Origin of the sequence: Iningainema tapete BLCC-T55, assembly GCF_014698965.1 — a bacterium.
GTDB lineage: Bacteria > Cyanobacteriota > Cyanobacteriia > Cyanobacteriales > Nostocaceae > Iningainema > Iningainema tapete.
This window is the reverse complement of record NZ_JACXAE010000083.1, coordinates 1-57,671: the sequence shown is the minus strand read 5'-3', so window position 1 is coordinate 57,671 and position 57,671 is coordinate 1. Positions and strand designations below refer to the sequence as shown.

The 57,671-nt window shown below is 41.7% G+C and carries 53 protein-coding genes, 2 pseudogenes and 1 CRISPR repeat array (1 of these 56 running past the window's edge); of the genes and pseudogenes, 29 read left to right on the top strand and 26 right to left on the bottom strand.

Annotation, left to right across the window (positions count from 1 at the left end; all coding sequences use genetic code 11):
- From ICL16_RS27020 to ICL16_RS27000, 5 genes are all read left to right on the top strand, one after another.
- On the top strand, window positions 1–176 hold the 3' portion of the coding sequence (locus tag ICL16_RS27020; RefSeq protein WP_190834244.1) for a branched-chain amino acid ABC transporter substrate-binding protein. The gene continues 1,072 nt to the left of window position 1, outside the view; 176 of the gene's 1,248 nt are visible here — the last part of the coding sequence; its start codon lies beyond the left edge, outside the window; it ends in the stop codon at window positions 174–176.
- Between the two features lie 77 nt (window positions 177–253).
- Window positions 254–1,330, top strand: a complete 1,077-nt coding sequence (locus ICL16_RS27015; protein WP_190834242.1) for a branched-chain amino acid ABC transporter permease — start codon at window positions 254–256, stop codon at window positions 1,328–1,330.
- Window positions 1,331–1,333: 3 nt separating this feature from the next.
- Window positions 1,334–2,794, top strand: coding sequence for a branched-chain amino acid ABC transporter permease (locus ICL16_RS27010; protein WP_337907130.1), 1,461 nt, complete (start codon window positions 1,334–1,336; stop codon window positions 2,792–2,794).
- Window positions 2,791–3,537 (top strand): ABC transporter ATP-binding protein, encoded by a 747-nt coding sequence (locus ICL16_RS27005; RefSeq protein WP_202895745.1) that lies wholly within the window; start codon window positions 2,791–2,793, stop codon window positions 3,535–3,537. Before ICL16_RS27010 ends, ICL16_RS27005 begins: the two co-directional genes overlap by 4 nt.
- Window positions 3,538–3,631: 94 nt before the next feature.
- Window positions 3,632–4,447, top strand: a complete 816-nt coding sequence (locus tag ICL16_RS27000; RefSeq protein ID WP_238360975.1) for an N-acetylmuramoyl-L-alanine amidase — start codon at window positions 3,632–3,634, stop codon at window positions 4,445–4,447.
- A gap of 63 nt (window positions 4,448–4,510) precedes the next feature.
- Here ICL16_RS27000 and ICL16_RS26995 read toward each other — a convergent pair whose 3' ends face one another.
- Both ICL16_RS26995 and ICL16_RS26990 read right to left on the bottom strand, forming a co-directional pair.
- Window positions 4,511–5,584 carry a hybrid sensor histidine kinase/response regulator gene (locus tag ICL16_RS26995; RefSeq protein WP_190834238.1) on the bottom strand — a complete coding sequence of 358 codons (1,074 nt, stop codon included), beginning with the start codon at window positions 5,582–5,584 and terminating at the stop codon, window positions 4,511–4,513.
- Between the two features lie 12 nt (window positions 5,585–5,596).
- Entirely contained in the window at window positions 5,597–10,738 is a 5,142-nt protein-coding gene (locus tag ICL16_RS26990; RefSeq protein ID WP_190834236.1) for a PAS domain S-box protein, read from the bottom strand.
- Window positions 10,739–11,402: 664 nt separating this feature from the next.
- Between ICL16_RS26990 and ICL16_RS26985 the strand changes: the two genes are divergently transcribed.
- The 4 genes from ICL16_RS26985 (at window position 11,403) to ICL16_RS26970 (ending at window position 17,205) form a co-directional block, all read left to right on the top strand.
- The gene (locus ICL16_RS26985) at window positions 11,403–11,699 is read left to right on the top strand and encodes a hypothetical protein (protein WP_202895744.1); all 297 of its coding nucleotides are present in this window, start codon (window positions 11,403–11,405) and stop codon (window positions 11,697–11,699) included.
- Window positions 11,700–11,875: 176 nt separating this feature from the next.
- Window positions 11,876–15,199, top strand: a complete 3,324-nt coding sequence (locus ICL16_RS26980) for a PAS domain S-box protein (RefSeq protein WP_190834233.1) — start codon at window positions 11,876–11,878, stop codon at window positions 15,197–15,199.
- A gap of 168 nt (window positions 15,200–15,367) precedes the next feature.
- Window positions 15,368–16,099 carry a response regulator transcription factor gene (locus ICL16_RS26975; protein ID WP_190834231.1) on the top strand — a complete coding sequence of 244 codons (732 nt, stop codon included), beginning with the start codon at window positions 15,368–15,370 and terminating at the stop codon, window positions 16,097–16,099.
- A 14-nt stretch (window positions 16,100–16,113) separates the two neighbouring features.
- A complete protein-coding gene (locus tag ICL16_RS26970; RefSeq protein WP_190834228.1) occupies window positions 16,114–17,205 on the top strand; it encodes a hybrid sensor histidine kinase/response regulator in 1,092 nt (363 codons plus the stop codon).
- 86 nt (window positions 17,206–17,291) lie between these two features.
- Here ICL16_RS26970 and ICL16_RS26965 read toward each other — a convergent pair whose 3' ends face one another.
- From ICL16_RS26965 to ICL16_RS26950, 4 genes are all read right to left on the bottom strand, one after another.
- Entirely contained in the window at window positions 17,292–19,778 is a 2,487-nt protein-coding gene (locus tag ICL16_RS26965; protein ID WP_337907129.1) for a fimbria/pilus outer membrane usher protein, read from the bottom strand.
- A gap of 83 nt (window positions 19,779–19,861) precedes the next feature.
- Entirely contained in the window at window positions 19,862–20,623 is a 762-nt protein-coding gene (locus tag ICL16_RS26960; protein WP_190834222.1) for a fimbrial biogenesis chaperone, read from the bottom strand.
- 299 nt (window positions 20,624–20,922) lie between these two features.
- Window positions 20,923–21,381, bottom strand: a complete 459-nt coding sequence (locus tag ICL16_RS26955) for a hypothetical protein (protein ID WP_190834220.1) — start codon at window positions 21,379–21,381, stop codon at window positions 20,923–20,925.
- A gap of 173 nt (window positions 21,382–21,554) precedes the next feature.
- Complete coding sequence (locus tag ICL16_RS26950; protein ID WP_190834218.1) at window positions 21,555–22,058, bottom strand: hypothetical protein; 504 nt, start codon at window positions 22,056–22,058, stop codon at window positions 21,555–21,557.
- 653 nt (window positions 22,059–22,711) lie between these two features.
- Between ICL16_RS26950 and ICL16_RS26945 the strand changes: the two genes are divergently transcribed.
- The 3 genes from ICL16_RS26945 to ICL16_RS46935 all read left to right on the top strand — a co-directional run bounded on the left by ICL16_RS26945 (window position 22,712) and on the right by ICL16_RS46935 (window position 23,604).
- A complete protein-coding gene (locus ICL16_RS26945) occupies window positions 22,712–23,038 on the top strand; it encodes a hypothetical protein (RefSeq protein WP_475579820.1) in 327 nt (108 codons plus the stop codon).
- Between the two features lie 253 nt (window positions 23,039–23,291).
- Entirely contained in the window at window positions 23,292–23,441 is a 150-nt protein-coding gene (locus ICL16_RS26940) for a hypothetical protein (RefSeq protein ID WP_238360973.1), read from the top strand.
- Window positions 23,442–23,478: 37 nt separating this feature from the next.
- Entirely contained in the window at window positions 23,479–23,604 is a 126-nt protein-coding gene (locus ICL16_RS46935) for a hypothetical protein (protein ID WP_273039542.1), read from the top strand.
- A gap of 8 nt (window positions 23,605–23,612) precedes the next feature.
- Here ICL16_RS46935 and ICL16_RS26935 read toward each other — a convergent pair whose 3' ends face one another.
- Window positions 23,613–24,434 (bottom strand): Rpn family recombination-promoting nuclease/putative transposase, encoded by an 822-nt coding sequence (locus tag ICL16_RS26935; protein ID WP_190834215.1) that lies wholly within the window; start codon window positions 24,432–24,434, stop codon window positions 23,613–23,615.
- 380 nt (window positions 24,435–24,814) lie between these two features.
- Here ICL16_RS26935 and tsaB point away from each other — a divergent pair, with 380 nt between their 5' ends.
- The 5 genes from tsaB (at window position 24,815) to ICL16_RS26910 (ending at window position 30,709) form a co-directional block, all read left to right on the top strand.
- Entirely contained in the window at window positions 24,815–25,504 is a 690-nt protein-coding gene (gene tsaB, locus ICL16_RS26930; protein WP_238360972.1) for a tRNA (adenosine(37)-N6)-threonylcarbamoyltransferase complex dimerization subunit type 1 TsaB, read from the top strand.
- 106 nt (window positions 25,505–25,610) lie between these two features.
- On the top strand, window positions 25,611–27,017 hold the full coding sequence (locus tag ICL16_RS26925) for a glyoxal oxidase (protein ID WP_190834213.1): 1,407 nt from the start codon (window positions 25,611–25,613) through the stop codon (window positions 27,015–27,017).
- A gap of 84 nt (window positions 27,018–27,101) precedes the next feature.
- Entirely contained in the window at window positions 27,102–28,007 is a 906-nt protein-coding gene (locus ICL16_RS26920; RefSeq protein ID WP_190834202.1) for a hypothetical protein, read from the top strand.
- Between the two features lie 349 nt (window positions 28,008–28,356).
- A complete protein-coding gene (locus tag ICL16_RS26915) occupies window positions 28,357–29,763 on the top strand; it encodes a galactose oxidase-like domain-containing protein (protein ID WP_190834199.1) in 1,407 nt (468 codons plus the stop codon).
- Window positions 29,764–29,800: 37 nt separating this feature from the next.
- Window positions 29,801–30,709, top strand: a complete 909-nt coding sequence (locus tag ICL16_RS26910) for a hypothetical protein (RefSeq protein WP_190834197.1) — start codon at window positions 29,801–29,803, stop codon at window positions 30,707–30,709.
- Window positions 30,710–30,776: 67 nt separating this feature from the next.
- Here ICL16_RS26910 and ICL16_RS26905 read toward each other — a convergent pair whose 3' ends face one another.
- Window positions 30,777–32,060 (bottom strand): acetylornithine/succinylornithine family transaminase, encoded by a 1,284-nt coding sequence (locus tag ICL16_RS26905; RefSeq protein ID WP_190834195.1) that lies wholly within the window; start codon window positions 32,058–32,060, stop codon window positions 30,777–30,779.
- Window positions 32,061–32,266: 206 nt separating this feature from the next.
- On the opposite strand from ICL16_RS26905, the gene ICL16_RS26900 reads away from it, so the two are divergent.
- A complete protein-coding gene (locus ICL16_RS26900; RefSeq protein ID WP_190834192.1) occupies window positions 32,267–33,331 on the top strand; it encodes an NAD-binding protein in 1,065 nt (354 codons plus the stop codon).
- Window positions 33,332–33,417: 86 nt separating this feature from the next.
- Window positions 33,418–36,252, top strand: coding sequence for an ATP-binding protein (locus ICL16_RS26895; RefSeq protein WP_190834191.1), 2,835 nt, complete (start codon window positions 33,418–33,420; stop codon window positions 36,250–36,252).
- Here the strand turns inward: ICL16_RS26895 and ICL16_RS26890 are convergent.
- The 14 genes and pseudogenes from ICL16_RS26890 to ICL16_RS26825 form a co-directional block, all read right to left on the bottom strand.
- Complete coding sequence (locus ICL16_RS26890; protein ID WP_190834189.1) at window positions 36,249–36,755, bottom strand: pyridoxamine 5'-phosphate oxidase family protein; 507 nt, start codon at window positions 36,753–36,755, stop codon at window positions 36,249–36,251. The genes ICL16_RS26895 and ICL16_RS26890 overlap by 4 nt on opposite strands.
- A 149-nt stretch (window positions 36,756–36,904) precedes the next feature.
- Complete coding sequence (locus tag ICL16_RS26885) at window positions 36,905–37,465, bottom strand: methylmalonic aciduria and homocystinuria type D protein (RefSeq protein ID WP_190834187.1); 561 nt, start codon at window positions 37,463–37,465, stop codon at window positions 36,905–36,907.
- Window positions 37,466–37,938: 473 nt separating this feature from the next.
- Window positions 37,939–38,145 carry a glycogen debranching protein gene (locus ICL16_RS26880; protein WP_190834185.1) on the bottom strand — a complete coding sequence of 69 codons (207 nt, stop codon included), beginning with the start codon at window positions 38,143–38,145 and terminating at the stop codon, window positions 37,939–37,941.
- Between the two features lie 149 nt (window positions 38,146–38,294).
- Window positions 38,295–38,918, bottom strand: a complete 624-nt coding sequence (locus ICL16_RS26875) for a GNAT family N-acetyltransferase (protein WP_202895743.1) — start codon at window positions 38,916–38,918, stop codon at window positions 38,295–38,297.
- A 68-nt stretch (window positions 38,919–38,986) separates the two neighbouring features.
- Entirely contained in the window at window positions 38,987–39,181 is a 195-nt protein-coding gene (locus ICL16_RS26870; protein ID WP_190834183.1) for a hypothetical protein, read from the bottom strand.
- A gap of 13 nt (window positions 39,182–39,194) precedes the next feature.
- Window positions 39,195–39,308 (bottom strand): DUF2834 domain-containing protein, encoded by a 114-nt coding sequence (locus ICL16_RS46035; RefSeq protein WP_238360977.1) that lies wholly within the window; start codon window positions 39,306–39,308, stop codon window positions 39,195–39,197.
- Window positions 39,309–39,356: 48 nt separating this feature from the next.
- Window positions 39,357–39,843 (bottom strand): annotated as a pseudogene (locus ICL16_RS46030) (HlyD family secretion protein); the annotation flags it as partial.
- A gap of 19 nt (window positions 39,844–39,862) precedes the next feature.
- Window positions 39,863–41,010 (bottom strand): annotated as a pseudogene (locus ICL16_RS26855) (IS630 family transposase).
- 86 nt (window positions 41,011–41,096) lie between these two features.
- A complete protein-coding gene (locus ICL16_RS26850) occupies window positions 41,097–41,645 on the bottom strand; it encodes a biotin/lipoyl-binding protein (RefSeq protein WP_190834177.1) in 549 nt (182 codons plus the stop codon).
- Window positions 41,646–42,221 carry a TetR/AcrR family transcriptional regulator gene (locus tag ICL16_RS26845; RefSeq protein ID WP_190834175.1) on the bottom strand — a complete coding sequence of 192 codons (576 nt, stop codon included), beginning with the start codon at window positions 42,219–42,221 and terminating at the stop codon, window positions 41,646–41,648.
- A gap of 96 nt (window positions 42,222–42,317) precedes the next feature.
- Window positions 42,318–43,019, bottom strand: a complete 702-nt coding sequence (locus ICL16_RS26840) for a cytochrome b/b6 domain-containing protein (RefSeq protein WP_190834173.1) — start codon at window positions 43,017–43,019, stop codon at window positions 42,318–42,320.
- Between the two features lie 17 nt (window positions 43,020–43,036).
- Entirely contained in the window at window positions 43,037–43,441 is a 405-nt protein-coding gene (locus ICL16_RS26835; protein WP_190834171.1) for a type II toxin-antitoxin system VapC family toxin, read from the bottom strand.
- Window positions 43,426–43,653: a type II toxin-antitoxin system Phd/YefM family antitoxin gene (locus ICL16_RS26830; RefSeq protein ID WP_190834168.1), complete on the bottom strand. Its 228-nt coding sequence runs from the start codon at window positions 43,651–43,653 to the stop codon at window positions 43,426–43,428. Before ICL16_RS26830 ends, ICL16_RS26835 begins: the two co-directional genes overlap by 16 nt.
- Before the next feature lie 102 nt (window positions 43,654–43,755).
- Window positions 43,756–44,625 (bottom strand): hypothetical protein, encoded by an 870-nt coding sequence (locus tag ICL16_RS26825; protein ID WP_190834166.1) that lies wholly within the window; start codon window positions 44,623–44,625, stop codon window positions 43,756–43,758.
- A gap of 98 nt (window positions 44,626–44,723) precedes the next feature.
- Here ICL16_RS26825 and ICL16_RS26820 point away from each other — a divergent pair, with 98 nt between their 5' ends.
- The 4 genes from ICL16_RS26820 to ICL16_RS26805 all read left to right on the top strand — a co-directional run bounded on the left by ICL16_RS26820 (window position 44,724) and on the right by ICL16_RS26805 (window position 49,146).
- Window positions 44,724–46,922: a protein-disulfide reductase DsbD family protein gene (locus ICL16_RS26820; RefSeq protein ID WP_190834164.1), complete on the top strand. Its 2,199-nt coding sequence runs from the start codon at window positions 44,724–44,726 to the stop codon at window positions 46,920–46,922.
- A 17-nt stretch (window positions 46,923–46,939) separates the two neighbouring features.
- Window positions 46,940–47,617: a thioredoxin family protein gene (locus tag ICL16_RS26815; RefSeq protein WP_190834157.1), complete on the top strand. Its 678-nt coding sequence runs from the start codon at window positions 46,940–46,942 to the stop codon at window positions 47,615–47,617.
- Between the two features lie 565 nt (window positions 47,618–48,182).
- Window positions 48,183–48,635: a DUF6932 family protein gene (locus ICL16_RS26810; RefSeq protein WP_190834154.1), complete on the top strand. Its 453-nt coding sequence runs from the start codon at window positions 48,183–48,185 to the stop codon at window positions 48,633–48,635.
- On the top strand, window positions 48,628–49,146 hold the full coding sequence (locus ICL16_RS26805) for a hypothetical protein (protein ID WP_190834150.1): 519 nt from the start codon (window positions 48,628–48,630) through the stop codon (window positions 49,144–49,146). The genes ICL16_RS26810 and ICL16_RS26805 overlap by 8 nt, the downstream gene beginning before the upstream one ends.
- Before the next feature lie 7 nt (window positions 49,147–49,153).
- On the opposite strand, the gene ICL16_RS26800 is transcribed toward ICL16_RS26805, so the two are convergent.
- On the bottom strand, window positions 49,154–49,816 hold the full coding sequence (locus tag ICL16_RS26800; protein WP_190834146.1) for a DJ-1/PfpI family protein: 663 nt from the start codon (window positions 49,814–49,816) through the stop codon (window positions 49,154–49,156).
- Between ICL16_RS26800 and ICL16_RS46930 the strand changes: the two genes are divergently transcribed.
- The 5 genes from ICL16_RS46930 (at window position 49,815) to ICL16_RS26780 (ending at window position 55,493) form a co-directional block, all read left to right on the top strand.
- Complete coding sequence (locus ICL16_RS46930) at window positions 49,815–49,943, top strand: hypothetical protein (protein ID WP_273039511.1); 129 nt, start codon at window positions 49,815–49,817, stop codon at window positions 49,941–49,943. The two genes, ICL16_RS26800 and ICL16_RS46930, sit on opposite strands and share 2 nt — an antisense overlap.
- Window positions 49,944–50,071: 128 nt before the next feature.
- Window positions 50,072–51,359: direct repeats of the CRISPR family, unit length 36 nt; unit sequence GTTTCCAACAAAGCGACTTCACCCTGTCGCCGGGAG.
- Window positions 51,360–51,663: 304 nt separating this feature from the next.
- Entirely contained in the window at window positions 51,664–53,208 is a 1,545-nt protein-coding gene (locus ICL16_RS26795; protein ID WP_190834143.1) for a Cas10/Cmr2 second palm domain-containing protein, read from the top strand.
- A complete protein-coding gene (locus ICL16_RS26790) occupies window positions 53,193–54,224 on the top strand; it encodes a type III-B CRISPR module-associated Cmr3 family protein (RefSeq protein WP_190834139.1) in 1,032 nt (343 codons plus the stop codon). Before ICL16_RS26795 ends, ICL16_RS26790 begins: the two co-directional genes overlap by 16 nt.
- A 55-nt stretch (window positions 54,225–54,279) precedes the next feature.
- Window positions 54,280–55,098: an RAMP superfamily CRISPR-associated protein gene (locus tag ICL16_RS26785; protein ID WP_190834135.1), complete on the top strand. Its 819-nt coding sequence runs from the start codon at window positions 54,280–54,282 to the stop codon at window positions 55,096–55,098.
- On the top strand, window positions 55,098–55,493 hold the full coding sequence (locus ICL16_RS26780; RefSeq protein WP_190834132.1) for a hypothetical protein: 396 nt from the start codon (window positions 55,098–55,100) through the stop codon (window positions 55,491–55,493). The genes ICL16_RS26785 and ICL16_RS26780 overlap by 1 nt, the downstream gene beginning before the upstream one ends.
- Before the next feature lie 49 nt (window positions 55,494–55,542).
- On the opposite strand, the gene ICL16_RS26775 is transcribed toward ICL16_RS26780, so the two are convergent.
- The 3 genes from ICL16_RS26775 to ICL16_RS47820 form a co-directional block, all read right to left on the bottom strand.
- Window positions 55,543–56,163, bottom strand: coding sequence for a Uma2 family endonuclease (locus ICL16_RS26775; protein WP_190834129.1), 621 nt, complete (start codon window positions 56,161–56,163; stop codon window positions 55,543–55,545).
- Window positions 56,164–56,558: 395 nt separating this feature from the next.
- Window positions 56,559–56,711 (bottom strand): hypothetical protein, encoded by a 153-nt coding sequence (locus ICL16_RS47825; RefSeq protein ID WP_420485308.1) that lies wholly within the window; start codon window positions 56,709–56,711, stop codon window positions 56,559–56,561.
- Between the two features lie 174 nt (window positions 56,712–56,885).
- The gene (locus ICL16_RS47820) at window positions 56,886–57,038 is read right to left on the bottom strand and encodes a hypothetical protein (protein ID WP_420485307.1); all 153 of its coding nucleotides are present in this window, start codon (window positions 57,036–57,038) and stop codon (window positions 56,886–56,888) included.
- Between the two features lie 308 nt (window positions 57,039–57,346).
- Between ICL16_RS47820 and ICL16_RS47815 the strand changes: the two genes are divergently transcribed.
- On the top strand, window positions 57,347–57,511 hold the full coding sequence (locus ICL16_RS47815; RefSeq protein WP_420485306.1) for a hypothetical protein: 165 nt from the start codon (window positions 57,347–57,349) through the stop codon (window positions 57,509–57,511).
- Window positions 57,512–57,671: the final 160 nt, after the last annotated feature.

Sequence of the window (57,671 nt, the reverse complement as noted above, 5' to 3'; positions counted from 1 at the left end):
AAAATGACCGCGTTGCGATTAAAAATGCGGTTTTAGGGACGAAGAATTTTTCCGGGGTGCTGGGTAAATGGAGTTTTGATTCTAATGGTGATACTACTTTAACGAAAATGTCGGGTAATTTTGTTAAGAATGGCAGGTGGCAGTTTGTGAGTGTGCTGCAGGCAAATTATAAATGATTTTAATGAACCGCCCTTCGGGTTCATAAAAAAAGTAATCTTCATAACTCACTTAGGATTGCTATAGGAAAGAAGTTATGAAAAAATGGCGAAAAACTCTTGTATTTGTAATTGTTGTATATGTAACTTTGCTTTTAGGACCGATCGCAGGGTTTGATTTACCACGTATTTTAGTGGATATTGTTCGTAGTCCTGAGGTTTTGTTTCAACAGTTGTTAGTAGGTGTTGTGAATGGGGCAATAATTGCGATTATTGCTCTTGGTTATACTCTGGTTTATGGCATTCTTGGGCTGATTAATTTTGCTCATGGTGATTTGTATATGTTGGGTGCTTTTGCCGCTTTGACTGTTGTGAGTTTGTTTGGTGTGGAGAGTGATGCGCCTCTTGAAGTAAGTTTTTTACCAATGTTTGTGGCAGTTGTTGTATCGGCAATGTTTTGTGCTTTTCTCAATGTTGTTACTGAACGTTTCGCTTACCGTCCTTTGCGCAATTCTCCTCGTTTGGCACCTTTGATTTCGGCGATTGGGGTTTCGTTTATTTTTCAGAATGTTGGTTTGTTTTGGGGAGGGTTAAGAGCTTTTATTCCGGCGATGGGGGTGAATTTTGCTGCTCCAAAGAGTTTTCCTGATTTGTTGCCCCGAATTGATATTTTGAAGTCTCTGGGGATGCAGACTCCGATTGTTTTTACTACTAAGGATTTGATTGTGTTGGTAATTGCTGTGGTTTTAATGGTGGGGTTGCAGTTGTTTGTTCAGTATAGTCGTTTGGGCAAGGCGATGAGGGCAACTGCTCAAAATTTGGAGGCGGCAAAGATGGTGGGGATTAATGTAGATAGGATTGTGGCTTTGACTTTTTTGATTGGTGGAGGATTGGCGGGGGTGGCTGGACTTTTAGTAGGGCTGTACAACAATACGATTGTTTTCACTATGGGTTTCACTGCGGGGATACAAGCTTTCACGGCTGTGGTGCTTGGGGGAATTGGCAATATGACGGGAGCTATGTTTGGGGGAGTGTTGATTGGTGTGCTGTCGGCGTTGAGCGATCAGTATTTATCTAGCCGTTGGACTAATGCATGGGTTTTTGCTGTTTTGGTGATTGTCTTGGTTTTTAAACCTAGTGGATTGTTGGGAGAAAGTTTACAGGAAAAGGTGTAAATTGTGACAGGAATTATGGGGGCGATCGCTTCTCTCACTGTTTTGCTATTTGGCGGTTGGAGTGGTGTGGTGATTGGCTGGCTTTTCGGTACTGCTGCTGGTGCTATCTCTTGTCGGGGGAAGAATGTAACTATCAATGTTGGTATCCGTTTGGGGGCTTCATCTGGTTTTATTTTAGGGATGTGGCTTTTGGTTGCTAGTTGTGTTCAAGGGCTAATTGTTAGACCTATTTCCGGGCAGGTTGCGTTTGGTATTTTTGACGTACTATTATTAGGTGGTGCAGCTAGTGTTGTTGCTGTTTTAGCAAGTAGTTTGATGGGGGCATTGCAGGGGCTACCTGAAACTCGTCGGCATCATGCTGTTTGGATTACAGTTATTTTTATTCTGCTCGTTTTTCCTTTGGTTGATCAAGTTGCGCAAACGAATTGGATTGCGGCTGTTGTTCAAATCCAAATATTTATCATCTTGGCGCTAGGTTTGAATATTACGGTTGGCTATGCCGGGTTGTTGGATTTGGGGTATGCTGCTTTTTTTGCGATTGGGGCATACACTACTGGTTTGCTCTCGTCTCCTCAAGTTAATTTGGAATGGAATTTTTGGCTGGTTATTTGGATTGCTGTGGCGGTTTCGGCTGTGGCGGGGATCGTTTTAGGTTCTCCAACTTTACGGTTAAGAGGAGATTATTTGGCAATTGTCACTCTGGGATTTGGGGAGATTGTGCCAATAGTTTTTCGTAATTTGACATCCGTGAGGATTGATGAGCCGATCTCAAAAATATTATCTAGTGTTTTGGGTCGTCCGCAAATGGCGATATGTTTGTTGGGTTGTTCGCAACCAATTAATTTAACTGGAGGGGAAGCTGGTATTAATCCTATTGGTCGTCCAGTATTACCTATTATTGGTACTTTTGCACCTAGTAATTACTTGCCTTGGTACTATTTGGTTTTGGTGATGGTTGTAGGTTGTGTTTTGGTGAGCGATCACCTACGCAATTCTCGCATGGGCAGGGCGTGGGTGGCAATCAGAGAAGATGAGTTGGTGGCGAGTTGTATGGGGATCAATTTAGTTAGAACAAAGTTATTAGCCTTTGCAATGGGAGCGGCTTTCGCTGGATTTGCGGGAGCTTTTTACGCTGCTTATATTGGGGCAATTTTCCCCAGCGTTTTCGGTTTTTCTCTTTCTGTGATTGTTCTGTGTATGGTAGTGTTGGGGGGACTTGGCAATATGACTGGAGTTATTTTAGGTGGGATCGTTATTACTGCTGCCGATCAACTTTATCTACCACAGTTAGCCCAAGTATTGAAGAATATCCTCAATGTTTCTATTTTACCCTATGTCGCCAGTCCACAGTGGAAAGATTTTCTGGCAACCAGTCTCGATCCTACTCAAATGCGGCTATTTCTTTTTGGTATGACTTTGGTTTTGATTGTGCTTGTTCGTCCTCAGGGGATAGTAAATAGATGATACTGGAAGTTAAGAATATTCATGCTTACTACGGTAATATTCACGTCCTTAAAGATGTGTCTCTGTATGTAAATGAAGGTGAAATTGTTACCTTGATTGGTAGTAATGGTGCGGGTAAAACTACCACTTTGCGCACAATTGGGGGGTTGCTACGCCCTCGCCAAGGTAGTATTTTGTTTAGAGGAAAAGCCATAGAAAATTTGGGAACTGAGGCGATCGTTCGTTTGGGTATTGCTCAAAGTCCAGAGGGAAGATTGATATTTCCCCAGATGAGTGTGTTGGAAAACATTGAAATGGGCGCTTTCTCTCGGCGTGATTTGGGGATTAAAATAGATTTGGAGCGAGTTTTGTTGCTTTTTCCTCGTCTGAAAGAACGCTTGAATCAGAAAGGAGGTACTTTGAGTGGTGGAGAACAACAAATGCTGGCGATCGCTCGTGCTTTAATGTCACGTCCCCGCTTACTCTTACTAGATGAGCCTAGCATGGGACTGGCTCCAATGCTAGTCAGCCAAATTTTTGCCATCATTCAAGATATTAACGCTCAAGGAACCACGATTTTGCTAGTAGAGCAGAATGCCCGAAACGCTCTCAAAGTTGCCCATCGTGCTTATTTAATCCAAACTGGAGAAATTCTGCAAACTGTAACGGCTCAAGACTTGCACAAGAGCGAAACATTGCGTAAAGTTTATCTAGGTGACGGGCTTGACCCCTACCTAAATGTATCATATAATACTATTTTCTAGTCTTAGTTACTGAGCTAAGCTACTTATAATTAACAAAGTATACTAACACTTATTTATCCCAATGAGCATTAGGGTTAAAAAAATCTGGGTGCTAATGATTTTTCCGCTATTTTTTAGTCTTACCGTCGGGCTATTATTTGTGGGATCGCAGTTACAACAAAAAAAGGCAGTAAAACCCCATTTAGATACTAACGTTTGGAGTCAATATCCCAGCTATCAATTGGGATTGACGAAAACGAAAAAGCCACAGAGTAAAAAGCAAACTACTCCTACTTACTCACTCACAAATACTGATGCTTTTAGAAAATACAAGCCACCATACAAAATTGTTTGGGCGCATCCATCCAACTATGGAGAGCGCTTTACTAAAGACGTTTATGGTGTACCCGTGCGTAATTCGCCAATTATAGTGCTTCATGAAACAGATGCGCCTGTTTCGAGCGTACTGAATTTTTTTAAAAACGCCCACACAGATGAAAATATTCAAGCCAGTTACCACACATTAATTCAGCTAGACGGAACTGTTGTTTATTTAGTCCCACCAGAAAAACGAGCTTTTGGTGCAGCTAACTCAGTATTTCATGGTTCCAAAGGACCAGAAACAGTAAAAACTAATCCCAACCTTCCTCCATCTGTGAATAACTTTGCTTATCACGTTTCTTTAGAATCCCCACCATCTGGTTATATGAATGGTAAGCCTACTCACGAAGGCTACTCTGAAGTGCAATACCGTTCTCTTGCTTGGCTAGTTGCTCAAAGTAACGTCCCAGATAATCGTATCACCACTCACCGAGCAGTAGATCGTTCAGGTCAAAAAATTGATCCCAGAAGTTTTGATTTTAAAAAGTTTTTCAATTTACTTCATTCCTTTCGGAAATTAAGTATAAGTAGTTCAAAAACAGTGGAATAATTAACAGAATTTTTTGCCTCACGCAAAGTCGCTAAGACGCTAAGAAGAACGCGAAAAATGTTCTTATCCGACAAATACCGTAAAGATACTGCCATTTGGATGATTATCTTCGATGGTAATGGTACCGCAATGTGCCTCGATCACCATTTTGCATAAAGCTAATCCTAAACCAATTTGCAAAACTTCTGGTATCCGAGTTGCAACTTCATATTTCTCGAAAATGATTTTTCGTAAGTCTTCAGGGACTCCCTGTCCTGCATCGGCGACTTGCACTTTAGCACCTCCTGCTGCCAAATACTCTCCCCGCAGGATAACTTGAGAGTTTGACGGTGAGAACTTAATAGCATTGGAGAGCAAATTATCTAGCACTCGACGAAAGAGCACTGCATCTACTTCAACCATGCCACCAAGTTCGGGTAATTCACCTATCAGGGTGACGTTCTTCTGGGCAGCTATCGCCTCAAAATCTGCCAATACTGACATACAGAGCGTACAAAGGTCTAGTTTTGTGTAGTTGAGAACGATTTTGCCTGATTCCAGCTTTGCCATGATCAGCAAGCTATCAATCAACGATTGTAGTTGTTGTCCCGCAAGTAAAATTTGATCGACTTTTTCTTGCTGCTGTTGAGATGACAAGCCTGGAAACTGAAGAATCTTCGCCCCTAAGACAATGCTGGTAAGTGGATTTCGCAGATCGTGCACAATCATATTTACCATGTCTTCTCGTAGTTTGAGCAGTACTTGCATACTGTCGTACTGCTGTTTAATCCGCAACATGGAATGAACTCTGGCTCGTAATTCCACACCGTTGACGGGTTTACTAATGAAGTCATCTGCACCTGCCGCTAAACATTGAGCTAGATCTTCTTTAGCGGTTAATGCTGTCACCATGATGATCGGAACCGCTTGCCATTTTGGATCAGCTTTAATGCGTTGGCATACTTCCATCCCATCTAGATCGGGCATCATTACATCAAGCAAAATCAGATCGGGCTGAAAACTATTGAGGCGATTTAGAGCTTGTTGACCACTAGGAGCATAGTATAGCTGGTAGTTTTCACCATCTAGCAATGTTTCAACAACATCGAAGTTATTCGGTTCATCATCGATCACTAAAATAGAGGGTTGATTATCCATTGAGAATTTCCGCTACCTTCCTAAAAGTTGTTGAATTTTGGCTACAAGCTGTTTAAGTTTTACAGGTTTGGTGAGATATTCGTTGGCTCCGGCTGCTAAACAAGTTTCGCGATCGCCCGGCATGGCTAGCGCCGTTAATGCAATAATCGGCACATACAAAAATTGCTGCTCGTCACGGATGCGCCGCATCGCTTCCAACCCATCCATTCCCGGCATTTGAATGTCCATCACAATTAAGTCGGGACGTTTGGCTTGAGCAAGGTCAATGGCTTGTTGTCCATTGTTTGCCAAAATCAGATCATATCCTCTGCTTTCAAGATAACCGGACATGGTATCAATATTAGCTTGATTATCTTCTACCAGCAAAATCAAAGACTTATCCACCGCTTCAGGCACTACAATTTGATTCGGCGAGTCAGAACGGTTAGAATGTTGCAGTTTCTCTATAGTTGTCTGAAGTTGAGCGCGGGTAATGGGTTTAACCAAATATTCAGATGCTCCTTGAGTCAGTCCTTTGCTACACTCATCCACGACTGAAATGATGATAGCTGGAATATTTTTGGTTTGTGGGTTAGTCTTGAGTTGATGCAGCACTTCCCATCCCGACAGGTTCGGCAGTTGCAAATCCAAAATGATCAGAGCAGGCCTAACTCGCAGTACTTCTTCTATGGCTCCTTCACCCTGGGGATAGATAATGGGTTGCATTCCCATGGAGTGGAGGTAACGAGTTATTTGGTCAGCCGCCGCAACAGAATCTTCGATAATTAAAACTTGAGCATTCTCCGCTGGTAAGCGATAGCCAGCTAATGAAGTCGTTACCTCTTTTGTTGGCACATTATCGCTGACACGGTAGGGAATGCGGACAGTGAAACAACTGCCTTGTCCGATTTCACTGCTAACTGAAACTGTTCCTCCATGCAGAGTAACAATTCGCTGTACCAGGGCTAAACCTAGACCAGTGCCATTGTACTGGCGGTTAAGGCTGCTGTCAAGCTGTATGAAGGGCTGAAACAGCTTACCGATTTCTTCAGGGGCGATACCGATGCCAGTATCGGTGATATGGAAGCAGAGGTTTTCCCCTGCTTCTTCCAGCCGGACTTCTAGTGTGACAGAGCCTGCTTCTGGTGTAAACTTGACAGCGTTGCTCAGTAAGTTGATCAGCACCTGACGTAGGCGGCGATCATCTGCTTGGATGCTGCCAATACTTTCAAAAATATGAGTATTGAGGCGAATGTTCTTTTTTAACGCCATTTGTTTGATGAAGGCAAGGCTGGTTTCACAGAGGCTCCTGACAGAAACATCAGTTAGTTGTAGTTCCAGTTTGCCAGATTCAATTTTGGACAAGTCCAGGATGTCATTGATTAGTTCTAGTAAATGCCTGCCGCTGCGCTCAATGGTGGCGATCGCTTTTGCTTGTCTTTCATTGATGGAGCCGAACACGCTTTCCTGTAAGCCCTCTGACATACCCAAAATGGCATTGAGAGGTGTTCGCAGTTCATGGCTCATGTTTGCTAGAAATTCGTCTTTGAGGCGAGTGGCGCGGGCAAGTTCCATGTTGGCGTTAGCAAGTTGCTCATTTGTCTTTTGCAGTTGTACTTCGGCTTGTTTGCGTTCTGTGATATCTTCGTGAGATACTAGTATGCCAATCACCTCACCTGCGCTATTAGTCAGGGGAACTTTATTAATTCGCAGCCATTTTTCGCCATTAGGCCCTTGCAATGGCTGCTCATAGCCTAGTTTAGGTGTTCGGGTGTTCATCACCATAGCATCGTCTGCACAGTAGATGTGTGCCAACTTTGCCCAAGGTAATTCAAAATCGGTCTTGCCAATAATCTCATGGGCTGTCAGTTGACAATCGCGGATAAATGCTGGATTGCAGCCGAGAAAGCGCGATTGGCGGTCTTTCCAGAAAACACGTTGGGGAAATGTATCCAGTACCGTTTGCAGCATTTTGCGTGATTCTTCCAGTTCTTGCGCGGTTTGTTTGCGTTCGCGGATATCAAACAGAGTAGCGCGGTTGTATAGATAGTTACCATCTCCATCCTTGACGGCGGTGGCGCTGATCAGCACTGGCAAAACTGTGCCATCTTTACAAATCATGTCATACTCCAAATCTTTTACCCAGTTCTGTTCTTTGAAGCGAGGATAGTTCTGCGCGAAGGCTAAACGACTATCTTGGGTGAAAAAATTCGTCAGGGGTTGGCCAATCATTTCCTCACGGGTATAACCCAACAATTGCAGTTCAGTCTCGTTGACCTTGATTAATCGGCCTTCGCTGTCGAGGGAATGGTAGCCACAGGGAGCATTATTGTAAAGATCTTCAACCTCATGGGCATATTTCGCCAGTGCCTCTTCAGCCTGTTTACGCTCCGTGATATCACTTAGCCGTACTAGATTCATGGTATTTCCAGCTATAGTAATGGGCTTGGCTGCAATGTTGCCCCAGAAAATCTTGCCCTGAAGAGTAACATATTCAATCTCTCGACTCCATACTCCTTTCGACTGCATTTCTGCCACGATACTAGCCATCTCATCAGGAGAAAATTGATGGCGCTGGAGTTTATGTCCTTCAATGAAAATTAGTTCAGTTTTGTCAGTAGCCTCAAATAGTTCTACCGCCCGCCGATTGCAATCCAGGGTGAGCAGCGTTTGCGGATCAACCAGAAAGATAGCATCAGCAGATTCGTTAAAAATTGCTTCTCGCAAATCCTTGTTGCGGATGAGTTCCTGTTCAGCAAGTTTGTGATCGCTGATGTCATAGTTAATCCCAATTATACGTATAGGTTCACCCTGCTGGTTACGCTTGAGAATACCATAGCCTTTGAGGAAACGAATTTTTCCACTCGGCTCAACGATGCGGAATTCTAGATTATATTCTTGTTTGCCTTGCAGAACTTGCTCGATAGTTGCTAACATATAATCGCGATCCTCCGGATGCAGACAGTTTAACCAGGCATCATAAGTGCCGGAAAAATCACCAGGGCTAAACCCATATAGTTCGTGCATCCGGTCATCCCAAATTTGTCTTGCTTGGGCAAAATCATATTCCCAGATACCGAATCTTCCTGATTGAAGCGCTAGGGTCAGTCTTTCCGAGAGGCGATGAAGTTGTTCTTCTGCCTGTTTGCGATTAGTGATATCCGTTAGTGTACCGATATAGCCGATAATACCCCCATTAGCATTAGTTTCGGGTGACACATAGCAGTGAAACCAATTAATACTGCCATCAGGGCGCAGATGCCTACCCTCGTTGTAAAAAAGTCCTGTTGGCTCTAATTGCGCGTTAAACCATTCCCTGAGGATGCGATCACGGTCTTCTGAGTGTACTGCTTCTGCCCACCCCATCCCCAATGCTGCCTGTATTGGTCTACCAGTCATCTCACTCCAGCGATCGTTAACGTAAATACAGTTACCAGCATTGTCAAGCCGAAAAATAGCCACAGGAGCCGCTTTTGTCAATGTTGCATAACGGAGTTCGCTGTCTCGAAGGGCTGTCTCCATTTGTTTTTGCTGGGTAATATCTTTGGCAATACCCAAAAATCCGATATTCTCTCCTTTGAGATCGTGTAGGATTTTCACCGACAGAAATACAGGGAAGCGGGAGCCATCTTTACTAATGTAAGTCCATTCGTTTTCATAGCTGCTTCCGTCTTGAGTTACCGTCATAAAAAATTCCTTACCGGGTGCAATTTCTCTACCCAATTCCAACGATAGTTCTGCAGCCCGTTGTTTGAGTTCCTCCGGGTCATGAAATATACTTGGACTTACTTGCCGAACAACCTCATCTGCTGTGTAGCCCAAAATTTTCTGAGCAGCCGCGTTGAAGGTTTGAATGCCCTCTGAGTTATTGGAAATAATGGCATAATCGATGCTATCTAAAATTGCTTGTTGCAAACTAGTGATGGCTAATAACTGAGCTTCTACTTGTTTGCGTTGTGTAATGTCAATGTGGCAACCAATCATGCGAAGGGGATTGCCGTCTTGATCCCACGCAATGACACGACCGCAACAAATGACCCAAACGGTAGAACCATCCTTATGTCGATATCTCACCTCGTTGTAATAAGGGATTTTTCCACGACTTTGGACATGTTGCTCAAAAAGTTCTAGAACGCCCGGTAAATCCTCTGGAAAAATCAGGTGTTGCCAGCTCTGTGGTGTATTGGGCAACTCATGATCTTCATAGCCGAACATCTGCTTGAAGGTTATGCTCAAGTACTCCTGATTGCCCGGAATATCCCAGTCCCAGTAACCTGCTAGGCTTACTTCGAGAATCTGCTCCAGAAGATCTAATTCAATTCGCAGCATCTCTGCCCGCCGCCGCTCCTCCTCTGAGAGCTTGCGTTCGGTGATGTCCATTAGCACACCCAGCATCTGCAGTAGTTGTCCGGTTTCATCGTAAAGTCCCCGTCCTTTTGCTGATACCCAGTGAATGCTGCCATCTTGCCAAACAATTCGGTATTCCACAGCATAATCGGTTTGTGTGGCGATCGCCTGCCTCAGTTCCTGCTCAACCCATGAACGATCCTCTGGATGTACTTGATTAAGCCACTGCTCATAAGTTATGTTTGTACTACTCGCCTCAGAACAAAGACAGTGAATTGCATTCTCACTGGCAAATATTTGATTGGTGATTGGGTTCCACTCCCAATAGCCAATATTAGCAAAATTCAGGATGAGCTTGAGTTTCTCTTCGCTGGCTCTAAGGGCTGCTTCTGTCCGTTGGCGTTCTGCCAGTTCTGCCTGTGCTTGCTCATAGACAATCCGTTCAACGGCATGATGAATTGCGCCTTGAAGAACTTCAGCCGTGAGTTTATCTTTAACCAAATAATCCCGAATACCGCTTTTCATCGCAGCAAGAGCGATAAATTCATCGCCTTGTCCTGTCAGCATAATGAAAGCAGTTTGGGTATGGCTACGGCATTCTCGGAATTTTTGAATAAACTCCAGCCCATTCCCATCCGGCAACAAAAAATCCAGCAAAATCACATCTGGTATCTCCTGCTCACACCATGTCATTGCCTGTGCTGAGGTTTCAAACTCCAAAATGCGATAGGTATACAGGTTGTCCTGCTGCAAGAAGTGACACAATTCCACCCGATCTTCGGCGCAATCATCAATCAGCAGAATTGTGAGGGAGGAGCTATGACTCATAAGTTAAAAATACAAATGCGCGTTTCAAAATAATTTATTAAAAAAAGGTAGAGGCAGACGAAAGTTCTTACATACCTTTATACTTCACAAATCAAGGTTTTGCTATCTAATTTTTACTATTTATAGTATAAACAAATACAAGATTGACTGTCGAGTAACTGTGCTTTACTATTGCGTGCTATGCACAAATGAGATTCGCAATCATACTTAAAAGCCTCTCAAAACTTTCAGTAGATTTACTGCTAGCAGAATTCATCCACTAAAAGCGACAAGAGCAGCATCAAAAACTCTATTTTGGAGCGGTTGCCGCGATTTTTATGATCGAACAGACTCTAATAAGGTTTTGCATCATCGATTTCATTGGTTTGTTTTCGACCATTGTCCTATCTATCTCCGAGAGCCTTACGGATGCTCCAAAGCAATAACTCAGTATTTCTTCCCAAATTTCAAATAGCAATATAAGTATATCCTCTTAAAATAATCAGTTATAAAATTCCTGTTTTTCCTCGATTGTTTATTTATTTAAAAGTTGAATAATAAATATAGCGCTAACAACAATAACTCCTAAATATCTGATGAAATTCCAGGAAATATTTGTTTTTAGCAAATTCAACGTCTTTAATATCTTTAAGTTACATGACAATTATTACAGGAGTAGTAACCAATGTCATTAGCAGTTACAGAGCGTCAATTCAAGCAGCAACTATACTATAAAAAAGCTGTAAATACCAGATGGAATCCTGTAAATTTTGTGTTTTTACTAGGGGCTTTAATTATTCTAGGACCTTCTAGCTTTGTTACCATCTCTTATGTACTGTCTTCAGTTAGTACTATAGTTTCATCTTCCACTGACCATCCTACATCAATTCCCTGGATTAACAATAAGTCGGACTGTAAACACACTGGAAGAACTTGGCGTGATGATAAGTGTTGGGATTATGAACACAATTCTATGTTTTAAAGCTTAGTCACACTGATAAAATAGCAATTTACATCAAACCTTGGAAAATTATTCAATATTTAATAAAAAACTCGATTTGATTACTTCAGAGAAATCACTGAGTTTTTTTAATAGCTTCTAAGTTAAAATATTGTTGACAATTTTAAAGATAGTTTTATTCCAAGCATCTACATATAATGTTCACTAACTCTCTGCTCCCTGAAAATTTACAACTAACTATCATTCGTCACCCGCTCATTGTTAACTCTGAGATTCTGCTTCCAGATGTGGTTGCACTAATAAATCAAGCGCCTGGTAATTTTGTTGGTGTGCCAATCAAAGATACCAATTATTTGAAAAACTCAAGTAAAGACATAGATAGCAACACATCTCAAGCTGCCAGTTGTGTTTTAGTTATGGAAAACTCGCAGTTAGTGGGGATAATTACGCAGGGAGATTTAATAAAGCTGGCAGCACAAGGAAAGAATCTAGAGGATCTCAGTGTTGCTGAAGTAATGACAAGGGAATTAATAACACTGAAGTTAAGAGATTTTAAAGATATTTTTACTGCGTTAAATTTGCTGAGGCAACATCAGATTTGTCATCTGCCTATTGTAGGGGATCAAGGAGAATTAATTGGATTGGTTACTCCTACGAGTCTGCTGGCAGTTTCTATTCAACAAGCCAGACTCTACAATTATGCACGAGTTAAACTTGCAGAACGCCAGAGAATCGAGGCAGAACTACGATTGGAGCGTAATTTTGTTTCTGCAGTTTTGAATTTAGCAGACGCTCTAGTTGTTGTACTAGATTTTCAGGGGAGAATTATTCGTTTTAATCATACTTGTGAACAAGCTACGGGTTACGCATTTGATGAAGTTAAAGGAAGATTTGTCTGGGATGTAATGCTGTCACCTGAAACAACAGAATGTATCAAAGCTATTTTTAAAAATTTAGCAGAGACAGAAATTCCTCAACGTTACGAAACTTGTTTAGTTACTAAGGATAGCGATCGCCGCTTAATTTCTTGGTCAACTAAGGTTTTACTTAATCAAGATAATCAAGTTGATTATATCGTCTGTACAGGCATTGACATCACTGAGAGCCGAAAAGCACAAGAGGAACTCAAGCAGACTCGCAACTTTTTACAGTCGATGATTAATAATCTGCCTGTGGCGGTGTTTGTTAAAGATGCCAAACCAGACAATTTTGGAACATTCAAGCTCTGGAATCATACTTGCGAACATATTTTTGGGATCACAGCAGAGCAGGCTATTGGCAAAACAGATTACGAATTCTTCCCGAAAGAACAAGCAGACTTTATCCGCCAAAAAGACCAAGAAACTGTTGATAGTGGTGTACCTCAAGATATTTCTGAGGAACCTATTGATAGCCCAACTTTTGACAGAAGAATTTTGCATACGACTAAAATTCCTTTGTATGACAAAGACAAACAACCCGAATACCTATTGTATATTTCCGAGGACATTACAGAATACAAACGAGCAGAAAAAAATCTGCAACAAGCAAAAGAGCAATTACAAACAGTTTTAGATGCAGTACCTGGGTTTGTTTCTTGGGTAAATTCTGATGGATATTATTTAGGGGTTAATCGCCATTTAGCTGAAAGTTTTAACTTGACTACCGATGCTTTTGTTGGTCAAGAATTGGGCTTTATGAAAAACAGCCAGCAATTTACAGAATTTATGCGTGAATTTTTAGCTAGGCCAGATGTAGCAGATTCTAGCGTTATTGATGCCCAAATTAATGGCAAAACACGCAATTACTTGCTTGTAGCTCAAAAATATCAACAAAACACAGCTGCTGTTGCAGTAGGAATTGATATTACAAAACGCAAGCAAGCTGAAATAGCCTTACAAAGTTTGATAGAAAGTACAGCTTCTACGACTGGACGTGACTTTTTCCCAGCATTAGTTGAGCATATTTCTTCTACTTTAGATGTTCGTCACACTTTGGTAAGTGAGTTAATTGATGGGCAAGTTCACACTTTAGGATTTTGGTCTGATGGGCAGTTACAACCCAATATTTGCTATGACCCGAAATCAACGCCTTGTGAAATTTTGCTCAAGCAAGGATTTTACTACTGTGCTTCAGGAATTCAGTCACTTTTCCCTAATGCTGAAAGATGGGTTGCGATGCAAGCCGAAAGTTCTATGGGAGTTATTTTGAGTGATGATCTTGGTCAACCGATTGGCTTACTATGCATAGTAGATGAAAAGCCCATACCTGATCATGATAGATTTGAAGGAATTCTCAAAGTATTTGCAGCTAGAGCATCTGCTGAACTGCAACGGCAACGAGCGCAAGAAGCTCTACAAAAACTCAATCAAGATTTAGAAGTCAGGGTTAAGCAACGGACTTTAGACTTACAAAAAAGTGAGGCAGAACTTAGAGCTATTTTTCATCAAGCAGCTGTAGGAATTAAACTAGAAACTTTAGATGGCAATTTTATTAAAGGGAATCAAAAGTTGTGTGAAATTTTAGGCTATAGCCAAGAAGAAATACTGAATAAAAATTTTAGAAATATCACTTATCCAGAGGATATACAAGTCTATCTAAATAAGTTGCAAGAATTAATAGCAGGAGGGGTAGAAATATTCTCCATAGAGAAGCGCTATTTACATAAAAATGGTAATGTAATTTGGGTAAATCTAACGGTTTCTCTAATTCGAGATCCGGTTGGCAAACCCATTTATGTGATCGGGGTAGTTAAAGATATACGCGATCGCAAACAGGCTGAAGAAGATATTCGTAAAGCTTTAGAAAAAGAAAAAGAACTCAGTGAGTTGAAATCTCGTTTCATTTCTATGACTTCCCACGAGTTCCGAACTCCCTTGGCTGTGATTACTTCCTCTGCTGGAATCTTAAAAAGTTTTAGCCATAAACTAGATGAACAACAAAAGCAGAAACATCTCCAGTGCATTCAGACCTACGTTCAGCACACTACTCAACTGTTAGATGACATTTTGCTCATAAATAAGGCTGAAGCTGGAAAATTAGCATTTGAACCAACTTGTATTAATTTGGTTGATTTCTGTCGCTCTTTGGTAGAGGAAATTCAGCTCAGTTCTCCCAACCATTCCCTAGCCTTCTTTCCCCAGTACTTAGGTACATCAACAGACGCTCGCTTTACGCCTTGTATGGATAAGAAACTTTTGCGACAAATACTGAGCAATTTGCTTTCAAACGCTGTCAAATACTCACCAGAAGGCAGTAATGTTCAAATTGATTTATTAGTTCAAGATAAAAGTGCAGTTTTTCTAATTAAAGATGAAGGCATTGGTATTTTACCACAGGAACAGCAGAACTTATTTGAACCATTTTATCGAGGTAGTAATGTTGGTAATAAGCCGGGAACTGGATTAGGCTTGGCAATAGTCAACAAGTGTATAGACCTTCATAGAGGAAGAATTACTGTCGCTAGCCAGGTCAGAGTAGGTACGACATTTAGGGTGGAACTGCCACTAATTACAAGCAATGTCCTCAATGAAACTATCTAATGTGTTATTAGTAAATAATTTTAGGGAATAATAAACTATGGGATATTATTTGGAATCTAATGTAGTTTACCAAATCTTCAAGCTGGAGAATCTGTTCTAGCAATTGCATCTACTGCGTCTATAGACATTACAAAACTGCCTAGTTAAAATCACTATTTAAAGAAGCCAATGAAAAAAATATTAGTAATTGAAGATGAAGTCCAAATTTGTGCAAATATTCAACAAATTTTAAGTTTGTCGGGTTTTAATGCTATGACTGCAAATAATGGTTTAGAAGGATTACGACTTGCTAAAACAGAAAAACCAGACCTTATATGTTGTGACGTTATGATGCCTGAACTTGACGGTTACGATGTACTGACAGCTTTACGCCAAGACTCGGTGACTGAATCTATCCCAGTAATTTTTCTAACTGCAAAAGTAGACCGTGGTGACTTACGCCAAGGTATGGAGTTAGGAGCCGATGATTACCTCACAAAACCTTTCTCTCCGGAAGAACTTCTCAAGGCAATTAAGGTTAGATTGGCTCGGATAGAAAAACCAACTTTAATTAAACAACAATATGAAGAGGAACATCAACAAAACGCCAAGCTAAAGCAGCAGATACAGGCAAATTCACAAAAACTGCAAGAGAGCCAATACCTAGCACAAATGTGCAACGAGGTTTTACAAAAACTTTTACAAGACTTAGGCAATCCGCTTTCAAATATCAATATGTCAATCTATATGCTAAAAAAAGCTCAATCAGATGTTGAGCGCGATCGCTACTTGAGTATCCTACAACAAGAGTATGCTAGAGAAATAGTGCTTTTGAATGAAATGAAGAATTTACAAACATTACTAACTCCAGAAAATGTCAAAATTATGCAAAAATTAAATTTGCTGAATCATAATCAATAGTATATTTTGCTAAAATGAACACAATTTTAATCATAGAAGACGAACCTCAAGTTAGGGAAAATATTCAGGAAATTTTGCAACTTTCTGATTTTAATACTTTGATAGCCCCAAACGGTCAAATTGGATTAGAAATTGCCAAAACCAAATTACCTGATTTAATTATCTGCGACATCATGATGCCAGAGTTAGATGGCTTCAGCGTACTGTCTGCTTTACGTCAAAACGAAGCAACTATTAATATACCTTTAATATTTGTCACTGCTAAAGCAGAGCGTTCAGATTTTCGTCAGGGGATGGATTTTGGGGCTGATGATTATTTGACTAAACCATTTACTCCTGAAGAACTACTCAACGCGATCACTTCTCGTCTTGAGAAACACGCTTTGCTGGAGCGCCAAGCTCAAGCCAAACTAGATGAACTCAGAATGAATATTGCTCACTCATTACCTCACGAATTGAATACTCCTTTAAATGGTATTCTTGGTATGTCAAAGTTGTTAATAGAAAATTTTGAGTTCATGCCTGACTCTGAAGAAGTCGAAATTGCAGAATTAATTTACACATCTGCCAATCGCTTGAATGCATTAATTCAAAGATTTTTATTATATATTAATCTGGAATTAATAGCCAAAGATCCTGAAAAAATCAGTCAAATTCAAGAAAAAAGAGATAAATGTCTTGCTGAGAAAATTATTAGTGAAGTAGCTATCAAACAAGCTACAAAACACTGTAGACAAAAAGATTTAAAGCTAGATATCCAAGAATCAACAGTACAATTACCAGAAGAAAAATTTAGTCTTATTATAAAAGAACTACTTGATAATTCTTTTAAATTTTCTTTAGCAAACAGCGAAATTAAAGTTATGAGTAAGGTAGAAGGTAGTAAATTTAATTTATATGTAATTGATAATGGTAAAGGTATGACAACTGAAGAAATTAATAAAATTGGAGCTTTTGTACAATTTAATCGAAAGTTATGGGAACAACAAGGCTTTGGTTTAGGGCTGGCTATTGTTCAGCATATAGTAAAATTATATGGTGGTGAATTTACAATCGATAGCATTCCTGAAAAAGGAACTATTGTAAGTGTTCATTTGCCTTGTTAGACTATGCTTGCAAATATAATTAATAACTCATAATTCATAATTAGTACCCCACGCATTCATGTGGGGGCATTAATTGCTGATGCTAGCTAATTTGATGTTGTTTGGGTAGAGAATGTTAAAGTTCCGATATCGTATAGTCCAGCTTGATTGGCAGGAATCTCAAAGCGCACTGCCTGCTGTAAATCACCAAGCAAACGCATTTCATAGTATCCTGGCTTTAACCCTGGTAATGCAAACTTACCTGCTTTATTAGTAAACAGCGTTAATGTTTGCCAATTAGGGTCTGAAAGCGAAATAATCTTACCAGATTGTAGGGCAACTGCTTTACCATCAACTGATACCAACTTACCTTTCAGGAAAACTGTAGCATCTGTACCAACACGAATTAGAGTACCACTTTTATAACTTGGTAAAACTGCATAATATTCTTTGCCTAAATTGTATCCCAAAGGAAGATTCGAGCTATCAATTTTAATATTAGAAACGTTGTATGGTTGAAGATTAGGAATAATTCCTGGACCTAAGCTATCGATGCGTGCATTATAGCCGTTTATAGCTGGGTTAATTCCAATAGTTCGCCCCTCTAAGTTGTGATGAGGAACTACTAACGCAAAACTATTTTCTACAGGACGCGACCATCCAAAATAGCCGTCAGCAAAAACTATAGCTGTACCAAAAGTTAACTTAGTTTTATTACTAATACTGCCATCATCCAAGGTATATAATGCATGAGCAATATCAATGTTGCCCCTATAATTTGTATAAGATAACTGACTAGATACTTGTTGAGTATTAGAGTTTTGTGTAGCATTTACTGAACTTCTAATTCCACCAATAGGTTCTGAAGAATTATAGTTCCAACTAATTTGGTTATCTATTCCATATTTATTGTTAATTTCTGTGTTGGTGCGTAGCGATTGTTGTTGCTGCGTTCTCAACCAAGAAAGGCTGATGTAAACACGTTGCTCATCTTGTCCAGTACTATTAAGACTTTGGCTGATATTAAAATTAATCCCCAAGCCGTTTCTAAAATTTTTTGACAAGCTAAGATTAATTGTACTTCTGTCAGGTGTACTGCCATTTCCAAACTGATATTTGGCACTTAAATTAGCATTAATGTCATTGAATATTTTTTGTCCATAACTAGCAGAAATATCCCAATCATACTTATTTTTATTAGTCTCGTCTCCCCAAGACATAAAATTAGAACCACGATGCTCTATGACAACATTGAATGTACGCTCTGAAGGATTATTATTACCTAATTTTAAATAGTCATAACGCAATTTGACTGCATAATCAGTACCAATATTACTGGTATTACTAAGAGCAGCATCCCAGCCAAAATTCCCTAATGACGTTGCCATAACTCCTTCAATACCTACCATCTGTTGTTTAGCATCGCCTTGTAAATATCCGCCCATCGTCAGATTGTTAGATAAACCCCAACGATGGGATAATGAAAGTGTTGGACGTTGCCAATCATAAGTATAAATTCCATTTTCTATACGAGCAGGGAAACCAAAGCCATAGGCGAATTGTTGTAAACCTGGGGCGAGTAAATCGTTAGCCAGAGCAGTAGAAAAGTTAAGTCGAGAAACACGACCCACATTATCAGTAATTAGCAATTGAACATCGTTAGCACCAACTGCTAGAGGCAGGTCGCGGATATCTTGTTTACCAGCAGGTAATTGTAAGGTATTAACTAAGCGATTGTTAACAAATACTTCAACCTTTGATGGAGTTTCTAAAAAGAATTCAAATTGACTGATAGGTCTTGTTACCCGATATGGTTGTAGCGAAAAGTTTTTCGTCACGGTAATTCCTGCCATTGGTATGCTTCTTTGATAACCAGTAACGGGAGTAGAAACATCACCAAAAACGTAGCGTAGGGAATTAGCGGGATCATCTTTGACTAGGCGCAAATTACCTCGTGTCAAAGGAGCCTTTGCTCCTTCAGTAAAATTACTACTACCTTCTAACACCCAGCCGTTGATGTTCACAGCCCCCTCTACATCTAAGCGCAGTGGTTGGCGTCCTGAAGTTGTCACCTGGTTATCTGACCAAATAAACTCTTGCCCACCACGCAAATTGACATAGCCACTAACTGTACTAGGAGGCAGGGCATTTTCTGCTTCCGGAGGTATGCCTTGCTGTCGGGATTGGTAAATATTTGTCTTTCGCTGTGTCGGTGGTATCTGGATTTGTAACTCTAATGTTCGCTCATTAAAGGCTGCTATTAAACCATTTTTTTGCAACACTTCTAAGGAGAGATTTCCTTCAGTATCAACTACTGTTATCAGTTGTTTTTGAAGATCAGAACGGACATATTTGGCAATTTCTTCTAAGACTGGTGCTGCTTGCAAGCGAACTGCGGGTATACCACCAGGAGACAACACAATGGTAGTCTGACCATTGTGTTGTCCATCAATAAAAAAAGGAACTATTACTGATTGTAGACCAGTCGTTTTTGGTCTGCTAAAGACTTTTTTAAATAGTTCTTCTTTGTTTTCTATAGTGGTAGTTTGTTCTGGTTGAGTTTGTGCTGAAATTGGTGTAGAAAATAATACCACAATACAACACATAGATAAAAATACGTATCTACATTGCATTTTTGAAGAGTTTTGATCTAGAGATTATTAGCTAAATAAGGTTTTTACTTTCCTTGCTCAAAATTAAATGTGGCTGATACTTCACCGACAGGTAAACCAACAGGCCAAGGAATCACAAAGCGACGTTTGTTTCCAGCAAGAATCACAGCATTGTTTATTCCTACTAGTTGTTCAGGGTTAAGATGAACTGTTGTTCCTTGCCCTTGAGCAGTTAGATGTAAGCTGGATTTTTTCAAAATTGCACGAGCATTACCTTGATTGTTTAAGGTAATAGCTAACTCATTGGCACCGTTGTTACCTTTTTGCAGTTTTACGGTATCTACCACCACTTTCTGTTGAACATTTGAGGGACGGATAAAAATAGAACCCATGTAGCGCATTAATATTTTTACTTGACCTACAGGTCTTGTTTGATTGTTTTGATTCGGCTGCAATTCGATTGGCACTTGCTGTGCTATCAGACGATATGCTAGTTCTAATGTTGGTTTGGAATCACCTAACCAAGTTACACGTACAGTTTGTTTTTCACCAGCTTTCAGCAAAATTTGTGGTGGATAAATCAGAAAGTCATCATCAGCATCAGAGTAGCTTTCTCTACCTGTTACATCCATTTGTCGTTTAACCACAGACATTTCCACTGCCAGTGGTTCATTGGCATCGTTGACAATTTCATAGGACTGAGTTGCACCTAAACCACTGGGAGTAAAGACTCTAGACATCGGCAGCAATTTGAATGCTAAAGCGGGTTGTACACCCAAAAGTAATAAGCACCAAGTAAATAGAATATGTCGTAATGAAAATTTCATAGTATTAACGCCTTAATCATAATGAATAGTGCGATCGCACTCTTAAACCAATGAACATTACCATCTGTACTTATCAGGCAGTGTAGTCTTACTCACAACCAAAACTTTCAGTCTAATTGATGTGAATCACATCTGCGATGAACCTGAAAACTGGAAGCTGAAAACTGATACAGCAAATCAGTTAAAAGTTTTTAGTTTATTACTCTACACAAAACTTGCGGGTTTTTAGTGAGCAGAAAATCACTCAAAAAACACGCTTAGTACTGACTATAATCACTCAAAATTAATGAGACAGACCACTAGTTATCAACTACATCTAAATTCAGACTGCTACCGTAATTACCAGGATCTTGCAAGGCTGCTGGTTTGTATTTGATATATAAATCTAGTGAGGCTAAATTTGAGGAGACTGTGTAGTTATTTCCTGATGGAGTGGAGAAAGCAGTCACTCCTGGAGGATTTGAACCCCCAGGAACTGTGGTAACTTGAAAAGGAATCGGAGTTTTCCCGTCCGCTTTTGCTAAATTTCCTGAATTACCTAAACTAACTGTTAAGGTAAAACCATTAGCACCAAATTCAGAGAGCGCTAATGTTGCTACTTTAACGATGTATTCTAAGGTATTACCCTCACCTGCTAGATTCAGATTGCTATTATTACTGTTAGCAGATACCGTAATCGAAGGTTGGGCAACAGCAGGTTGCATATTAGTCAGAAGCAGCAATAAAGAAAGTAACTTTTGTTTAATTACCAGTCTCATAGCCGGGAAGTAAGCCCACCGGGGGTTGGGGAGTGAGATTTTTCGGAAAGTTGCACATTACACCAAGTCATAATAGGGATTACAGTCATGTCATCGTGGTGTTTTGCCAGTTCAGGGTAAGGGCAGCACGGACAACGCTACCCATACCATCATTTCACCAGACAATTATTGTGTTAGGAGTTGTCAGCTACACTTAAGTTAATTGTTCCAGTGTAATTGCCTGGGTCTTGAAGAGCGGCTGGGGTATATTTGATATATAGAGACTTACCGTTAGTACCAGCACCATTAGCTACAGAGGTTCCATCAGTTAGGTCAGTACCACTAGCAACAGTGAAATCTCCTGAGGCAGGAGCAGTTGCAGTACCGTCAACCACTTTTACTTGATAGCTGATGGGAGTTGCCGAATCAGGGTTGGCTAAATTTCCTGAGCTAACGGTTAATGTGTAACCTGTAGAGTTGTTGGTATCGATAGCAAGGTCAGCGACTTTTACGATTTTCTCGCCGCTCGTTAGGTTAAGGGTACTAGCTCCAGCGGTAGCGGTAGCTGAAATATTCAGTGTAGAAGCAACTGTACCTGAGATTGGTACAGTTGCGGTGGTGCCTGCAAAAGCAGCAGGTGTAAAGGCAGCGGTAGCACCGAGAACTAAAGCAGAAACAAAAGCTAAATGTAGTTTCATAACAATCTTTTCTGAAAAAATTAAAAGTGGACTTCTCGCCTAGTAGGTAGTTCCTTTTATGATTAGTTCCTTCTAGCGAATAAATTTATTATTCAGGTTTTAAATAAAAAAGTAATCGAGGAAACTGACGAATTTTATTGCTGATTAATTTGATAGTATTTACTGTTGTTTCTATTTTGAATGAGGGAAAAAATACTTAGCTGCTACTCTATAACCTCCGTAGGGTTGAGGAAAGGTATAGAGTGGAGATGCAAAGGTTAATTAAGTAGCTTATTCAAACACTTAACACAATTTGGCTTATTTTAGAAAGTATCAGTGCGACACGCTAAAATAAAGTTTCTGTTACTGCTTGTTTGGCTCTTAGTGGATGAATTTTCATGCCAGCAAATTTACCTAAAGCTGTGAGAGGCTTCTTATGTACAATTGCTAATCCCATTTGTATAGCTACAGATTATTTGACTGCAGCGACCTAGCGTCAAATTCTGCAACAGCAACCTTTTTGCCTCTCCTATCGAGATGCAGCCGATCGCCAGTGGAACTATACTGTACTACATGCCAAGATCACTTTCCGCGAAAAGCGACAGTATTTAGATTGCTGGTGTGAAGAATCAGAAGGAAATCAAGACTTACCAGCATTAATTCACAACTGGAGTTTGCGACTAGATAGAATTACAGAAGCATCTGTAGCTTCTATCGACAGAAAGTGGAAAAATGACTTAGACAAAATTGAAGTTGTGCTGCATCTCCAAGGTGGACTAGCTTTTAGTTACGAACGCAAACCTGATGATAGTGACGTAATTTGGTTAGACACCGAACCACCAATTAGGCAAGTTAAGCGCATGGTATCAAATACCTTTTGGCTCATGAGAGAAATCTTACCTTATAGATCGCAGTGCCAAGTCATCTCCCCCGAAGGTGTGCGCACGCGCCTGAAGCAAGAGTTAAATTCCTGGCGTGAACTTTATAATCTTGCCGATTAGCCCTCTCCTCCTCCCCTCCTCGTTCCCAGCCTCCCGCTCTCCTCGTTCCCAGCCTCCGGCTGGGAATGCATTCCCATAGGCTCTGCCTATGCCATACTTCAGGAGGCACAACAATCAATTACGCATTCCCAAGCTAATATAAGATAAAAGTTGCCAACCTACCCTAATTTTTGATTTTTTATGGAAAACTCGTTTACTGCTGTATTTGAAAAAGTAGATAATTGGTATATTGGTTACGTCCAAGAATTGCCTGGTGCAAACATCCAAGAGAAAACGCGCTTCTTCAGCGAGAGTTAGTTTGCACGAAGCGATCGAGCTAATTTTAATAGCAAATCGAGAACTTGCAGAGCAACAACTTTTTGGCAAAGAAGTCATTCGTGAAAGAATCACAGTTAAAATCTAGTGACAAGACGTGAATTGATTCGTTATCACAGAAGAAAATGGCTGTTTGTTTCTCGGGAAAGTGGAAGACACTAAATCCAATGGAATTAGCTGAGTTAGATGTTTACGAGCAATTAGAATATATGATGATTTTATTAAAAGCACGAGCTTTCAAACGCGATTAGTTAAAGTGTTAGGATTCGCCACTTTGTTCCTCGTTAGCATTAGCTTTAGCAGCTACCAATCGAACTAACTCAACATCTAACCCCAACGCCTCAGCTATTTGTTCGACAGTCGCACCTAAACTCAACATAAAAGGAACTGCTGACAATTTACCTTCTAGTTTTCCTTCTGTTTTACCTTCTTGCTTGGCTTCTTGATAAACTTTAGTTTGTTTTAACTCCCTAAATCCAAACATTTGCTCAATCTCCTCTCGACTTTTCAAAGGGAATTTATAGACAATAATCGTTTCTATCAATTCGAGAAATTCCCGTTGGGTAATTTCTGAGACTATTTGTTGTCTGGCGAGGTTGATTAACTCGCTGGCTTTTGTGAGTGCACTCTCCGAAGGCTCTATTACTAATTTAACAGTCTCAATACCAATCGACTGTTCTGCTGTGGAGCCCAATTCATCCAAATATATGCGCGTGACTCGTTCAGATGAGAGTAATTCTATATACCGTTCTGTTTCTCCTATATCAATACTGCGACTTGGATAAACTACCACTCCACGCCAATTGTTGGTAAGTTTGGTTTTATCAAGGTAAAGAAAGATTTCCGTAAACAAGCGAGAGTAGAATTTTTTATCGGGTTGAAATTGGACTTCGACGAAGTAGATGGGGGATGATGCATTACTTTTGGGGAGAAATACGCCATCAATGCGGAAAGCGAGTTGTTTGACTTCGACGGATGAAAATTGGTAGGTGTCGGCGGTTTCTGGGGGTTGGTTGATAAGTTCAAAGAAGATGCTGGGGAAGCTTTGGAATAGGCGATAGAATATAGTGTCTGTTTTCACGCTAGTTGATGCTGGGTTGGTGGCGTAACTTTTGATTTTACCGGAGTGCTTGGTGGTTGTGGAAGGGTGAGATTTGAGTAGGTGAAGAGATTGTCATTTATTCGCCAGTGAAAGAATATTCTCAGTTTTATGAGAAGTCATTTACTAATTTCCGTTTGATTGGCAAGCTGCTTGAGGATGGCATCTTGACGAGGTTCTAAATAAATATGTTTACGTATTTTTATGGTCATTTTTAGTATATGATATTACTAGAATTAATAGATATTATTGGCAAGCGATCGCACTCTCAGTCAAAATACCATTACTGCAAATATTATTTCTGCTCAAAAAACAGTGCTACAGTTGATTTTGAGAAAGGCTTGACTGCTAATTGATTTGTAATGCAACTAGATTTGAACACCCAGCTAGAACATCTCGAACCAACAAAATATGGATTGGCGCTACATACCACAACTCCAGAGTTGGGCTTAGCAATGAGTAATTTTGCTCTTGACACACGTTCTAATGTGTGGAATTTAGAGCGTGAATTATCCACCCGGATGCATCAATATATAGTTGAATTTATCAAACCGCAAACTTGGGCAGACTTAGCATTCATTGCTGTAGCAAAGGGACCAGGTGGTTTTACTGGTACTAGAATTGGTGTTGTCACTGCCCGTACATTGGGACAACAATTAAATATTCCTGTATTTGCTATTTCCACATTAGCAGCAGTGGCATGGTCAAAAGAAGGCAGAGGGCAGAAGGCAGAAGGCAGAAGTAATGAAGTTTCTTGTATTGCCGTACAAATGCCAGCACAAAGGGGGCAAGTTTATGGTGCTATCTATCAACCCACCCCAGATATTTCTGAACTTAAAGTTTTATTACCAGATACTGTGTTCACTCCAGTTGCATGGCAGGAAAAACTTGCTAGCTGGAACACCAGTTATCAACTCATTGAAGCAAAATCTGAGTTAGCAGCGACGGTAACAAGCATATTGCAACTGGCATACTTAGAGTGGCAACAAGGGAAACGTCCTAATTGGGCAGAAGCATTACCCTTTTATGGGCAACATCCCGTAGAGATGTAGAAATAAATTTTAACTTTAGCAGAGAAAAAAAAGTTATAAGTTTGAATTCATACGCTGAAGCTAATCAGCGTTAACTGTTTTAATTTTTGCAAACAACTTTTCTAAAATGCCTTGGCAATTATTGTCCTACAACTGTCCGATTAATCCTGTCCATGCTGCTTTACTACACACGGGCAAGGTCTTGTTCTTCACAGGTTCGGGTAACGATCCGAACAACTTTGGCAATTCGGCTGCGGGTGCTGCTTTGTGGAATGTGAATAATGGTACCTTCACTCGTCCGTCGATCCCACTTGATAGTGCCGGAAACGTAATTGATATTTTCTGCGCAGGTCAGTCGTTCAGACCTAATGGTAGATTGTTGGCTGCAGGTGGCACTATACAGTATGACCCATTCTATGGAGAGACAGCCACCTTCGTATTTGACCCCATCACTGAGACATGGACTGAGGTGGCATCAATGAATAGGGGTCGTTGGTATCCTACTGTATTAACTTTGGGTAGCGGGAGAATTTTTGCGATTTCGGGTTTGGATGTAAATGGCAACCTGGACAGAAACCCAGAAGTTTTTACAGGCAGCAGTTGGAGCATTTTTTCCCAACAAACCAGTCCTGTTCCAATGTATGCCCACCTTTTTCTGCTCAGTAGTGGCAAAATTTTCTATTCGGGTGCCCAATTAGGCGGGAACAATGGTGTATCGCCACGCATCTTCACCTTGCCGGGAAGGTTCAATCGAGCGATCGCTGAACAGCCTGTTTCTGGATTGCAAAATTCAGATTATGGGAACCAAGCAGCCAGTGTGTTGCTACCACCGGCTCAAGACCAAAAGGTGATGATTATCGGTGGCGGCAATGGTGGTGCAACTACAAGAGTCAATATTGTTGATCTCAAAGTGAGTAACCCCAGTTATACGGCAGCACCCTCTTTAATTAATCCCAGGATGCATCACAATGCAGTCTTGTTGCCCAATCGCACGGTGTTTGTTTGTAATGGTAGTAGAGCAGACGAGGACGTAGCACAATCAACACTGCCTGCTGAAATTTACAACCCGGCAACGAATACCTGGACAGCAGTGGAGACACCAAATATCAACGGTCGTGTTTATCATTCAGTGGCGCTGCTCCTGCCAGATGGCAGAGTTGTTGTAGCTGGCGGAAATCCCAACCGGGGTATTGTTGAATATCGGCTGGAAGTTTATAGTCCGGCATATATGTCACAAACACGACCCGTGATTCAAAGCGCTCCATCTTCCGTCGGATACGGTGGGACAATTACAATCGGGACACCCCAAGCGGGGAACATTAAATGGGTAAATCTGATCAAACCAATGGCAACAACTCATGGCATGGAGACAGAACAACGGCTAGTAGATGTGCCAATTAACTCTAGAACTAGTACTTCTATGAGCGTTACTGTAACGAGTAACCGGAACCTAGCACCTCCTGGCTATTACATGCTGTCTATTACTGACAACAATAACGTTCCCTCAGTGGCACGTTGGATTCAATTAGCATAGTTGACTCATGGCTAATAGAAGACTGGTAAAAAAACAGCACTTACTTTTTTTCCTGACAAAATGTAGTAATTTCAAGAATTAAATATGAAACTGAAGTTAACACGCAGACAGTTTGGGCAGGTTGCGGCGGCAACAACTGTCGCTGCTGCTGTAGGAACCCTCATAAACAGAACTGTTGCACAGACGCCACCAGTAGTCATATTAGGTGTTTCTGATTCTGTACCCAGCACCGATGACTCGCTCACTCCCGAAGTAGATAGTACAGAAGATATTGACGAAATCGCCAACATCACAGTTACATCGATTCTCCGACCAATTGTCGTGCAGTCATTAGTCTTAGCGACTGGAGTAAAGACGACTACACTGACTACCGCACCTATTCTAGAACCTGGTGAACAACTGAGCGGTTTTGCTGCCTTAAAAGATGGTACACTTGTAGTGTCTACTAATACTTTCGGTAAGAACGCCGTTCAACCCACTCGTCTGATCATTCTAGGTGCTTCTCCAAGAACCGTGACTGTTTCCGAAATTAAACGGCAAGAAGCGCTGCTCAGCCTGCTGACACGGAGAGATGGCTCCTTGGGTGGTATAGTCGGCAAAAAAAATGGCACGCCTCCCCTCACTATAGTGACGATTAACCTCCAGAACGGCGAGATTACAGAGGAAAATAAACTGCCTGGAAACCTGCGGGTTACTAGTGCTGCTGAATGTCCGGATGGCAATCTCTATGGAATCGTTACTGAGCGTAGAGGCGAAACTAATTTGGAGTTGATTGATAAGGGCAAGGGGCAAACAACGCCATTAAGCTTTAACAGTCAACCTTGGAATAGTGGTTTCAGTGGCTTGGTTTGCTCGTCATCGAACCAATTAATTGCTCTAGGTGCGCGTAGATATGAGTCACCTAAATACCTACACACCATTGATAAAAATTCTGGAGTGATAACTCGGCTCACAGACTTTGATGTTGCCACGATTGCAATTCAAATCTAATTTGATTTTTGAAATACTCTTAGGGTGGGTAATGCCTACCCTACAGATCAAGAATATGTTGGGGATATTTTGCGGCGATCGCCTTTACACTTCCATTACTTTGCTACAATAATCTTCTATTAGTAAAACAATTTTTGTTTTTTAATTTTTATTTTGCTGAATTGCAGTTAAGTAGTCTAATCTTACACTATTTATAAAGCAAAATTGATTTAAATTTTAAATTACTAATTTGTAGCTAAATGTATTTCATTAAGCTTGCTTAATAATTGGCATTCGTCTTATTTAAAAGGTAGCTAAGTAACAGCATAGTTATCTTAGTTTTTTTATTTTAGCACAAAAAAATAAATCAATGCCTTGGCAAGTATTGCCCTATAACTGTCCGATTAATCCTGTCCATGCTGCTTTACTACGCACGGGCAAAGTGTTGTTCTTCTCTGGTTCTGGTAACGATCCGAAGAACATAGCCAACGCTCCTCTGGGCGCAGCTTTGTGGGATGTGAGTAACGGAACCTTCTCTCGTCCAAGAATTCCTCTAGATAGTACAGGAGAGCCTATTGATGTTTTCTGTGCGGGTCAGGCTTTTCGACCAAATGGTAGGCTACTAGTTGCAGGCGGCACTGTACAGTATGACCCATTTTTTGGAGAGACAGCTACTTTCGTATTTGCTCCAACTAGCGAGACATGGATACAGGTGGCATCAATGAATAGAGGGCGTTGGTATCCAACTCTCGTGACGTTGGGCAGTGGTAGAATTTTTGCTTTGTCTGGATTGGATCAAAGTAGCAACCTCGACAGAAACCCAGAAATTTTTACTGGTGATGATTGGAGCATTTTTTCACAATCAACCAGTCCTATTGCACTTTACGCCCATCTTTTCCTACTCAACAATGGCAGACTTTTCTATTCTGGCGCCCAATTTAGCGGCAACAATGGTGTATCGCCACGCATTCTGACTATCCCAGACAGATTCAATCAAAGTATTACAGAACAGCCCATATCTGGATTGGAAAATCCAAATTTTTGCGACCAAGCAGCAAGTTTGTTACTACCACCAGCGCAAGACCAAAAAGTGATGATTATCGGTGGTGGCAATGGTAGTGCCACCACAAGAGTTAATATTGTTGATCTCAACGCTCCTAGTCCGATTTATACAGCAGCACCCTCTTTAAATAATCCCAGGATGCATCACAATGCAGTAATATTGCCAGATCGCACGGTGTTTGTTTGTAACGGCAGCAGAGCGGACGAGGACGTAGCACAGTCATTGATACCCGCAGAGATTTATAATCCACAGACGAATACCTGGACACAAGTTGAGACACCAAATGTTAGGGGTCGTGTGTATCATTCAGTAGCAGTGCTTCTACCAGATGGCAGTGTCGCTACAGCCGGAGGAAATCCAGAGCGTGGCATTGTAGAACAGCGCTTAGAAATTTACCGTCCGGCGTATATGTCGCAACCTCGACCAGTAATTCAAAGTGCTCCCGGATTTAGTGGATACGGCAGTACAATCATAATTCGCACCCCCCAAGCAGAAAATATCAAATGGGTAAATATAACTAGACCAATGGCAACAACTCATGGTTTGGACACAGAACAAAGGCTAGTAAATGTGCCAATTAGCTTTAGAACTAACAATACTCTCACCGTCACGATTCCAAATAATCGCAACCTAGCCCCACCAGGGTATTACATGTTATCCATTACTAACAATAATAACGTTCCATCAGTAGCAAGTTGGATTCAATTAGGGTAACCGAATCAGTTCACACTAATTTTGGGAATCAAATATTATGAACATGAAGCTAACACGTAGACAGTTTGGGCAGATGGCGATCGCCACTACCACAGTAGCTGCACTAGGAACTCTCTTCGGTAGAACTTTTGCACAAACGCCTGATTTAGTCATCTTAGGTATACGCAGTTCTATAGCTACTACCAATGACTCAATCACTACTGAAGTAGATAGCACCGCTAATATTAACGAAATCAATAGCACAACAGCTACATCTGTTACCCAATCAATCGTTGAGCAGTCAGTCAATCTGGAAACAGGTCGGGTTAATAGCGTACTAACGACTCCGCCTGTTCTAGTGTCCGGTGAGCAACTGAGCGGTTTCACTACCTTAAGAAATGGCACACTTATAGCAGCAGTTACTAATATCAGTAATAGAGGGGAACAACCCACTCGTTTGATCACTCTAGGTGCGTCGCCAATAACCTTAACCATCTTAGGAATTGAAAGGCAGGAGACGCTGCTGAGCCTAGTACCCCGCATAGATGGCGGACTCAGTGGTATAGTTAGTTACAGGAACGGTATGCCTCCCTTTACTCTCGTCAATATTAATCTCCAGACTGGTGAGATTACAAATAGGGTCATACTATCTGAAAACCAACGGATTAATAATTTGGTTGAATGCCCGAATGGTAATTTGTATAGAATTGATGTCGGGCAACGAGGCGAAACTAATTTGGTCTTAATTGATAATAGCGGCAATCAACAAACAACGCCATTAATCTTTAACGGTCAACCTTGGAATAGTGGCTTCAGTAGCTTGGTTTGCTCCGCATCAAACCAATTAATTGCTCTGGGTGCGCGTAGATATGAGTCACCTAAATACATACACACCATTGATAAAGACTCTGGAGTGATAACTCGGCTCACAGACTTCGACGTTGCCAAGATTGCGATTCAAATTTAGTTGTTAATTGTTAATGGTTAATAGCAATCAACAATTAACCATTAACAATTCTTCTGTTCTTTAATGCCTACGTTGCAGTTGTTGCAATTAGTTTGTCAACAATTTGCAGTGCAGTATTTACTTCTGCCTCACTAACAATTAGAGGTGGTACAAACCGGAGGACTTTTGGTCCTGCTGGAGCTATTAGTAAGCCTTCATCAATAGCGGCTTTGACGACATCAACAGCATTGAGTGGAGAATCTGCTTGTAACTCCATACCGTTGATTAAACCCCAACCACGTACATCAGCAATATGTTGGGGATATTTTACGGCGAGCGCATTCAAACCAGCTCGCAATTGTTCTCCCCTTGCTTGTACATTCTGCAAAATATTGTCCCTTTCCAAAGTTTGGCAAACAGTCAGGGCAACTGCACAAGCAAAAGGATTTCCACCAAAAGTACTGGCATGATCCCCAGGCTTAAGCACATCGCAGAAAGATTTGCACATCATTGCGCCGATAGGGATACCACCGCCCAAGCCTTTCGCACTGGTAAAGACATCAGGCTCAACCCCCAAATGTTCGTAACCCCATAAATTGCCACTACGCCCTACACCAACTTGTACTTCATCAAAAATTAACAGAATACCTGTTTCATTACAAATTTGCCGTAACTGTTGGAAGTAGCTAATATCACCAGGACGAACACCGCCTTCTCCCTGTAGTGGCTCTAGCATAATTGCAGCTACGCGGTAATCACCTTCATCCAACTCGCTAATTGCTGCTTCCACCGCGCCGATATCGTTGTAAGGTACGTAGTGGAAACCGGGCATCAAGGGATCAAAGTTTTTTTGATACTTGGGTTGCCCTGTGGCGGTAATCGTTGCTAAAGTCCTACCGTGGAAACTCGCATGTGCCGTTAAAATAATCGGTTTTTCAATTTCCAACACTGTATGTGCGTATTTTCGCGCAAGTTTAATTGCGCCTTCGTTTGCTTCGGCACCTGAGTTGCAAAAGAATACACGGTCAGCGCAGGAATGTTGCACGATCCAATTAGCTAACTCTCCCTGTTCGGGGATGTAGTAAAAATTAGAAACGTGGTGTAATTTTTTAATTTGATTTGTTACCGTTTCTACCATCGCTGGGTGGGCGTGTCCCAGGGTACAAGTAGCTATTCCTGCCACAAAGTCTAGATATTCCCGCCCCTGTGTATCCCAAACGCGGCATCCCTCACCTTTTTCTAGAGCGATCGCAAATCGCCCATAGGTTGTCATTACAGCTTGATCGAAACGATCTGTATCAAAGGCGCTAGATGAGGTAAAACCTAACTGTGGGTCTATTGTCGTTTGTCCAACTAGTGTTTGTATGCTCACTACCTAACTGCTCCACAAAACTATACGAACAAAGGCAGAAGTACTGATAAGTTGTTTGTTTAACCTCCTCAAAACTTCCAATCTTATAACCATTTGCTATGTTTATGAGACACCTGCAAAAAATCTTCTTAATTTGTCTAATTTATCATTTTACTTGAGCTATTGGTCAGATATCCTCAAACGAGTGGCACTGGTGGGAAAAAATTGTGTACTCCAACCTAGAGCAAAAATATTATCGCATCCAGAGAGAGTTAATGGCAGGGGTTGTTGCCCTTGGCGGTGTATTCCTCACTGGTACTTTATGGTATCGGTTTATGGAAAACTGGTCTTGGGAAGATGCTGCTTACATGACTGTAATTACCCTCGCTACTGTTGGTTATGGAGAAACGCGACCACTGGGAAGCAAAGGACGCTTGTTTACCATAGCTTTAATTTTAATGGGTGTAATTACGATTGGTTATATAGTTAACCGGTTTACAGAAGCGATCATTCAAGGCTACTTTCAAGAAGGAATTCGACTACGACAACAGCGACGCATCATGAACTCACTATCTGAGCATTATATTATTTGTGGATTTAGTCGAACTGGTCGTCAAATTGCTAAAGAATTTCGGGCAGAAGACGTTCCTTTTGTAGTAATTGATTCTAGTATAGAATCCGTGCAACAGGCACAAACTGAAGGTTATACTGTATACCAAGGTGATGCTACTTTGGATGAAACTCTTTTTAAGGTGGGGATTGAAAAGGCAATTTGTATTGTTGCCGCACTGCCTTCCGATGCAGAAAATTTATATACTGTTCTATCAGCAAAAACACTGAATCCGGAAATTCGGGCGATCGCCAGAGCAAGTACGGAAGAAGCATTACAAAAGTTACAGCGAGGTGGTGCAGATGCCGTAATTTCCCCTTACATAACTGGTGGTAAGCGCATGGCTGCTGCTGCTCTGCGACCTCAAGTCATGGACTTTGTCGATGGTATCATTTCCGGAACAGACAGACAATTATACATGGAAGAATTTTTACTTGACCCGGCTAGTTGTCCTTTTGTTGGTCAAACTTTAGGACAAGCAAGGTTGCGAGTACAAACCGGGGCGCTAGTTCTTGCCATCCGCCGCGCTAATGGTGAATTGATCGGTGGTCCTATGGCTGATACAGTATTTATGCGTGGAGATGTACTGATTTGTATGGGAACAGCTGAACAACTGCGGGCACTCAACCAACTTTTAGGACCAATTGGTTCTCAAAAATTGCGACGACCGAAAAAGAGTTAATTCTGAAATTAAGAGTATAGAATCATGGGCAGTATGGGAACTATAAGTAATGAGGCTGACTAAAATATAACAGCGCACTCCCATATATGTCTCATTCTGATAGTGCAATCCAGCAATATTCATCCAAACGCTTAGCCAGAAGCTTGAGTGTACCAGAAACTTGGGCTTTTGGTTTAACAAGCCACATGGGCTGGGTAGCAGTAGTTCCAGCAATTCATGCGGCACTGGGAGCGCAAGCTATTTCTGTCTGGATACCTGCTATGATTGTCGGGATGCTGCTGAATTATCAGGTAAAGCATCTCGGTACAGGTTTTGTCGATGTAGCCGGGGGAACGCCTAATTACATCACTAAGCTCTGGAAGCGCTACCCTGGTGTTGCTCGCTATGCCGCGATTGGATATCTTCTCAATTGGATTACATATATATCAATTAATTCCGTTATTCTTACCGACTTAATTAAGGTGAACCTTGAGGCATTAGGAATTAGCTGCCCAGAACTAATTCTCAAATTTGGCTTTACCATCCTACCTTTTGTGGTGGCGTTTAGTGGTACTCGTGCCCTAAGTATTCTGCATCTGTTTTTTGTCATTCCCGCTTTCGTCGTGTTACTTGCTTTTTGTTTACAGGGACTTAGCTTTTTAGCATTTTCTCCTGAAAGTCCGGGTTTATTTCCTCGTAGTTGGGCTTCTCTTAGCTTTGTAGATTGGGCAAAATGGTTCTACTTCGTTACCTATCAAACCTACGGTTGCGAAACTGCTTCATCCTTTGTTGCTGATAGTCGTCGTCCCAAAGAAACTCTACAGTTTCTCAAAATTGCTGCTTGGTTGATGCCACCTATGATTTTAGGCGGATCTTGGGTAGTTACACGTTTAGCAACAACAGAAGATGTAGACAACGCTTTTGTGATTTTTGTCTCTGCTTCTCAACCCTTCTGGGGACATTTTGCACAGTTGTTTGTTACTTTTTTGTTAGCAAGTTCCTGTTTATTGGGTTCAGCAACAGTGGTTTCCAATTGCCCTCGCATTCTGTATCAACTTGCTGTTGACAAGCAACTTTCACCAGTATTTTCTGTAGTATCGCGTCGGGGAATATTCGGTTTTGCTCTGACTCTAATCCTAATTTTGTGTTTGATCAATCTAATTTGGGGGAATGTCGCTCACATTATCGTGGCAGGAAATTTCTGTTGGTTTATGTCGTTTATGATCCTGCATTTAGGGCTTTGGCTACAACGAGGTAAAAAAGAAGTACTTTTCCCTCAACTGGCTTTGAGCTTCTTTTTGCTGGAGGTTGTGGTCTTACTGGTGGGAGGGTATGCTTGGGGTTGGCAAGATTTTTTGATTGGATTAGTGGCTCCCTTTGCCATGATCGGAATTGATGCATTAGCACGTCGTATTCCCTTTGCGCCTTTGAGTCCTCTTTGGTGGGTACAGTTGTATCAATCACGATCGCCAACCAAAATTAAAGACTCGGTGATGCTCCAGGTAAATATCCTGATATTACTGTTATGTGGAGCAGTTTCGGTGGGCTGGTGGTTTGGTGTCAAGCTGAATGCAAAAGAAGGTGAGGCTCTGGTAGTTGTACTGCTGTTAGTAGTAGGATATGTGGGAGTGGCGATCGCAAGCTTGACAAGTTTACCTCAGGTGATGGCGATTGCTGAAGCACGGGAAGCCGCCGAACATTTGTTTATGGTTGCTCAAGACGCTATAGTCGTTGTGAATGAAGCAGGCGTAATTCGACAGGCAAACCCAGCCATCCAGTCTTTGTTGAGTCTTAACCTATCAAGTATACTAGGACATCACCTAAGTGAATGGCTACCTGGGTTAGCAAATACTCCCCAAAAATGGACAAAACGCAGCGAACAAACTTTACACTACAACAACCAAGCAAAAACTTTTGAGGTTTCTGTCTCAGATATACCTCATCAAGATTTCCCTGAATACGTCGTCATCCTCCACGACATCACTAAGCGCAAACAGGCAGAGGAGGTTTTGCGACAGTCAGAAGCACAGTTGCGCTCTAAGTCACAACAGTTAGCCGCTCAACTAGTACAAAGTGAGAAAATGTCTAGTTTGGGGCAGTTGGTAGCGGGAGTGGCACATGAAATTAACAACCCAGTCAGCTTTATTTACGGCAACCTCAGCTATGCAGATGAACATACCCAAGATTTACTCACAATAGTACAACTTTACCAACAGCATTATCCCCACCCAGTACCAGAAATTCAAGCCCAGGCAAAAGCAATCGACCTTGATTTCTTAATCGAAGATCTGCCAAAGTTACTCACATCAATGAAAATTGGTGCGGAAAGAATTACACAAATTGTGCTGTCTCTACGCAACTTCTCTCGCTTAGATGAGGCAGAAATGAAGGTAGTGGATATTCATTCAGGTATTGATAGTACCTTAATGATTTTACAACATCGCCTCAAAGCCAAATCTGATCTGCCGGAAATTCAGGTGATTAAAGAATACGGCGACTTGCCATTGGTGGAATGCTACCCCGGACAACTCAATCAGGTGTTTATGAATATTTTGGCGAATGCGATTGATGCCATAGAAGAGTCATTAGTCATTTGTCATTTGTCATCAGTAAACAATTCACAACAAAGAACAAAGGACACTGGACTTAGGACAAACCCGCAGATTTGCATTAGTACTACAACACAGGACAATAATGTGATTATTAGCATCGCTGATAATGGTGCTGGAATTCCAGAAGCTGTGCAAAAGCGATTGTTTGACCCCTTTTTTACTACTAAACCTGTAGGTAAAGGTACTGGGTTGGGTTTATCTATTAGTTACCAAATTATTACAGAGAAGCACGGTGGGACGTTGCAGTGTATTTCTTCCCTCGGTGAGGGTACACAGTTTGTGATCACAATTCCCCATAGGCGCGAAAAATCATCGCGCCTTGGTGTTTAGCTCAAGTTGACTTTTTCGTTTTCACCCACATTGGCTTTCTCACCTGTGGCGATCGCCTTGACTAATGCAATGGTATGTGCAACAAAACTGGATGGGGTATCCCAGTATTCTGCCTTGTCTACGCTCACCTTGAGCAAAGCAATATCTGGTTCTTCAAGTTCTTTGGGAAACCAGGCTTTGAGTTGCGGTTTCCACAATTGCTGGATTTTGTTGCGATCGCGCACTAATTGTGCTGTACCAGACAAGGATATATATCGCTGTTTATTGGGATCGGAAAAACTAACGTTAACTTGCTGATGCATCTGTATTTCCAATACTTTATGGGAACTGCCATAAGTGAAGAACCAGAGGTCGCCATCAAATTCTACCTCAGAGTTAGTTGACATTGGACGGCTGTGCAAGCTTCCGTCTTCATTAATTGTGGTTAGCATCCCAATGTCAATATCTTTGATCAATTCGCGCAGCTTGTGAAGCTGTTCGTTATGGTTTTGAGAATCAGTCATGTTTTTTACTCTTGTCTCTATTGCTAAGCAAAAAATCCGAGCTGACTAAAAATCGTTTTACGATTTGTAAAGCTCTTGTATAGTCTTAGCGCCAATCTGACAAAAGTAACTAGAGTCCTTAGGTGGAATTTTGCGCTGCCATAATTATATTATTGACTACTGGGCTGTTTCCAACCATGTAAAGCTGCTATGCTTTTTGCCACCCATTCAATCACCATCGGCGCAGCTACTGATATTAAGATACTCGGATAAACAGCCATTCCCCAACTAGGGTGAACTAACACGCGACATTTATTTTGAATTACTGGATAGCCAAGTAAAGCTTTTACCACCGCTGTGTCATCATGGGGAACTTTTCCTGGGCGGGATAGTAAGGGATAACCAGTACGGGGATCGATTAAATCTGTTAAATAGCCGCGATCGCGCAGGTTAAATCCCACGTCACAGCCAAACCGCATAAACTTTTCCCGCAACCGTTCTTTTTCTATTTCTATTTCTGGTGTGCTTTCCACCAACTCATATTGTGATTGCTGTAAAACAATCACTACCCAAAAAGAAGGCTGATTTTTCCAGTCTGGTAATATCCGTTCGCGGTTGGCACAGATATACTGACTGGGGGAGTGAATTGAAATCTGAACTGCTTGTCCCGTTTTGCCAACCAAATTTATGGAACAACCTTGCTCAGAAGTGTCAACTATCGGGTACTTCACCTAACTTTATTTGGTTGTTACAAGTCTTTTCATTGACGTTTTGTCTAGATGATAACTCCTAATTAGTCAGAATAATCAACAAATTTCTCGTCACTGATCTAGTTTATTTAAAGCTATTATTAAAAAAAAATTAATTTTAGATTAAATTTTTATATTTTTACCTTCTTGTGATATATTTACCAAAAATAATTAGAAATGCAAATCAGAACACCATGTACTGAAGTACATGGCTAATAGCTAAAGTCCGTTAAAACGGACTAAGAATCAAAAATTTAGTTGTGCTCGTTGCTCGTTTCTTGCGAGGCTTTGCCTCTAGATGTCATACAGCTCTCCTGCAGAGCTTCATCGTATTGCATTCCCAGTCAGAGACTAGGAACGAAAATCAGCGGTAAATCTATCGCTAATGCGCATTAATAGGGATAAATTCTCCTGTACAGACGTTCTTTGCGGAACGTCTGTACGGATACTGACTCCTAGTCCAACTTTAGGGCATTGACTGGTACTTCATCCCAAGAATTGACAGTCCGCAATCGCGCCACCCAACCCCAAGATTTTTGCACCTCTGTCAAATTTTTCTGAAACGACTCATGGCAATCTTGGGCTTGGGATTCATTACAACAAGCAATACAAGCGTGTATCATCCCAGATGGATCTATTTGCTCGTTTACCCAAATAGTCATAGCGTATTCTCCCGAAATGATATTACTTAAAAGATATCAGCCGGGTCGGCAGATTGCAGCTGACGCCTTGCTATTTCTAAATAGCTAAAATCACCATTGTGTAGAGACATTGTATGCAACGTCTCTACAAAGGTTTGAAATTGGTAGTTTTAATCGCTGTATGCTTCTCTCTTCATCGTCCAAAGGCAGGGACTACCTTCTGTGAAGGTACCTGTCCATACAACTTCAAACCCGTGTCTTTGGTAAAAGCGCACAGCACTTTGCGTGGCAGTTTCCAGGTAGCAAGGCAAACCCTCATTATCTGCGCGTTTGAGGATGGGTTGTAAAAGTGAACTGCCAACTCCTTGCCCCTGACAAGCTGGTGCTACACCCAGGATGCTTAAATACCAGTGTGGGCTAGGCATATCAAGTTTGTGGCGTTCTTCAATTGCCGACAATAACGATATACCTCGTCCCAACTTACTCCAACCAAGTTGAAAAGGTAGTGCCAACGCAGTTGGTATAAGTTGCAAAATATTTGTATCAATAGAACGTTCTGGAGGCAGCCAAACGGCAACACCTTTTAAGTTCCCTGCTGTTGTATAAACATGGTTGTAATGCTGGCTATAGCGTAATGCCCTCTTAAAAAACCATCTGAGGAAATTTGCTCTTGTTTGTTCTGCTTCAGGAATTAGGTAGCGAAATATCGGTCCTTGATTAAATGCATCTTGAAGAATTTCGCTTGCCTCGTCAATTTGCGACAGCGAGAGAGAAACAATTTCCGTAGTGATCATTTGTGCAACTTCCTCCAGTTGATCGCGTTATTATACACTAAATATTAGTTATATTTTGAACCAAATAGTCACATTATCAAGTCATTCATCAGCGATATAATACCAGCAAAATCAATCTTGACTAGAGCCAAAAAGAAACGAGCTTTTTCTCTGTGCCTTTTGATTCCGCTAGAGCTAATCACTCTCCAAACTGTAATTACCATTGCCCAAGGATAAGTTCTTTTTACAACTACAAACCAAATTAGAGGAGTTTTGCCAAGCATAATTGAGTAACCTTTAGCTAAAAACTTTTTCTTCCAACTTTCGTTGCCGCATCAAAAGAAACAGAGGTAGCCCAAGCGTAACGCCCCCTAACAAATTACTAGCAATGTAAATCCACAGGTTTTTCATTTGGAGACGCGATCCCTCATAAAAAACGAAAACCCAAAGAACTAATGACGAGACAATTAAACCAATCAAATAAACGACTCCTCGCAATTTTCCAGAAATTGCTTGACCTGTAATTACTGCTTGTTGACCGGGTTTGACTTTACCAATATCAGTTTGATAAACTTCTGCTACTGCTACCATCTGGTCATTCTGGGCTAAATCTGCAATACCATCGGCATCAATTTTTTCTCCTGTGCGCGTGTACCTTAAGAATTTGCCCGTTCGTTGGTGCTTTGATATAAGCTTGTTCTAAGTCGGTTTTTGCTCGTTGGATTGCCAATGTAGCATTTCATACTTCAGCTTGTGCAGCTTGAACATCCACAGGACGAACTTCGGCAATCCTATTTAAGGTTGCCTTGGCTTCGCTCAGTTGTGCTTTCAGTGTTTCTACTGTTCTTTTTTGTGCTGATTTTGCTTGTTCAAGCTGTGCTTGTGCTGTTTCCGCAACTAATCGTTTGCTATCTAAATTAGAAGCAGAAATTGCTCCCTGTTGATAAGCTGTTGCGCAGCTAAATTTAATAAACTGCATTACCTTTATTTTTAATCTTTCGCCCCCATTTAATAATAAGACCACCTTCATTTAGCAATCGAATTAACAACTCTTCTAGCTGTGATACTGACTCGAACAATCTATGAGCGATATATTCTTTTGCTGAATGCCAAACTAATTCAATTAAATTATAATCTGGACTATATTCTGGTAAAAACTCCAGAATAATATTTGGCATTTCCGACTCAATTTTATCTAAAATATCTTTTCGTTTATGGAAACTGGCATTATCTAGAATAATAACTATTTTAGCAGAATTTTCATAAAAACTATCACATGTATTTCCTTGCTCTATCCATTCTTCTAATAGAAAACTATTCAACGCTTTTATCTGTTCATAAAATACATCTGCATTGCCTTTTTTGATAACAAAATTAATTCTTTTTTTATCATGATAACGTAAACCACCCATGATATTTACTCTTCCATTACTCCTTTGTCCTGTCACTTTTTTTCGTGTACCTTTCCGACCCCAATTTTTTCTTCTTATCACTCTTAAACTAAATCCGCTTTCATCGTAAAGCTCGCCGGGAAGATTCTCTTCCCGGCAGACTTTACCCAAAACCATACCTGTAAACGCTCTGGACTTTCTTTAGTAATTTTTAAATATTCCGATAGCTTTTCTTTAAACGCTTTACGTTTTTCCGGATTCTGTTTATCCTCTAGGCTATACTTTGCCCAAAGGTAAACGTACTTTTTTCGCTCTAATATTCTTCTGACTTGAGAGCCACTTAACTTAATTCCGGTTATTTTTTCCAGATGTGTTGCTAGCCTTGCTGCAGTCCACCGACCAAATTCATATCCATATTCTGTCGGTTCTTTTTCAATTACTTCTAATAGTAAATCTTCATATTCTTTAGTAACTTTACGGAAGTTACCTTCTCTTCTTCCATCTAAAAAACTTTCTAGATTATCTGGGTCGCCGTGAACTGCCCAATAAGCTACCGTGGGATATGCAATATCTAAAAATTCACTAATTTCTTGATAAGTTTTTCCATCATTCATCAATAATAAAATCAGAATTTTCTCTCTTACGTAAGGATTGTCATGCTCTTTTAATGTTTTCAGTAGTCGTTCTCTCTGCTCTTGAGAAAGATGGTTTTTGGCTGGCATAGGTGGTCACTCATAGGCTATTTATTTAACATTATATTATACAATCAAGCTGCGCAACAGCTTATAACTGTTGAAAGCGGTTATATTCAGCAAAGCGCGTTATTTGCTTCAGATTGCCAACGAGCAATCGCCGCATTTCTCGTTTTAATTTCACCTGTTAACTCCGCCTGCAAGCGGGTGATGGTTGATTGTTGTGCTTGAATTTCTCCTGTTTTTGCTCCTGCCTTCACCGGAGCAAGTTTGGCTTGGGCAACAATCATCTGTTTTTGTGCTTGTTGTAAAGCGTCTTGCAATCTTTTAGGAGAGTCCAAAATTGCCAAAACTTGTCCTGCTTTGACACGAGAGCCTTCTTTTACTAGTATTTGAGAGATGCGTAGACGCGGAGCGGCTTGTCGCCAGACATCGCCATCCAAAGCCAGAGGCGCAGACAAGCGAATTACCTCTGCTTCTGGCTCCAGTCTTCCTAAGGCAGTTACTTTTTTTACCGTTGGTTTAGTTGGCATTGGTACGGTTGAATGACTGGTGATCTTATGAGAAAAGCTATAAAGAATTATTCCGCTGGCGATCGCAGTTGCAGCAACAACAAGCCCAATCAACCGTATATTTCCAGGTTTAGATAAAAATTCAAAATTCATCTATTTAGTTCCTTTCTGTAAATATACGGTTAGCATATTGCCTAACAAAGCACATTGCTCGCGAAAAGAAACCATTTCATTACCCCATAATCTCTCTATAATTAAGCCATCAATCACAGTTAATATAAAAGAGGCGACCACTGGGTCTTGAATACCCAAAAAATCATAGACTGCTTGCTGATATCGCTCACAAGCACGCTTAAATACACCATGACTCTGCATTTCCTGAAAGTCTTCATGCTGACAAAAGTCAACCCAAAGACTTGTTTGTTTAATAAAGTAATCCTCCTTTTTCTCCAGCAATCTCCCCAACGCTTCCACACGCTCTTGCAGCGTTTGCTTACCTTCCAACTCCGCCGCCGCCATTAGTATATCTAGCCGAGCTATTTCCTCTACCATTTGCTCAAACAATGCTTTTTTGCTGGGAAAATAGTGATACAACGTCCCAGTGGAAACTTCTAAACCGTCTGCTATTTGCCGCATAGTCACCGAACCATAACTCTTCTGGGCAAATAAATCAAAGCATTTTCTGAGCAATTCTTTACGGTATAGGTCATGATCTACAATCTTAGGCATAACTTAGGCTAATTTATATCGAACGCTCGTTATTTAATAACGTAATATCATTTTGGTGGGTTGTCAAGATATCAGTGGCTATACATAGCTGCCTTCTTAATTAAATAGTGGAACAATCCAGGCAGCGGCAAGGCTAATTAGAATAACTAATTCCAGCACCATCAAAGTAGACATGGAGCGAAACCAGTTTGACTTGGAACCCTGTCGAAAACTCAACCACCAATTGGAGAAATGAGCAAACCAAAAAGTAGGACTATCTTTGTCACGAAATTGCCAATTGAGCATGGATAGTAGTAGCGGTGCTCCCCCAACCTTGGCATTCATCAAAAGGTGAAGGGCGATCGCCATCACCATAATCACCCATGCTATTAGGTGAGCATAGTACCAGCCATGATTTAATTCCCCCTTTGGCAACCATTGTTCATCCATCATCTTGCCACTAAATAGCGCAAACGTTAACGCCACAAGAGCAAACGTATTGGTAAAACGGTTTAATGTGTACCACCAAATGGGTTTGCCAACCTGAGCCAATTTAGCAAACGAATCAGGCTGAATCAGCCGCTTGTGCCCCCGATGGAATGAGTATAATACAAACGCAGGAAAAATCAGCAAAGTGTACAGTCCAAAGGTTCCGTGTATACCTTCAATTTCTCTTACCGAGGGCAGCGGAATTCTTCCCCATCGTCCATCGTAGGTATCGTAAGTCCACAAAGCCGTCAAAATTGCAGCAATCAGAAAAAGACCATTAAGTCCATGCAAAATGCGAAGGAGTAGTGGTTGATAGGGTTGAGTCGTCATACAACAGTAATTTTAATTTACCAAATTACAAAAGAGTAGAAGCTAGCTATTTTTTGATCTGCTGTAATAATGGCAGCTTGATTTTTTTTGGCAACTGCTACAACTACTCTATCTGCTGGATCTCGGTGTTCCCATTCTAATTTGACACTTGCGAGCCAAATTTCTTCATCAATTGGGATAATACGGATAACATTGGACTGTTTGAGAGTTGCGATATAGTCATCAAGATCTACCCCTAAATCTAATTTATGATTTTTGATCTTGATAGCTATTTCCCAGATTGCTGTTGATGGAACTAAACCATTCTTTTCCTGTTCCATCTGATAACAAGCTTCTCTCGCCCTTTGAGAAAGTTTGTCTGGATCTAGACTCCACCAGATTAGAGCGCAGGTGTCAAGGACAATTTTTATACTTCCTGCCATTCTTCAGTGGTTGGGGTAGTTAAATCTTCAAAATACTTGACTTTACCCCGCATATTCTTAAATAATTCTTCGGTTGCAAGAGTTTTTTCATACTGGGAAATTCTCACAATTGGTTTACTTCCATCAGTAACTAAAATTTCTTCACCTTCTAATACAAGTTGCAAAAGTTCTAGTAAATCAGCTTTTAATTGATTCTTGTCAACTGTTTTCATCTAAAAACTCCCTTGAGTGTGGAAACCTCTGCGCTTGCTCCCAGGAGGAGACAACTACCATATAGTAACAAACGATAGCTTGATCTGGTAGAAGCCTACATCCTACTCGCAAAGAGAAACAAAATGCTCTTGCAACCAAGAGTGTTTGAATCGGTATCCACCCTCTCGTTCCAAAAATCCCTGCTCAGTAGCATAGTCAAGGAACTTACCATAGTTCCAGGGGATATAGCCATTCCACCACAGAATCAAGCGTAGAATGAAATGCTGTAAACAAGCTAAACCCCCAACATAGATACCAAAAAACAACCCAGAACTAATTCCATCGAGTAGTAAAGAGTTAAATTCGTCATGTTTATCCACCGCTATAAGTACCATTACATAAAGTAGCAACCAAGCTACGCCCCCAATAAGCGTAAAAATTACAGCATTTTTGGCTGACTCTCTAATCCCTTGATTGCTCACAGTTGTTTGTTTAAATTCCGGAACAAATACTCCCCAAATTAACCCTTCTACCAACCCCCAAATCACCACCTGAATCATTCCCCAAATACCCTCAGAGACTCCCCAAATTAAGCCACAGATTAACGCATCAATCACACCATAAACTAGCCCCCACCACAATCCTGACAACACCGATTCAAACAACCGAACTTTGGCGTATTCAATTGAAAATTTAAGACTGACAATCGGATAGATTTTTTGAGTAAATCCTAAAATTAGCCCATAACTTACTCCCCCAATACCTGCCCCAATCCATCCCGTAGTCAACCCATAAATCAACCCAATCAGCAGCCCAGTAATTAGCCCCACACTAATTTGATATAAACACTTTTGTTGAGGAGTTTGTAACCAATAAGGCTGCATTCTTTCAATTAAAAACTCTTTGGCATTTTCTTGTTTAAGTGATGATGCCAAAAACAAGAGCCAATGGTATGTTTGTTGAGCGGAAGGCTGTTTTGCTGGTAAATACATCTGTCAAATATTTGTCTTGTCATTTTTTTGTCACATTCACAGCTTATACTTGGTTTGTGATTGGTAAATAGCGCCTTCTCAACCCAAGTAGCGGCACTATGACTTTACAAGGTGGGAAAATATTAGCAGCTAACAAAGTTTGTTTAAACAAGTTAGTGACGCGATTGGGCTTTAGCCCACTGCGCTTCGCGCAATCGCTCACATGGATCGTAGCGGTGGCGATCGCTTGGTGTACAATCAGCATGGATGTTGCCTGGGCGGCATCCACCAAAAGTAGTAATGTGCAGGGGCAGCTTGTTAGTGAGGTAAAAACGATTCAGCCTGGTACTCCATTGTGGGTAGCATTGCAAATCAAAATTCGTCCGGGCTGGCATATATACTGGAAAAATCCTGGCGATTCGGGAGCAGCACCGAAGATTCAATGGACACGAACTCAAGGAGTTAATGCGGGAGAACTAGTATTTCCATACCCTGAGCGATTACCAGTAGGTCCTTTAATGAATTTCGGTTACAAAGACGAAGTATATCTTTTAACTGAAATCAATTCCAATACCTCACTACCTACTAATCCAGTTACGCTCCGCGCCAAAGCAGATATATTAGTCTGTAAAGAGGAGTGCATTCCAGAGCAAGTAACGTCAACATTGACAATGCCAGTAAATGCAAACGCTCCGGCGAAAGATTCAAATTGGGCAGAGGCTTTCTCCCGCACTCGTCAGGCGTTGCCCCAACCAACTCCATGGCAAACTTCATTTACCCTAGATGAAAAAGATTTAACGCTGTATGTAAATGCGCCTTCTTTGCAAGCAGGGCAAATTGAACAAGTGCAGTTCTTCCCTGAAAAAGATGGTATAATCCAGAATGCCGCACCACAAAATCTGAAAATTAGCAGTGATGGCATCACTCTCAAAATAGAGAGAGGCTATCAGGAAACGGCAAACATTGTTGAAGGTGTGCTAGTGGTAAGAGAGAAGCTCGACTCTAAAACCGCTACTCAAGCATTTACAATTCAAGCCAAACCTAAAGCAGCTTCTAACTCCAATCTTACCGCCCAAACAACAGATTCCCCAATCTGGCAAGCTTTAATATTGGCTCTAGTGGGAGGAATTGTCCTCAACCTCATGCCTTGTGTGTTTCCAGTGTTATCGCTCAAGGCACTGAATATTGCTCAGCAGGGGCAGCACAGCATCAGGCAAACCCGGTTACAGGGTTTAGTTTTTACCGCCGGAGTATTGGTAAGTTTTGCTTTGGTGGCAGGGGTTTTGCTGATTTTACGGGGATTGGGGCAGCAGATTGGTTGGGGTTTCCAACTTCAGTCACCGATGTTTGTACTGTTGATGGCATATGTTTTGTTTGCCGTTGGCTTGAGCTTATCGGGTGTGTTTGTGGTTGGGGCATCGATTATGGGAGTAGGGCATAGCTTGACATCGCGCTCAGGTTATGCAGGGGAATTCTTCACGGGAGTGCTGACAACTGTGATGGCAACTCCTTGTACTGCTCCATTTATGGCAACGGCGGTGAGTGTGGCACTGACACAACCGGCTGCTGTAGCGATCGCCATACTCATGACACTAGGATTCGGGTTAGCATTACCATATCTACTGCTGAGCTTTACTACAGCGTTGCGACGTTTCCTTCCCAAACCAGGAGCGTGGATGGAAACCTTCCAACAAATTCTCGCATTTCCCATGTACGCAGCCAGTGCTTGGTTAGTGTGGGTGTTGACACTACAGGCGGGAACTGATGGACTAGCAGTTGCACTAGGTGGTATGATTCTAATTGGTTTTGCCGCTTGGCTGCATCAAAAAACTCAGATGTCGCGCCAGTTTTGGCGGCGATTCGGGTTGGTTGGCTCATTAGTAGCAGTTGCCCTAGCAGTAACGCTGACTGGGCTAGTTCAAAACCCAACTCCAGTTGCCGAGCCGGGTTCCACGAATTCTGCTAGTCAGACACTGTGGAAACCTTATACTGTAGAGCAACTGGAAAGTCTACGCTCATCTCGTCAGCCAGTGTTCATCAATTTTACTGCTTCTTGGTGTATCACTTGCTTGGTGAATGAGCGAGTGGCGCTGAGTCAGCCAGAGGTGATGGCAGCTTTTCAAGACAAAGGTGTGACTTTAATTAAAGCCGATTGGACAAACCGGAATCCTAATATTACAGAAGCGCTGAGCAAATTTGGCAGGAGTGGTGTACCGCTCTACGTTTTTTATCCTACAGGCTTGGAGCAACAGCCTTTAATCTTACCGCAAGTTTTGACGCCTGCAATAGTGCAAGACTCACTTTCTAAAGTCAGTTGATAAAGGAGCAACTAATAATGATGAAAAAACAATTACTGGGAATAGCTGTTGTTGGTGCGATCGCTGTAGGTGCTAGTGTTGGGAGTAGCTTAAATCTGGAGTCAATTAGCAATGCCCAAACAGTTAGTAACACCAAAATTGCTGCTGCACCTTTGAGAGTGGGGCAACCAGCACCAGATTTTACAGGAGTTGACAGTAACGGTAAGAGCCATCGCTTGAGTGACTTTAAGGGGAAAGTTGTGGTTTTGGAATGGACGAATCACCAGTGTCCTTTTGTCAAGAAACATTATGACTCAGGGAATATGCAGAAGTTACAAAAATCTGCTAATGGTAAGGGAGTTGTTTGGTTATCGATAAATTCCTCTGCGCCAGGGCAGCAGGGAAATGTGAATGGGGCGCAAGCTAACGAACTGACTAAAAGCCGTGGCGCTGCACCAACTGCCGTTTTACTTGATTCAGATGGTAAAATTGGTCGTCTCTACAATGCTCGTACAACTCCTCATATGTACGTGATTGCTTCTAATGGTACTCTGGCTTATATGGGGGCTATTGATAGTATTTCTTCTTCAGATCAAGCAGACGTCCCAAAAGCGAAGAATTACGTTAGTGCAGCTCTGGATACTGTATCGAAGGGACAGAAGGTAGATCCTTCGGTGACTCAACCTTATGGTTGTACTGTTAAATACGGTAGCTAACTTTGAGAATTGGGGGGCGATCGCGTTTAGGGTGCGATCGCACCTTTGCTTTGTTAATTGGTATGTTCATTTGCCGCTGATAAAGTTAATATTTATTCAAACGCTAAAAAATAAGGATAAGGTTTAGGTACAGAATTGTTAGTCGATGCCTTGGAACGTGCAGTTAGGGCTTCTCAAGAAATTGGTATATTTGCAGTCTGAGTAGATGCTATCAATTTGCAAGCAAAGAATTTTTATCTTAAGCATGAGTTTATTACGTTTCAGGACATGAACTCTCACTTTTTCTAGCAATATAAACAATAATTAAAGAGTTTATATAATTGAAAAAAAATTGTTACGGATGTAATTGATTACAAAATCTACGGTTATAACTTACAACTAGTTGAGAAAGAACAAGAGCCAAAATTCTTGGGATTAACACAAGTGTTGCGTGTGGATACGGTTTGTATAGTAGCTCCCCTATGGTCTACGTAGTTTTATAGGTTCGATTTAGCATTTGATTTATAAAATTGATTAGCTTTTATGATATGCTTTTGATGAAGTTTTTGGTAACAACTAGTTATTAATGATTCCTGAATTTGATGAAAATGGTAATTTACCTCCTGGTGTGCATTTTTGCGATTGGGATGAATTTAAAGAGAAGTTTGGGTATACACCAAGACGCGCACAAATGATTCTAGGAATGTCAGCAGCAATGTCACAATTAAAAGCTGCTGGATGTAGAATTTTTTATATTAATGGTTCTTTTGTTACCAGTGAACCAAAACCAAATGATTTTGATGCTTGCTGGGAGCCAGATGATGTTGATATGGATTACCTGCGAAAAAATGCACCTACATTATTAAATTTTTCTAATAAACGGGCAGCACAGAAAGCTAAATATAAGGGTGAGTTGTTTCGTTCGGATCAGCCAGTTGATGATGAAGGTACAACATCTATAGATTTCTTTCAACTCGACAGGAGACAAAATAAAAAAGGTATCATTGCTATAGATTTATTGAGGTGGAGCTATGATTAAAAATGAGCTAGAGTACAACGTCACTAAATCCTGGGTAGAGAAAATGGGGCGAGCTACCGCTGCTCTAGTACAAGATGAAGAAAAGAAAAAGAATCAATCTGATGTTTGGCAACTTCATTATGATGGGGTCACTTCTCAACAAAGTGACCTTTTAGAACAGGTAGCTGAATATGAAGCACTAGTAACTCATAACCCCAATGAATCTATCACACTCTCGGTAGAGTGTATGAACAAAATATCTGACTTATTAATAAAAGCCAGAATTGCCTTCAAAATTACGCAAAAAGAACTTGCTTCACTGTGCGATCGCAGCGAAGAACAAATTAAATTATTTGAAGATAAAGACTATCAAAACGCAACATTCCTAGATTTTTTAGCAGTTTCTGATGCTTTAGGGGTTGAAATTATTGATGGTAAATTTATTGCCAAAATGGATGAGTTTTACCTCAAACGTTTAGAAGCAATACGCGCATCAGAAAATATCGATGCTGGGCTAAAAGCAGCATCATGAACCATCTCTAGTCAACTATTAAACCTAATGTTCCCGCAGCATATGACATTGCCTTTTGCACTAACTCAGGTCCTGCCTTCTCCGGTGAACCAACATCGAACGGAGGGGCTGGATCATACTCAATCAAGAGTTGAGCGATCTTGGCGGCTTCTTCACCACACAGCATTTCAGCGATTGTTAGACCAAAATCAATACCTGTAGTCACACCCCCACCCGTCATGCGATTACCGTCAATTACGACTCGCTCACATCCAACCTCAACACCCAAACTTGTAAGCTGTTCACGAGTCATCCAGTGCGTTGCTGCGCGATAGCCTTGGAGCAGCCCTGCCTTCGCCAGAAATTCAGACCCACCACACACAGAGGTGACGAACTTTGCGGTACTTCCCTGTTTATGGACAAAATCAAGCACTTGTGGATCGTCTACGACTTTCATTTGTCCTATGCCGCCGCCGACACAGATCACGTCCAAGGGCGGGCAATTGTCAAAGGTGGTATCCGGCACAATCATCATTCCGTCATCGGTTTTGATCGGGTCTAGCGTCTTCCAGATGCGGTGTAACTCGACACCGGGAAGCGAACTAAACACTGTCTGGGGTCCGACAATATCCAGTGCCGTCATGCCAGGATAAACTACCAAGCCAATGATGTGCTTTTGTGAGTCAGTCATGAATCCATCTCCTATGGCGATCGCCATGAAATCTATCTTGATACTAGGAGTAACAACCGACCCTGCCCAGTCCTCGATCGAGTACTCTTTTCGCCACGATGACGATTTCCTTGCAGCTTTTATTTAAAGCAATCAACTAGGTGAAAGATGAACATGAGGTGCGATTTGGCGAAACCGACGCTTTGCGATCGCACCTCATACCAAAGATAAGTGAGTATTTTGCAGCCAAGCGGTCAGGAATTTTCTTCGATCAGCATTTCCAACAAAGCGACTTCACCCTGTCGCTGGGAGTCCTAGATTTACATCCAGATGAGCAGAAGTGGCTTTTTCCGTTTCCAACAAAGCGACTTCACCCTGTCGCCGGGAGGCTAAGTTACAAAAGGCGTCTAGAAAGCGTGATTGTTTCCAACAAAGCGACTTCACCCTGTCGCCGGGAGGGAGTGATAAAAGCTTTAGTCCTCGGCATCGGGGCAAGTTGTTTCCAACAAAGCGACTTCACCCTGTCGCCGGGAGTAAACATAGAGATAGATCTTGGGTAAAAATACTTATTAGTTTCCAACAAAGCGACTTCACCCTGTCGCCGGGAGTCAGGGGAAGATAAGTACAAAGCAGTGTCAGCCTTGTTTCCAACAAAGCGACTTCACCCTGTCGCCGGGAGTGTAATGGCTACTTTGTGTTCGCACTCTTCTAATTTATCGTTTCCAACAAAGCGACTTCACCCTGTCGCCGGGAGCATTGCACCTGCGATCGCTACCTTCTCCATATCAGATGGTTTCCAACAAAGCGACTTCACCCTGTCGCCGGGAGTTTGCCCGCATCTGCAAGGGAATGTTTGCTGCTAAGAAGAAGTTTCCAACAAAGCGACTTCACCCTGTCGCCGGGAGTTCAAAGCTTGCTGGTAATTAGCAAGCGTCTTAGGGTTTCCAACAAAGCGACTTCACCCTGTCGCCGGGAGATAAAACCCTCACGAACGCTGTGAGTGTGGAGATGCGTTTCCAACAAAGCGACTTCACCCTGTCGCCGGGAGTTCTAGATAAGGGTATTTTTATGGAAGCAAAGATACTTCCGTTTCCAACAAAGCGACTTCACCCTGTCGCCGGGAGTTATTTACGGAAAGGTGCGGGGGTCAAGGTTCAGTTAGAGTTTCCAACAAAGCGACTTCACCCTGTCGCGGGGAGCCTACTTGAACCGATTTTACGAACTTATTGATGTCGCGTTTCCAACAAAACGACTTCACCCTGTCGCGGGGAGCTGACAAAGAAGGGTTGTTAGAAATGATTGAGAGGTTGTTTCCAACAAAGCGACTTCACCCTGTCGCGGGGAGCAGACGTGAAAAACGCTGAAGTAGCAGCTCAAATAAATGTTTCCAACAAAGCGACTTCACCCTTTCGCGGGGAGCGGGAATACTTTATTGAATCAGGTGAAGTGGTGATCAAGTTTCCAACAAAGCGACTTCACCCTGTCGCCGGGAATCTCTTAATATTGCATCTATCTCTGGACGGAATTTGTTTCCAACAAAGCGACTTCACCCTGTCGCGGGGAGGCTGCTTTTGAAAGCCTTACTTACAATAGCATCTAAAACCCATTTGCGAGCTATGGGATTTTTGTCGCTACAATTGCGAGAAATTTTGCTGTAAAAAAGGCTGAAACCATTACAGAGTAATAAATCGAGCGCCTCAACGAAAGAATGGGGGTTTCCTGGATTTTTGATGATAGTCGATTAACATAGTGGGTAATTTAAATATTATTTTTGATTTTGCATTTTGAATTTGCTGGAAAAGTCCCTTTCCAACCGTCTGTTAAAGTATAAATTGATTAAATCTAGTTATGTCGTAATAACCGCGTTGATGACAGAGACTATTTACACCGCTATCACCTTTGCACCTGTTCAGGGTTTCATCGAAAAATCCCGGAAACTGCGAGACTTGTATGGCAGTTCATTTATCCTTTCCTACTTAGCCTATGCGGTATGCGAAGCTGCCGAAAACCAAGATCATCATGTTGTATCGCCAGCAACTATTAATGTTGTGCAAGGCACTCCTAACCAAATAATTATACTTGGTGGTTTCGACCAAAAGGAGGCGTCTGCTGTATTCAACTACGCCTGGAAAACTCTCACCCGCACTTGTCAGCAGTGGATAGAACGCCAGATTCCGGGGGAATATCAGTGGCGGCAGGAGTGGGAATTGTGGACAAATCATGCTTGGGAGTTCTTTTGGGCGCAAGGTAAAAGCATTAGTGATGTCAGGCGCAAGTTGAACGACATTAAGCGATCGCGTAACTGGACTGGTATTAACTGGCAAGGTGAAAGTTCTACCCTATCTGGTGCAGATGCGATCGCCCACTTTGGGATGGGGCGCAACCGCAACCCAAAGGAACGCAACCTCACCGCAGAAGCTCAACAAATCCGTTCGTTTTACACTCAGTTGCGTCAGCTAAAACCTTTAGGGGAAGCTTTTGTTGATGAAAGTGAGCAGTTGAGCATTCCCGAACTAATTAAGCGGCTGATTACTTATAATGTCATAGCTGAGAAACTGAAGCTCCCATCCAATCAACTACCCAGCGTGGAAATTCCCGAAAGCTTCCGCGATCTTAACCGTTGGGAAGAAAAACGTTTTACAGGCTGGTTTCAAGGCGATGGCGACAGCATTGGTAAATACTTGCAAGATAAGGCAAAGTATGGTATAGAAGAGGAAAGTCTCAAGCAATTCAGTAAGGCAATGCTGAACTGGGGCAAGGAATGGCTGAAACCGTCAGTAAACAAAGGTTTGGGTCGAGTTGTCTATGCAGGTGGGGATGATTTCCTGGGAGTATTTTATCGCAATGCCCCAGAACCAGAATTAACTGCCCAAGAATGTTTGCGTTGGTTCTACACTTTTCCGGAACTGTGGCGCAAACATGGACGAGAAATTACTGTCAGTGTTGGCTTTGTTTGGGCTGGATATGGTGTGCCACAGCGGGATGTGTTGCAACATTGCCGGGAAGCGGAGAAGTCGGCTAAGAGTAATGGACGCGATCGCATTGCGTTGCGAATTCTCTTCAACGGAGGTAACTGGATGGAATGGGTTTGTCCTTGGTGGTTTCTCAAGGATGTTTTGGAGAGTTATTCTGACCGTAACGGTAAGCAAAATTGGACGCATATATATAATGATATCGCCGTGCTGGAATCTCGTCACGCCTTTGAGGGTAATCAATCAGAAGTAGCTTTGGCACTGTTTGAAGTTTACTTTGGTGAAAATAATCGCGCTACCTTAGAGAAACACTTGTGGGATAAAGACAACAAAACGGGAATTTTGGGTAACGCAAGGGAAGAATATCAAGAAGTACATCTAGTTAACGAGTGGATTATTAACCTTGCTAAAGTTGGGTTTCATTTATGTTCCAATACCTAATTATTATTGAACCTTTGGGATTACTGTATGGCAGTGCGGGGCGGTTCCTCTCGCCAGAGAATTTAGTCGGGCGTTCTGGTATCAGCTTTCCCCCCAGTGCTGCCACGGTGTCGGGGTTATATGCTGCAACTTATACCAGCGATGAACTAGAATCACTAAGACTTGCTGGGGCATTTTGGGCGTATAGCAAGGAACCAGAAAATTTCTACGTCCCCACACCGTTGAATTACTTAGTGCAAATGGAGAAACATACTAAAAAAGGTGAAATTAAAAAGGGTGAAATCAAGCACCGATTATCTTGGCACAAAGACGAAGACGGAACAGGGCAATGGCTACCGCTGGTATCGGGTAAGTTTAAAAGCGGTAGTTGGATTGCAATCAATGAGTGGCATCAACCCCAGTACGTGAGTGAGAAGCCTTGGGAATACCTGCCGCACTTGCATCCCCGACTGGAACTGAATCAGCGCAAAGTTGATACAGACAGCACCCAAGGCAGTCTGTTTTTGGAAAACGCCGTGCAGATGCATCCCGATACCTGCTTAATCTACCTCAGCAACATTCCTTTACCTGATGGCTGGTATCGCTTCGGTGGTGAAGGACACATGGTGGATGTGCGATCGCTTCCTATTTCCGAGTCAACCCAAAAGCTGTTCAACCAACCAGTCGGCAAACACTTTACCCTGATTACTCCTGCCGTTTGGGGTTCCAATCGCCTATCTTACCGAGAACCAATGATTTATCAGCAAAACAGTTGGGAATCTGCTTGGCAGATAGAAACCTTCCTCACAGAACGTCCTATGCCATTTCGGTATCGGCTAGGCGGTAACGGTAAAACTAAACGTTTATCTCGCGGACGTTACGCCGTCCCATCTGGTAGCGTCTACGTTCTCAAAGAACAGCTTAACTTACCTTGGCATAATTGGTCAGAATCTTGGTTTCCCACTGAGGCTTATTCCTTCAAACGCTGGGGATGCGGCTTGGCATTGCCTTTGGCAACAGAGAAAGCAGGTACTTAGAATATACGCCGGAGTCACGAATAAATTGATACATTATTAAAAGATTTACAGTTAAATGTATAAAAGAGCATACGGAATTATTGAAACTTTGGCTCCTCTCCATGTGGGAGCCAGTGCAGGTGAAGAAACTGGCAACCTCAATCTGATATTCCGAGATCAGTTCACGCAAACGGGAATTATTCCCGGTAGTTCGATACGCGGTCGCTTCCGTGCTGATATGCGTGCTAATGAAGCAGGTATGGAAGCCAATTGGTACGGGCATCATGTTGTGGAAGGGCGAGAAGACGGAGGCACTACAGAAGCACTCGTTAAGTTTGAATATGCCTCATTAGTGTGGTTGCCAGTGTTTTGTCCCGGTCAACCCGTGGTTTGGATTAGTTGTCCTCGCTTGTTAAAACGATACAAGCTGATTGCGGGAATTTCTGAGTCAATACCCGCAGCTTACACTGCACCGAAAACTCTCCAAGGGCGACAGGTAGGAGTTAATCGCAAAGTCCTATTTTTCAACTTGGGATTTATGGAGATAGAACAGGAAGCTGATTTATCACAATGGATTCCTAGCGGTACGGACTTACCAGCATCAAACCTTGTGGTTGTCGGGGATAACGATATTGCCATGTTGCATGATATGGGACTCTATCGCCAAAGTCGAGTCAAGTTGCTTGATGAAGTGAAAAAAGTAGACACGGATAGAGGGGGATTTTTTAACGTGGAAGCGTTACCAGAAGGAAGCATCTTGGTGTTTCCAGTCGCTTTGAAAGAAAAGGGGTGGAAACCTTTTGGTGATTCTGAATCCAGTGAACTTTATTTTGGTGGTTTGGAATCAGTTGGGTTTGGTCGTTGCCGCGTTACATTAGGAGGAGAGTATAAATAATGGCTTGGTATTCCTACGGTTTAGATCAAGAAGCGCAAAAGCTGGTTTTAGCAGCAAAACAACGGGAAAAAAATTCCCTCAATCAATCCTACAAAATGCGAATGGCTGTTGCCTACGGATTGGAAAGGTTTTGGGGTGAGCATTTACGTCTTCAGAAAAAAGAGCCGAACAAATCCCTATATTGGAAGGAAACTTGGGAAGTACTGGTGAAGATTATGCAGCGTGCTGGTGTGACGTTGCCCAATGATAACGTTAACGCCGATGATGTGAAAACAGTCCAAGCGATGAGTGAGAAGTTGTGGCAGATGGAGTTATCCGATCAGCGCGTGGCTTTGGCTGTGTTGACTTCTCTGTGCGATTCCATTGTCTGGTGGACGCAGCGACATAAGGGGTAGGGTTATATTTTGAGAAGCCGTGCGTTTGATGGGGCGTGCTTTGCAGGATTCACGCTGACTCAATCCCAGCACCAAAAATCTGTTGAGCAGTTAAGGTAAGCTCTGGGAATGTAGGGGATACGATACGCTCGTCACCCCTAAACTTTTTAATCCGATACTCACCATCATCCAATGAGCAAACTAATATAGTAGGTTGTTTAGGATCGCCAATAAATTCCCTACCTCCTAAAGCGGCATAATCAACAATCCAATATTCAGGAATTCCCATTTCTTCATAGTCAGCATATTTTTTATGATAATCATCTCGCCAATTGGTACTAACTACCTCAACCACCAAAGGGATAGATGCTGCTTGACTTACAGTCGATTCCTTTTTCCATAGTTCTTCATTTTTAAGATTTGCACGGTTTAACAATAATACATCTGGTGAATAGCCAGATTTTTTTTCGGGTGGTTTAACTAGCGCTGTTTTGGGTATGAAGTAAGGAAATCTCAACCGTCTATATTCCGCGACTATTTCTTCAACCAAAAAGCCAATAATGTCTTCATGATCGCCCAATGGCTGTGGCATTTCAACAATTACTCCATCGTGTAGTTCATAACGTCCACCGTCAGGTTTCCACTTGACGAATTCTTCAAATGTTACTAGTTTTGGTAGCGCTTGAGTCATGTTCACCTCCAGTTTCTAGAAATTCACCATACTCCGTAACCAGAATATTAATGTAAAAGGTAAATGTTCTTATTACCTCCATTATCATCTTAAAGACTGAACTGGGAAGCATTAACACTGACACGTCATTTTTGATTCCCAAGCGGTAGATGCAAAATTTGATTCTAACAAAGCCACATCATCGGGTTACTAGAAGCGATCGCCACAACTCCTAATGGCATGAGGGTAAGTGCTGGGGTTTCCAACAAAGCGACTTCACCCTGTCGCTGGGAAGTTTCTCATAATCCAGAGTACAAGCTGGGTATGGTGTTTCCAACAAAGCGACTTCACCCTGTCGTCGGGAAACCATTTACAAAAGGGCTAGCTTCAAATATATAGTTTCCAACAAAGCGACTTCACCCTGTCGCTGGGAAGTTAGCAACAGTACGAGTACCAATACATTGAGAGGCGCGAGTTTCCAACAAAGCGACTTCACCCTGTCGCTGGGAACCAGAGTTAACGCTTGGTGTTGGGTAATCACTCGATCGTTTCCAACAAAGCGACTTCACCCTGTCGCTGGAAAATTAGAAACGCTAATCCTTATTACATAAAAAGGGTTCGTTTCCAACAAAGCGACTTCACCCTGTCGCTAGGAATTATTCCTCATTTGAGGCTAAAACGCCTCCTGAGCGGTTTCCAACAAAGCGACTTCACCCTGTCGCTGGGAAGCAATGCTGGAGGAACTACGATCGCAGCATGGTGAGTTTCCAACAAAGCGACTTCACCCTGTCGCTGGGAATAGGCAGCTGCTGGAATGCCCAGGCAGTATACTTACGGGTTTCCAACAAAGCGACTTCACCCTGTCGCTGGGAAGAGTGATATGTTTTATGTTGCATTAGATATGTACAAGTTTCCAACAAAGCGACTTCACCCTGTCGCTGGGAAGTTTTACCGATAATAGCGATCGCCCCATAGCTGTGCGGCTACCGTTTCCAACAAAGCGACTTCACCCTGTCGCTGGGAAGTCATCCAATCCAATTGGAGTCTTTAATATACTCAAGTTTCCAACAAAGCGACTTCACCCTATCGCTGGGAAGTGAAATGGTCTTTAACACAATGGAAGGAGAAGTCCGGTTTCCAACAAAGCGACTTCACCCTGTCGCTGGGAAGATATCTGGCGTACAAACGATCGCAGTGATTTAGAATGGTTTCCAACAAAGCGACTTCACCCTGTCGCGGGGAAGTTAAGCGCGATCGCCACACCTTCGCGATCGCTTACAACCGTTTCCAACAAAGCGACTTCACCCTGTCGCGGGGAAGTCTATCTTCTTTCGAGACAGAAGTAGGCAAGGTAGAGTTTGTTACTTGAATCATAAATTTGCATTTTTGCAATTTTATGCTTCCACTAAGGCTGTGCAATTTTATGATTCCATATAGGCTAGGAAGTATAAATGTTGAGAACCATATTAAATATTATACACGTTCTCGTTGAGATTGATAACGGTATAGTTTGTAACGTGTAGTTATTT

Coding starts and splice junctions, on each gene's coding strand:
- ICL16_RS26960 (WP_190834222.1), bottom strand. CDS start 20,623: ATGAAATTTTCATTACGACATATTCTATTTACTTGGTGCTTATTACTT.
- ICL16_RS26795 (WP_190834143.1), top strand. CDS start 51,664: ATGACAGAGACTATTTACACCGCTATCACCTTTGCACCTGTTCAGGGT.
- ICL16_RS26955 (WP_190834220.1), bottom strand. CDS start 21,381: ATGAGACTGGTAATTAAACAAAAGTTACTTTCTTTATTGCTGCTTCTG.
- ICL16_RS26925 (WP_190834213.1), top strand. CDS start 25,611: ATGCCTTGGCAATTATTGTCCTACAACTGTCCGATTAATCCTGTCCAT.
- ICL16_RS26950 (WP_190834218.1), bottom strand. CDS start 22,058: ATGAAACTACATTTAGCTTTTGTTTCTGCTTTAGTTCTCGGTGCTACC.
- ICL16_RS26780 (WP_190834132.1), top strand. CDS start 55,098: ATGGCTTGGTATTCCTACGGTTTAGATCAAGAAGCGCAAAAGCTGGTT.
- ICL16_RS26820 (WP_190834164.1), top strand. CDS start 44,724: ATGACTTTACAAGGTGGGAAAATATTAGCAGCTAACAAAGTTTGTTTA.
- ICL16_RS26875 (WP_202895743.1), bottom strand. CDS start 38,918: ATGATCACTACGGAAATTGTTTCTCTCTCGCTGTCGCAAATTGACGAG.
- ICL16_RS26995 (WP_190834238.1), bottom strand. CDS start 5,584: ATGGATAATCAACCCTCTATTTTAGTGATCGATGATGAACCGAATAAC.
- ICL16_RS26840 (WP_190834173.1), bottom strand. CDS start 43,019: ATGACGACTCAACCCTATCAACCACTACTCCTTCGCATTTTGCATGGA.
- ICL16_RS26915 (WP_190834199.1), top strand. CDS start 28,357: ATGCCTTGGCAAGTATTGCCCTATAACTGTCCGATTAATCCTGTCCAT.
- ICL16_RS26835 (WP_190834171.1), bottom strand. CDS start 43,441: ATGGCAGGAAGTATAAAAATTGTCCTTGACACCTGCGCTCTAATCTGG.
- ICL16_RS26880 (WP_190834185.1), bottom strand. CDS start 38,145: ATGACTATTTGGGTAAACGAGCAAATAGATCCATCTGGGATGATACAC.
- ICL16_RS46930 (WP_273039511.1), top strand. CDS start 49,815: ATGAATCCATCTCCTATGGCGATCGCCATGAAATCTATCTTGATACTA.
- ICL16_RS26815 (WP_190834157.1), top strand. CDS start 46,940: ATGATGAAAAAACAATTACTGGGAATAGCTGTTGTTGGTGCGATCGCT.
- ICL16_RS26800 (WP_190834146.1), bottom strand. CDS start 49,816: ATGACTGACTCACAAAAGCACATCATTGGCTTGGTAGTTTATCCTGGC.
- ICL16_RS26895 (WP_190834191.1), top strand. CDS start 33,418: ATGTCTCATTCTGATAGTGCAATCCAGCAATATTCATCCAAACGCTTA.
- ICL16_RS26970 (WP_190834228.1), top strand. CDS start 16,114: ATGAACACAATTTTAATCATAGAAGACGAACCTCAAGTTAGGGAAAAT.
- ICL16_RS26775 (WP_190834129.1), bottom strand. CDS start 56,163: ATGACTCAAGCGCTACCAAAACTAGTAACATTTGAAGAATTCGTCAAG.
- ICL16_RS26920 (WP_190834202.1), top strand. CDS start 27,102: ATGAAACTGAAGTTAACACGCAGACAGTTTGGGCAGGTTGCGGCGGCA.
- ICL16_RS26825 (WP_190834166.1), bottom strand. CDS start 44,625: ATGTATTTACCAGCAAAACAGCCTTCCGCTCAACAAACATACCATTGG.
- ICL16_RS26975 (WP_190834231.1), top strand. CDS start 15,368: ATGAAAAAAATATTAGTAATTGAAGATGAAGTCCAAATTTGTGCAAAT.
- ICL16_RS26850 (WP_190834177.1), bottom strand. CDS start 41,645: ATGAATTTTGAATTTTTATCTAAACCTGGAAATATACGGTTGATTGGG.
- ICL16_RS27005 (WP_202895745.1), top strand. CDS start 2,791: ATGATACTGGAAGTTAAGAATATTCATGCTTACTACGGTAATATTCAC.
- ICL16_RS26805 (WP_190834150.1), top strand. CDS start 48,628: ATGATTAAAAATGAGCTAGAGTACAACGTCACTAAATCCTGGGTAGAG.
- ICL16_RS26845 (WP_190834175.1), bottom strand. CDS start 42,221: ATGCCTAAGATTGTAGATCATGACCTATACCGTAAAGAATTGCTCAGA.
- ICL16_RS26980 (WP_190834233.1), top strand. CDS start 11,876: ATGTTCACTAACTCTCTGCTCCCTGAAAATTTACAACTAACTATCATT.
- ICL16_RS26830 (WP_190834168.1), bottom strand. CDS start 43,653: ATGAAAACAGTTGACAAGAATCAATTAAAAGCTGATTTACTAGAACTT.
- ICL16_RS26985 (WP_202895744.1), top strand. CDS start 11,403: ATGTCATTAGCAGTTACAGAGCGTCAATTCAAGCAGCAACTATACTAT.
- ICL16_RS26810 (WP_190834154.1), top strand. CDS start 48,183: ATGATTCCTGAATTTGATGAAAATGGTAATTTACCTCCTGGTGTGCAT.
- ICL16_RS26890 (WP_190834189.1), bottom strand. CDS start 36,755: ATGACTGATTCTCAAAACCATAACGAACAGCTTCACAAGCTGCGCGAA.
- ICL16_RS26790 (WP_190834139.1), top strand. CDS start 53,193: ATGTTCCAATACCTAATTATTATTGAACCTTTGGGATTACTGTATGGC.
- ICL16_RS46035 (WP_238360977.1), bottom strand. CDS start 39,308: ATGAAAAACCTGTGGATTTACATTGCTAGTAATTTGTTAGGGGGCGTT.
- ICL16_RS47820 (WP_420485307.1), bottom strand. CDS start 57,038: ATGCAACATAAAACATATCACTCTTCCCAGCGACAGGGTGAAGTCGCT.
- ICL16_RS46935 (WP_273039542.1), top strand. CDS start 23,479: ATGGCTGTTTGTTTCTCGGGAAAGTGGAAGACACTAAATCCAATGGAA.
- ICL16_RS26785 (WP_190834135.1), top strand. CDS start 54,280: ATGTATAAAAGAGCATACGGAATTATTGAAACTTTGGCTCCTCTCCAT.
- ICL16_RS47815 (WP_420485306.1), top strand. CDS start 57,347: ATGGTTTCCAACAAAGCGACTTCACCCTGTCGCGGGGAAGTTAAGCGC.
- tsaB (WP_238360972.1), top strand. CDS start 24,815: ATGCAACTAGATTTGAACACCCAGCTAGAACATCTCGAACCAACAAAA.
- ICL16_RS27000 (WP_238360975.1), top strand. CDS start 3,632: ATGATTTTTCCGCTATTTTTTAGTCTTACCGTCGGGCTATTATTTGTG.
- ICL16_RS26870 (WP_190834183.1), bottom strand. CDS start 39,181: ATGCTTGGCAAAACTCCTCTAATTTGGTTTGTAGTTGTAAAAAGAACT.
- ICL16_RS27015 (WP_190834242.1), top strand. CDS start 254: ATGAAAAAATGGCGAAAAACTCTTGTATTTGTAATTGTTGTATATGTA.
- ICL16_RS26990 (WP_190834236.1), bottom strand. CDS start 10,738: ATGAGTCATAGCTCCTCCCTCACAATTCTGCTGATTGATGATTGCGCC.
- ICL16_RS26910 (WP_190834197.1), top strand. CDS start 29,801: ATGAACATGAAGCTAACACGTAGACAGTTTGGGCAGATGGCGATCGCC.